Origin of the sequence: Flavobacterium petrolei (genome assembly GCF_003314435.2) — a bacterium.
Lineage (GTDB): Bacteria > Bacteroidota > Bacteroidia > Flavobacteriales > Flavobacteriaceae > Flavobacterium > Flavobacterium petrolei.
The window spans coordinates 115343-173013 of record NZ_QNVY02000006.1 but is presented as its reverse complement, the minus strand read 5'-3'; the positions used below and the strand labels follow the sequence as shown (position 1 = coordinate 173013).

Below are 57671 nucleotides of genomic sequence, written 5' to 3'. Positions count from 1 at the left end.
TGACCGGCATGAAATAAATCAAAAGCACTAAAAGTTATTCCAACTCGTTTCGTATTGCTTTCCATATTTATACCAATTGTTTTAAAATACGTCTAACTAATAGAACTATAATAATAAAAAAAACTGCTAAAACTCCTCCAATGACAATTCCCTTTGCCTTCCCAAACTTCTCTTTTTTCAAAGGCAAAATAGGTTGGTCTATCACCTGAATCAATGGGGTTTCTTTACGTACCGTAACTTTAGCTAATTCCGTTTGTTTTATTAATTCGGTTAATATTGCGGTATTCGCCTGCACATCAACTTGTCTTCTCGCTGATGGTGCCCGACGTACATTCATGGCAGGATTCAATCCAAACGTATTGTCATTAGCAACGGCGACCCCGGTAATGGCACCATTCAATTCTCGACGTATACTGTCAGTTTGTCTTTCCAGAATGTCCATATTAATGTGAGCCTTTTTGCTTTTGGTAGTCACATAAAAGTCAGACACCTCTTTCACCAAGGCTTCGGTAAAATACTTGGAAAATAATTCATTACTAGAAGAGACTTCAATAGTAATAATCGATATTTTCTTATCTTTTTGACCTATAACCAAACCGTTTTTAGACAAATTTTGATACATCACGCCTAGAATACTATCATGCACTCGGGTAAAGTACTTTCTCTTGGTATCGGGTAAAAACTGGATAGCCTTAAATTTCGGCTTATCGTTCCATTTGTCTCTCCATTCTTGATTTTGAATATACATCTCCGCCAAGGAAATAGTTTTTCCGTCAACAACAACGGGACTCAACAACGTTTGTTCTACCATCGCACGGGACTTGAACAACTCCGTTAGATTAGAGCCGGTAAAAATACTCCCGCCACCGCCACCTAGATCTAAGCCAAGCGAACTCGCCAATCCAAGGGCACTCCCTAAACCACCGCCGCCTTTTTCATCTTCCAAAGCAAAAGACAAACTGGCCGTGTACACTGGTTTTTTACTAAAAGAATAAGCAAGACCCAATCCAGCGCCTACAATACCAGCCAAAACAATAACCTTCCATTGCGAAAGCAAATAAGAAAACCATTCCCTTCCTTTTTCTATTAATTCCTTTAACGATATTTCGTCATTTTGTACTTCCATCAATACTTATATTTAATAACTAACAGCTAATTATTTTTCGTTTTTTGCATCAAAGAAAAAAGTAAAGATTGCTCTTCAGAAATAATAATAATAAATAATATTAATTCCTTAAACCCTCTTCACACCACTCCTACGTCGCCCTTAAATAAAAAGTATAGAAAAACAACGAAAAAGTATAGTGGCAGCAGTCCGCGAGTTGAGGACGAAGGACGAACGGCTCGGGCTGCGGAACGTAACTTTGAGGTAGTTTTTAAGCTTTTAATTTTCAGGCTTGAAATAGAAGATTCATGAATACAAAAAAAACAATAACAACCCGTGAATATTTTTTTGTTTCTTTTTTGATCAAGCAAAAAAGAATAGATTGTTCTTTAATAATTTTATATCGCCTCAATAACTATAAAGTTAATGCATGAATATTTTTTTGTTCCTTTTTTGATCAAGCAAATAAGAAAAAATTGTTCTTTAATAATACTATATAGCCTCAATAACTATACAGTTAACCTATGAATAATTTTTTATTTCTTTTTTGATCAAGCCAAATCGAAGATTCAGCGAATACCAAATAAAATAAAAGTCAAATGAGCTAAAAAAGAAAAAATTGTTCTTGAGCAATAGTAATAATATTCCTTAATCACTCTTCACACCACTCAAATTTATAACAACAAACTCAAATTGTAAATATCTAAATCTTTAAAAATTTTCATTATTCTTATTGTAAGGAATTCTTCCTTTTACAGACAACGAAAAACCTTAAACCTTACCTCAATATCGCAATAATAACTCCAGCCAAACTGGCCAAAACTCCCGCTATACTTACAAATTCTCCCGTACTCATCTTTTTGGTCTCTGGCTTTTCTGGAACAATAATTTGCGACCCCGGAGTTACCTTTGGGTAATTTTTGAAAAACAAGAAAGAACTCGCTACATCCGCTTTTCCATTTGGATAAATAATATACGCTTTTTTCTTCCACCCTTTAGCATCAATCCCACCGGCAGCATTAATATAATAACGAAATCCTTTGCTGCGGTCATACGGAATCTCCGAAGTCAACAGCACATTTCCAGCCACTTTAACCCCTTCATTGAAGGCAACCACTTCTATTTCATCTCCCGGAAACAAAGTGACATTAGTATTACTTTTAGGATCCTTGACAATCGCATTCCAATCCACAGGAATAGTGGCATATTTCAAATCTTCTTTTAATTTTTTCTCCAGTTTATTTTGAATACTGTCTTTTTTACCTAAGTTCAAATTCACATTTTCCAAATCTTCAATTTGTTTGGCTTGAATGGGTCTTTTGATACGTACCCCCTCTACATTGGCTACCGAAGTCAATCCACCGGCTCTTTGAATCACATCATACACACGGTCTTTTTTACCGGCCAATACATATTTGCCGGCATAATGTACTGCTCCACTAACCAAAACCATCTCAGGTTTTTCGTATACCGCCATCTTTCGAATATTCACCACATCAAAAGGAAGCAGCGCAAAATTTTTAGCCTGCTCATTATTGGTGGCTGAAATCTCGATATTAAACAATTCTACTTTATTAGGATTCGAATCATCGATCTCCTCTGATTGTATCATTCGTGCTATTTCAACCTTTTTAGAAGCCGAACCACTTAAACCGCCTGCCTGAACCAATACATCATTAAGGGTTAAGTTATCGTAATATTGATACACTCCTGGTTTTTTTATTTCTCCATTAATGGTAATGGTAAATTCTTCTTCGAAATCTAAAATAGAATAAACCGTAATAACATCTTCTCTTTTTAAGGGAACATCAGCATCCAAATCACCCGACAAGGCTTGAGCCAAATTTACATTTACAATTTCTGTAGTCAAATCGGATCGCAACCTGATAATTCGCGCTCTATTGTTGTAAGCATCTTCCTTTAAACCATCTGCTTTGCTGATTAGGTCAGAAATGCGCATGCCCTCATAAAAGGAATATGTATCCGGTCTAAAAACGGCACCCTCGATTGTAATTCGGTTTTCAAAACGACTTAAAATTTTAGAAATGCGAAACACATCGCCTGACAGCGGTTTATAGGTATTAAATTCAGACTCCTTGACATCTGTTACTTTGAATTCCTTATTCGTTTTTTGTAACACATTTACAGAGGCCGTGTAAGCAAATTCATTAAACCCGGAAGCGAAAGACACTAAAGTACTAAAAGTCTCGCCTTTCTTCATTTCAAAAATTCCAGGACGCTTGACCTGACCCTCTACCGTTACCCTTTGACTGTACGCCGGAATCCGAATGACATCATTATCCTTTAGCCCTACATTGTCAGACTGGTCTCCATTAACCAAAAAACGATAAATATCTATATTTTTATATACCTTATTGTCTCGCAACAATTCAATATTTCTGTAACTGCCATTCTTTCCCGGACCTCCACCTAAAAACAAGGCATTGTAAACGGTTGCTAAAGAGGAAATAGAATAATTTCCCGGCTGCTTACTCCCTATTATCGTTACTCGGATTGTTCTAATTCTGCTAAGACTCACACCCACCTGTGACTGACCGGATGCAACTGTACTATACACCCGCGCAATGGCACCTTTAATCTTTTGAGTAGCCGCTTCAATAGTCATCCCCGAAACAGAAATCTGACCTACATATTGAATAACAACTTTACCTTCTGTCGTAACCGGCACCGATGCATTAAATTCCTGAACACCATAAACGCTGATTTGCAATTCATCACCAGGCCCTAATACATAGTTCATTGGGGTCGCTAATTTCAAATTAGGTTCAAAATTTAAGGTAGGATTGTCAAAAAGCTCTGAACCAAAGATTAACGCATTAACAGTATCTTTTACCTTCGTATTGACAATTTTTTCTTGTTTTCTGCTAAGCTCTTTTGTAGCTGCTTCATTCTCTGAATCACCACTTACTCCAGAAGCTGCTCCATTGGTTTGCTGCAAACGAATTTTCAATTTAGCAAATTCAGCTGCGGGCATTCCTTTTGCCAAAGCCATAGGCTCAGCTTGTTCAATAGTCAAATTATTCGACTGCAACTGCGTTTTTATTTTTGAAATATCACCATCGGATAAATTATCCGCTTTAAGCGTACTTAAATCGGTACTCTTTAATAAATCTTGACCTACCGAAGTAGTCGAATAGAAAAAAGCGATAAAAAGGACAAGAACAGTAATTATTTTTTTCATAAAATGGGTGTGTAAATTTATGCTGCGCAATTATTGGCAATTAATAGTAGGAAAGCAATGTGAAGTCTGGAATAAAAAAGAGAGTAAAAATGTACTGTAACGATACAATTACATTTCTGATTTTAATTTCTTTTAAAACACTCAAAGCGAAATAATCATTGCTAACAAGTACTAGTACGCATTTTTTATCTTTATATTGTTTTCAAAAATCACCACGTGATATGGCTTCGCCGTTGCAAGTCCCAATTAGGAATTTGCGCTAGATATAAAACGGCAAATTTATAGTAAATAATTAGACTATTATAAATTTTGTTTACAAAATTCACAGTTTTATATAAAAAAAGTCCTTCGTTTTAAAGTGATTTTTCTTGCATATTACAAAATAAAAGATATACTAAAATATCCAATTGATACGAATTCACTTATAGAGCTAACAAAATAGTACTTCTGGATACATTGACAGTATTTCTATTGAATAAGCTGTTGGATACAATTAATAAAAATTGTAAAATAGCAATAAATTAAAAAAACGAAACACATTAGAGATACTAAAAAAAAGAACTGAAGAGACCTGTTTTTGGACTGAAACAGCCATTTAAAAAAAAAGGGAAAACTTCCCTATATTAGTATATCTAATATTATAGCCTTCTAAACAGTGCGAAATCGAAGTGGTCAAGCTATAAAATCTTATGAATCCAAAGCACTTGTGACTCCTATATACAAACGCAAAACACAGCAAGAAGCTTTTACAATTGTTTTTTTTCTACTTTAAGCACGCAGCCCAAAGATTCCAACACCAGTAGGTAATGGCTCTGCTTGACCTCTTGCACAACAGCCTCTTGATCTATAAATGGCCCCGACTCCAAAACAATTTTATCCCCTTTACGCCAAGTTTCTATAGCAATTTCAAATGTTTCCGGTGCCGAAAGCCAATTCTGAATGGCTTCAATTTCAATATCTTTAACTACTGCTGGTTTTCCTAACCAAAACAAATAGCGAATAGCCCCAGGTATTTCAAAAACCTGACTCCGATCTTTATCCGCTATCTGAACAAAAATATAAGAATTAAACAAAGGCACCATGACCTTTTTTTTACGGTCGGACCATTGACTAATTTTTGCAATCAAAGGACAATAGGCAACGACTCCCATTTCAGTCAATCGCTCCGCCACTTTTTTCTCCCATTTGGGTTTAGTGTATACAACGTACCAACTCATATTTTCCAGTATTGATTAATTTTTTATTTTTTCAAAGGAACTATATTCCAATGCCTCAGTACAATTTTTTTAACTCCTCAACAGAATCAAAAACCACAAAAAACCACAGTAAGCAATTTTATAAAATAGCGTCAGTGCTTTATAAAATGTATCGAGAACCCGTCAGTTCGAGTGTTTTTATAAAATAGCGACAGCGGCTTTATAAAAACGTATCGAGAACCCGTCAGTTCGAGTGTTTTTATAAAATAGCGACAGCGGCTTTATAAAAACGTATCGAGAACAGTTGTACATCCAAAACTTCTCGATATCCAACGAACCGTCAGTTCGAGTATTTTTATAAAATAGCGACAGCGGCTTTATAAAAATGTATCGAGAACCCGTCAGTTCGAGTGTTTTTATAAAATAGCGACAGCGGCTTTATAAAAACGTATCGAGAACAGTTGTACATCCAAAACTTCTCGATATCCAACGAACCGTCAGTTCGAGTATTTTTATAAAATAGCGACAGCGGCTTTATAAAAATGTATCGAGAACCCGTCAGTTCGAGTGTTTTTATAAAATAGCGACAGCGGCTTTATAAAATGTATCGAGAACAGTTGTACATCCAAAACTTCTCGAGATCCAACGACCCGTCAGTTCGAGTGTTTTTATAAAATAGCGACAGCGGCTTTATAAAAATGTATCGAGAACAGTTGTGCATCCAAAACTGCTCGAGATCCAACGACCCGTCAGTTCGAGTGCTTTTATAAAATAGCGACAGCGGCTTTATAAAAATGTATCGAGAACAGTTGCACATCCAAAACTGCTCGAGATCCAACGACCCGTCATTTCGAGTGTTTTTATAAAATAGCGACAGCGGCTTTATAAAAATGTATCAAGAACCCGTCAGTTCGAGTGTTTTTATAAAATAGCGATAGCGACTTTATAAAAATGTATCGAGAACCCGTCAGTTCGAGTGTGTTTATAAAATAGCGACAGCGGCTTTATAAAAATGTATCAAGAACCCGTCAGTTCGAGTGTTTTTATAAAATAGCGACAGCGGCTTTATAAAAATGTATCAAGAACCCGTCAGTTCGAGTGTTTTTATAAAATAGCGATAGCGACTTTATAAAAACGTATCGAGAACCCGTCAGTTCGAGTGTGTTTATAAAATAGCGACAGCGGCTTTATAAAAATGTATCGAGAACAGTTGCACATCCAAAACTTCTCGAGATCCAACGACCCGTCAGTTCGAGTGTTTTTATAAAATAGCGACAGCGGCTTTATAAAAATGTATCGAGAACCCGTCAGTTCGAGTGTTTTTATAAAATAGCGACAGCGGCTTTATAAAAATGTATCGAGAACCCGTCAGTTCGAGTGTTTTTATAAAATAGCGACAGCGGCTTCATAAAAATGTATCGAGAACCATCTGTAATCAAAACTTCTCGATGCATTTTGGCTAACATACTATTTTATGTAAACAACTTCCTCCAGCCAAAACACTCGAAGTGACGAATATCCGCCGATTGAGAATTCATCCTTTATGAAATCTCTTTTTAGCTAAGTTAATTAATGACTCAAATTCCCCATTAATTAAAGCTTCTTTCTTAATTTTCGACCACTTCTTGATTTGCTTTTCTTTTTCTATAGCTATGTTTATATCTGTAAACTCACAATAGAAAACTAATTCCAATGGTCTTTTATTAAAAGTATAGCAATCAGGATAGAATCCAGAATTATGTTTGTATAATCTACTAGATAAATTACTTGTAACACCTGTGTAATAACTACCACCTGAGCATTTTATAATGTATACATAGGACTGCTTCATTTTATTTTTTGTTAAGTACAAATTATAAAATTTTATCGTGCAATCAGAACTTCTCAAACCAAAAGTAACGTCAGTTCAACTATTTTTACAAAACTGGAACAACACTTGTATAAAAAGACATTAAGAACAACCAACGGATTTAGGATTAAGAAACCTAATAAACGATTTGCTTTACTCTAACAAATGAGATTTCTTTCTTTCCAATTCGTTATAAACATTCTTGACTTCCTGTGAACTTTCTTTCTGCAAAATTAAATTAGCTGACTCGGTAGAAACAAAGATTGTATTCTTTAGCCCTACAAAAGCAGTATAAACAGCGGTCCCAATCACCATATTTCCATGGGCGTCTACGTCATGACCTTTTGACACTAAATAATCATAAACCGATTCAAAAGACCCTAAATCAGACCACGTAAATTCAGAGGAGACTACTTTTATTTTCCTGCTGCGTTCCATCACAGCATAATCAACACTGATAGAAGGAATGGCAAGTGATAAGTCCAAATCTAATTTTCCATCTATATTAGTATCCCAAGCAATTTTCGATTTTTCATAAACTTCTGGGTTAAATAATTTTAATTCTTCCAAAAAGACACCTGCTTTAAAACAAAACATACCACTGTTCCACAAAAAATTACCTTTTTCTATAAAATCTCTAGCTGATACTTTATTTGGTTTTTCTCTGAAAGAAAGAACATCCTCTCCTTTACGCTCAATATAACCGTATCCCGTTTCTGGTTTAGTGGGAATAATACCAAAAGTAACAATATAACCTCTGGAGGCTTTTTCAACCGCCTCTTTAATGGATTGCTCATAGCGCTCCATTTCATCGATAATATGATCAGAAGGGGTAACAATTAACACAGTATCAGGATCAGAAGCAAATGCGGCAAAAGCGATTGCAGCAGCTGTGTTTCTTGGAGTTGATTCAATAATATCAACATAAGCTGTAGCTGATTTTTCTAAAACCTTTTTACTCAAATGGCAATTATCGGTATTACCCACAACCATAACAGTATCCACCAAATTACGATTTCTTTCAACAGTCATTTCAAACAAAGATTTGCCGTCAAACAAATCCAAATATTGTTTCGGTTGGCTTTTGCGTGATAAAGGCCATAACCTGCTTCCAACTCCTCCCGTAAGTATTACGTGAGTAACTGCATTTGTTTTTTTCATAATTACGCTTTATATAATTTGCAAACTTTTTTTTATTACTATAAAAGACCAAAACTTCTTAACCACAACAAAACGAATAGGCTTACTAAAATGGATTCGAACGGCAAGCATGATGCTACAAACGTCCATCCGCTCGATCTCCTAAAATTCCTTTAACATCATACAACAAACTCTTTTCATGTTGCAATAATGAGAAATCCAAATCTTGAAATACAGTGTGAGACACCCCTAAAACAACCGCATCAAAAGATTCAATAGGAAGCGTAGTTGTGGTAGTCAAATTGTACTCCCGTTGTACCTCAACTGGATTGGCCCAAGGATCATATATTGTAATTTGAATACCATAATCAGCCAAAGCTTTAATGACATCAACTATTTTAGTGTTGCGTACATCTGGACAATTTTCTTTAAAAGTGATTCCCAGCATCAACAAACTGGCACCATTAACGATTATGCCTTTTTTTATCATTAATTTCACTACTTGAGACGCTACATATTCTCCCATACTATCATTCAAACGGCGTCCTGCAAGTATAATTTCAGGATGATATCCTTTTTCTTGGGCTTTTTGAGCCAGATAATAAGGATCAACACCGATACAATGTCCACCAACTAAACCCGGTTTAAAAGGTAAAAAATTCCATTTAGTTCCCGCAGCCTCTAAAACCGCATGTGTGTCAATTTCTAAAAGATTAAATATTTTTGCCAATTCATTCACAAAAGCAATATTAATGTCTCGTTGTGAATTCTCAATTACTTTGGCTGCTTCGGCTACTTTTATCGATGGGGCTAAGTACGTCCCGGCTGTAATTACCGATTGATACAGCTGATCTACTTTATGCCCTGTTTCCGGAGTGGATCCAGAAGTGACTTTCAAAATTTTCTCTACGGTATGTTCCTTGTCTCCCGGATTGATACGCTCTGGCGAATAGCCGGCATAAAAATCAACATTGAATTTTAATCCCGAATATTTTTCAAGAACAGGAACACATTCCTCTTCAGTAACACCTGGATAAACAGTAGATTCATAAATAACAATATCCCCTTTCTTTAAAACAGAAGCTACGCTTTCACTGGACTTAAACAAAGGAGTCAAATCAGGACGATTGTTCTTATCTACCGGAGTTGGAACTGTAATGATATAATAATTACAATCGGCAATATCAGCTAAAGTAGCAGTGCAATAAAGCCCAACTTCATTACTTGGTGCAGGGCGTAAAACACGCTGCAAAGTTGCATCATCAATTTCAAGTGTGGTATCATTTCCAGCAGCAAGCGCTGCTATTCTCGACTGATTAATATCAAATCCTACTACAGCATACTTGGTCGCGAAAAGCCTTGCCAAAGGCAGACCTACGTAACCCAGCCCTATAACTGCTATTTTTATATTTGTATTCAACTTTATAAATGGAATTGGTTAAAAATTACAAAACCTATTTGGCTTGTACCTATATTATTTAAAAATCACAAAAATCACCCCTTAATTTGACAAGCAAAGATACTTTAAATAGTGTTATTTCTCTCTCCACTTTGCAGCGCATGAAACGAACAGCATAATCTACTGGAGTGGCAACAGCTAAAATACATACTCCAAATCAATAAGCAAAAAAAAGATTGAAAATTATCTTGATCAGGGCGACCTAATTACTTAAACTAGGAAAGTAACAATACCCTAAATGTCGCGAGCACTTCTTTTTCCTTGCTAAGATCCTATAGCATGATAAACAAAGCCAATTGTTTTCATTTTAGAGGCGTTTAAAACATTTCTACCATCAAAAACAAAAGCAGGTTTTTGCATGGAATCATATATTTTTTGCCAGTCATATGCAACAAACTCATCCCACTCAGTGAGTACTGCAATGGCATGTGAATCCCTGCAGGCAAGGTAAGGATCGTCATAGGAGGTTACTCCTGCTATATTTTCTTCGCAAGTTCTTGTCTCTAGATAATCCAAATCTGCCAGTACTTTTTTAGCACTCACTTTTGGATCAAAGACTGCGATCTTCGCCTGCTCATTAAGTAAATGATCAGCTACATAAATGGCAGCCGACTCTCTGGTATCATTCGTATCTTTTTTGAATGCCCATCCTAAAAATGTGATTTTTTTTCCCGCAACAGTATTGTATAACGTTTGTACAATACTATTTGAAAAACGTCTCTTTTGATGATCATTCATGATGATTACTTGCTCCCAATAATCAGCAACTTCATTCAGGCCATATGATTTGGCTATATATACTAAGTTCAATATGTCTTTTTGAAAACAAGATCCTCCAAATCCTACTGAGGCTTTTAGAAACTTAGCACCTATCCGACTGTCCATTCCGATGGCTTTTGCCACTTCCTTGACATCAGCTCCCGTTTTTTCACAAAGTTCCGACATCGCATTGATGGAAGAGATTCGTTGTGCCAAAAACGCATTGGCGGTAAGCTTAGACAATTCAGAAGACCAAACATTAGTCGTTAAAATTTTATTAGCAGGAACCCAATTTGCATATACGTCAACTAAAGCTTGTATGGCTTTTTGACCCTCTTCTGAAGAATCTCCTCCAATTAAAATACGATCGGGATGCAATAAATCTTGAACAGCAGTTCCTTCAGCAAGAAACTCCGGATTAGAAAGAATTTGAAATTGAACACCGTTACCGGTATGATCCAAAATACTTTTAATTGCTTCTGCGGTACGAACCGGTAGAGTTGATTTTTCAACAACAATTTTATTGTCTTTGGCAACTCTGGCAATTTGTCTGGCACACAATTCTATATATTTTAAATCAGCGGCCATTCCTTTGCCTTTACCATACGTTTTGGTAGGCGTATTCACTGATATAAAAATAATTTGTGCTTCATCAATCGCTTTTTCAACCTCTGTAGAAAAAAATAAATTTCTTCCTCTAGCCTCCGCTATAATTACATCAAGACCTGGTTCATAAATAGGAATGTTCGCAACATCTGTATCGTTCCAAGCCGCAATCCGATCTGCATTCATGTCAACAACTGTTACTTGTAAAGTGGGACATTTCTGCGCAATAACCGCCATAGTTGGCCCTCCGACATATCCTGCCCCGATGCAACAAATTTTTGTAATTTTCATTCTTTACTTTTTTCTATTCGCTAATTTAACTTATCACTTCTCACGCAAATTCTCCCAATACCATTCTACAGCTTCTTTTAATCCTTCTTGCATAGAATATTTAGGATTATATCCAAGTAAGGTTTTTGCTTTATCAATACTAGCCAATGAATGCGGAATATCACCCGCTCTGTTCGCACCATATTCAGCAGCAACAGTAGCTATTTTTGGATCATATTTGGCTAAAAATTCTTTCAAATAATCCACTAAATTGTTCAACGTATTTCTATCGCCATACGCCGTATTAAAAACGGTATTAATAGCAGCTGGATTTTGTGTCAACATCGCCAACTCATTCATTTGAATAACGTTATCAATGTAAGTGAAATCTCGGGAATAATTTCCATCCCCATTTATTTTTGGACTTTCATGTTGCATGAACTGCATCACAAACTTAGGAATCACTGCAGCATAAGAGCCATTAGGATCTTGCTTTCTTCCAAAAACATTGAAATAACGCAATCCTATCGTCTCTAGACCATACGTCTTGCTGAAAATTTCAGCATACAATTCATTCACATATTTCGTAATCGCATACGGAGAAAGTGGTTTCCCAATCACATCTTCCACTTTTGGCAAAGCTTCTGAATTTCCATACGTAGAGGAACTCGCGGCATACACAAATCGTTTAACGTTAGCATTGCGAGAGGCTACTAGCATATTCAAAAATCCGGATACATTAACATCATTTGTGGTTATAGGATCATTTATAGAACGCGGCACAGAACCTAAAGCCGCTTGATGCAACACATAATCCACCCCTTGAACGGCACGCTGACAGTCGACTAAGTTTCGGATATCACCTTCTATTAATTGAAAATTAACATTATTAACAAGATCTTTAAGATTATGCCGATGTCCCGTAGCAAAATTATCCAAGCAAATTACTTTATACTTTTTGTCTAAAAAATATTCACAGAGATTAGACCCTATGAAACCGGCACCTCCGGTAATCAAAATCGTTTTTTCTTTCATTTTTATCGCTGATTAACAGATTATAATCTGTTTTTTTTCTTTAATAATTTATGCGCTACTCTTTCATAAATGCTTTTTGGTTTTTCCTCCTCATGATATCCATCAGAATAGGGCGCATTTCCGTAACCATATCCATATCCATAACCTGTTCCATACTTAGCTTTATTTGCAAACCCATTCAAAATAATGCTTGTGTGATCTAATTCTCCTCTTTTTACTCTGTTGTTCAGTAATGTAATCATATCCTTTTTAGTGAAATTTTGCCTTACAATATACAACGTTACATCACAAAACTCAGCTAACTCTAAAGCATCAGATACTAGACCAACAGGAGGTGTGTCCAGAATAATGTAATCGTATTTTTTCTTTAATTCTGCAATTAACTCCCCCATACTTTCACTCAAAATCATCTCTGATGGATTTGGCGGAATTGGTCCAGAAAGGATAACATCCAAAAAAGGAATTTGAGTATGATTTATTATTTCATCCACCGTTTTCTGCTTAATTAGATAATTCACAACACCCACTTCATTGGGTAAATTAAATTCATCAAATAATTTAGGCTTTCTTAAATCAAGTCCAATGATGACCGTCTTTTTTTCGCTGAGAGCAAATACTGTCGCAATGTTTATAGAACAAAATGTTTTTCCCTCACCACTCACTGAAGATGTAATCATTAGTGTTTTTGCTCCATCCACGTTTTGTTTCTTGTATAAAAATTGCAACGAGGAACGAATCGCCCTAAATGATTCTGATAATGCAGATTTTGGCTTCTCATATACTGCCAAACTTGACTCCTCTCTATTTATACCCACCACTCCAATGATTGGAATTTTAGTCAACCTACTAATATCCTCTACATTTTGAATAGAATTATTTATAAAGAAAATTCCAAAAACAAATAATAAGGGAATCAATATTCCTAAAAATAAAGCCAACACATAATTAACTGAAGTTTTAGGCCCAATTAATCCTCCTCCAACATCCTTAGCAGGGTCAATAAAATGAATATCTGATAAATTTGCAGCTTTAACAATATCGGCTTCGCTACGTTTTTGAAGAAATGTGCTATAAATATTATCACTTAAATCATATTTCCTTTTTATTTTAATAAGCTCTTGCTGATCTTCAGGCAACTTTTTTATTGCACTTTCAGTCTGATTGATTTTGCTGTTCACCATAGCGAGATCTTCTTGTAAAGAAGCTTTAGCCGATGCAATATTTTCTATTAAGACTTTTTTTACAGCCTCCATCTGATTGTCAAAATCTTTGAATATCTTATCACTTTTTACCGCATAAGCCATTTCCGATCTTTGTGTGGAAAGCGCAATCAATTTTGAAACATTAACCACTATATTAGGATCTTCGATTCCAGCAACCGTTGGAGCGGGAAGCTTAGAATAATCAACACTATTTTTCAAATAAGACTTCAAAGAGTTGTAATACGTTATTTTACGAATAACTTCATCTTTTTTAACATCAAACTCGAGAGCTTTGTCAGAAAATTTTGTCCCCCCTTCTTCTATATCAAAAATGTTTTTATCCTTCCTGAATGATTTTAATTCATCCCCAGTTTCTTTCAATTGAGATTCCATAGCCACAAGTGTACTATCTATAAATGCAATTGTATTGGTCGCAAATTGATTCTTACTATCCAACTGCCTTTTTATAAGCATTTTAACCGTAGAATTCAAATATTCAACCATTCTTGCTTTATTGGTTCCTTGCATCCCAAGAGTAATGATAGAACCACCCTTATCATCTGACCTGACGCTTATTCCTTTGTAGCTGGATACAGTTTCATCAAAACCATTAAACTGCACAAAATATTCATTTCCTTTGTAAAAACCGGGATTATCTTTTATTTGTAATTTCCAGTTTAAAAAAGGTAAAGACACTTGTTCTCCAACCTTATATTTTTTTACAAAATCCCCAGTTTCAACATTTGTATTGCTATAAGAATTATTGGAATACGTTAGTAATGAAACACTTTGATTCTCAAATGGAACCCTGATTTCATATTCATTTTCGCTTAGAAACTTAATCCCTATCAGGTTTCCTGCCAATTGACCTTTAGATTTATCAATATTTACATAAAAGGGTACGGCGCCATAAGCATCTACAACATTGTATTTCCCCTGAATTAAGTAATTAATATAATATTGCAACTTGTCTACTACTAGCTCATTATGAGATCTGGATTGTAACGTTGTTGAAATCGTTTGAACTTGATCAGAAGTCCCCCCCCAATTAAAAACCAAGCTGGTGTTTGAAGTAAAAAGAGGATTACTTTCTTCTTTCACGGCAATAAGGGTTTCCATTCCGTAAATTTTTTCTTTACGAATATTCACTTGATAGGCAATAGTGAAAGAAATTAATAAACTAATTAGAAACCACCTCCAGTAACTTCCGATTTTAATTAAAAAATCTTTAAAGTCGAAACTGGTTTGATTTTCAAAAACCGAAAAATCTTTTATATCTAACATTTTTTGAAATCTATTTTATTTTTTTAAAAGTAAAAAAGTAGTTGTTGCCAATGACAATAGCGTAATAATTGTTCCCAAAGATTCGATTCCTGTCTTACCGGTTCCCCAGGATTTTTGTTTGAGTGGTTTTACATAGATATAATCATTGGGTTGCAAATAATAGTAGGGTGATTTCATCACATTCCTATCGGTAAGATCAATGTCCTGCATTTGAACCCCTACAGGTGACTGCCGAATAATTGTAACAGCTTTTCTATTACCTGTAATTGTAATGTCTCCGGCATTTGCAATTGCTTCCATTACATTTACATGTTGTTGAAAAAGTGTTTTCGTACCTGTACTACCTACTTCACCATTTATTGTATATCTAAACCCAGCTAATTTTACAATAACAAATATATTTGCCGCTTCGTTAAAATATTCGGATAATAATTGCTTTTCAATTTTGATTCGTACTTCTTCGAGAGTATAGCCAATTACGTTTATTTCCCCTAAAACTGGAAATCGTATTGCTCCGTGATCGTCTACTGTATAACCATCAAAATATAAACCGGATTCTGATTTATTTCCTATTTCAGATTGATTTGAAGTACTAAAAATTGAAACTAATTTTGGATCATTTGCATTAATAGTAATACTCAAAACATCATTAGTTTGCAATCGATACGGTTTTGACTCTACGGCAATTACAGTACTTTGAGCTTCATTTCCATCCTTTTTTTGCAAATAAACCAAATCTTGCGTAGGAATACAAGAAGAAAAAAACACGCTAATAATTAGTAACAAACAGAAAATGGACTTACTCATTTTTATATTTTTAATAACAAATATAGGCTTTTCATTTACCATATTAAAAAGCACCTTGATTCATTAAAATGAATTAATTATTTTTAAAAGATTTTTCGAATGGAACTCGATGTAAAATACTGCGTCCCAAAGTAACTTCATCCGCATATTCCAGTTCATCGCCTACCGAAATTCCTCTAGCGATTGTTGATATTATTATTTCACAATCGGCAATTTGTTTGTAGATGTAAAAATTAGTTGTATCACCTTCCATTGTGGAGCTTAAAGCAAAAATAATCTCGTTTACACTTCCTGATTTCACTTTTTCGACTAAAGTCGTTATGTTTAATTGACTGGGACCAACACCATCAATGGGAGAAATTTTACCTCCAAGAACATGATAAATCCCTCTAAATTGACCTGTGTTTTCAATTGCCATCACATCACGAATATCCTCGACGATGCAAATAATCAGGTGATTCCTGCTTTGATTAGCACAAATTTCGCACATCATACTATCCGAAATATTATGACAACTTGCACAATACTTAATATCTTCCCGCATAGCGACCAAGGCTTGCGATAAAAAACCTGTTTGCTCTTTAGGCTGCTTCAATAAATGCAACACCAATCGCAGTGCCGTTCGTTTGCCAATTCCTGGCAGTTGAGACATTTCGTTAACTGCTTTTTCTATTAATTTCGAAGAAAATTCCATAACTGCAAAAGTAGTTAATTTGTCCCAATCGTTCGGGATAGATAATTTGAAAATTTGAAGATTATTTATGTAATTTGGCCAAATACAATATTTACACAATATGACTCCATTTGCCATTCTAGCGCTAATTATAATCTACTTCGGAATTCTTTTTTTGATTTCGCATTTTGTTAGTAGAGAAGACAGCGGCAACGATGCTTTTTTCAAAGCCAATAAAAATTCCAAATGGTATTTAGTCGCTTTTGGAATGATTGGAACAGCACTTTCCGGTGTGACTTTTATTTCTGTTCCGGGAGAAGTTGGTTCTCCAAATGGGGAGCAATTCAAATACTTTCAGTTTGTTCTGGGTAATGCGATTGGTTTCATCATAATCGCAAAAGTATTGCTACCGTTGTATTATCGGATGAATTTGACTTCGATTTACGGTTATATAGAACACCGATTAGGAATATATTCTTATAAAACTGCTGCAACTATTTTCCTGATTAGCAGAACCATTGGATCGGCATTCCGGTTGTATCTTGTTGTAATTGTTTTGCAACGCTTTGTTTTTGACTTTTATGGAATCCCATTTGCCGTTACGGTTCTGATTTCGCTGGCTCTGATATTTGCTTACACGTATCGAGGCGGATTGAAAACCATTATTATTACAGACACTTTACAAACCTTTTTCTTAGTTTCTTCAGTCTTTTTAACGATTTTCTTTATTTGCCGAAGTTTAAACTTAAATGTTTTTGAAGCTTTTGAAGCAGTAAAAAACAGCAATTATTCTAAGGTATTCTTCTTTGAGGATTTTGTATCGAGTAAGTTTCATTTTGTAAAACAAATTCTGGGAGGAATCTTTGTAACTATTGCCATGGTAGGTTTGGATCAGGATTTAATGCAGAAAAATCTGAGTTGCAAAAACATTGGCGAAGCACAAAAGAACATGTTTACGTTCACCGGAATATTTGTATGTATCAATATTTTTTTCCTCAGTGTAGGCGCTTTACTTTACATCTATGCTACTAAAAACGGAATAGAAGTTCCTACCGATTTAGTTACCGGAAAACCCAGAACTGATTTACTGTTTCCCGAAATTGCGTTTAACCATTTGACATTAATTCCTTCGGTTATTTTCTTGTTAGGATTAACCGCAGCCACATTTGCTACGACGGATTCCGCATTAACTGCTCTAACAACTTCGTTTTGTGTGGATTTTTTAGGAATGGATAAAACCGAAAATATAAACAAGCCAAACGTAGTTAGAAACAGACATCTTGTACATATTGCATTCTCGTTTCTAATGTTTTTGGTGATAATATTTTTTAATACTATTAATGACAGTTCTGTAGTAGGAATGATTTTCAGAGTGGCTTCCTACACGTATGGACCGCTTTTGGGATTGTATTGTTTTGGATTATTTATAAAATCAAAAATGGTAAAAGACAAATTTGTACCTATCATTTGCTTATTGTCTCCTGCTGTAACGTACTTTATTAGCGAAAATTCTAAAGCATTATTTTTTGGATATGTTTTCGATAACGAATTGATTATCGTAAACGGGCTAATCACTTTTCTAGGGTTGTTATTAATCAGCAAAAATGCCACTTCTGAAACGCGATTCTAGTTTTTAGCCCAGATAGCAGCGACATCCTTTTCTTGTTCCGTTTTTTTTTAACGGGACAAGAAAAGATATAGCGTATAGCTGGAATAGCTCCTGAAAATTAATATTGATTGGTAGCTAACAAAACTAATGTACAAGCTACTTCTACTTTAATATCATTCAATTTCAACAATTGATAGAATTCTGGATTTTCAGTACCCGGATTGAAAATAACACGTTTTGGTTTTGCTTCGACGATATAATTGTAATAATCGCGTTGACGTGTTGGGTTTAAATATAAGGTAACAGTATCGATATTTTTTAATGGAATGGCTTTAGTCTGGATTTTCACTCCTGCAACTTCACCAGCATTTTGGCCTAATGCAAGAACGGAATGCCCTTTTTCTACTAACATATTTACGGCTTTGAAAGCGTAGCGCTCTGGTTTAGTTGTCGCTCCAAGAACCAATGTTTTTTTATTCTTTATCATTTTCTATAATTGTATTTGGCAAAAGTAATCAAAAAGGTTTATCCGTTTAGCAATTTTAAGGTTTACTTACACCTGCAATAAAAAACATTCGCCTAACATTAAAAAACAAAAAAAGAGTATTTTTACACTCTTAAAAATAAAATATGGATCTATTTATTTATCTTTTTGTTGCCCTTTTTTCCGTTTTAAACCCTATCGGAACCGTTCCCATTTTTGTGGGTCTTACCCAACACGACTCTAAAAAAGAGCGTTCCAGAATTTCTTTATGGACTGCGATAAATGTATTTATCATTCTTATCGTCTCGTTTTTTATCGGGCAATATGTATTACTTTTTTTTGGAATCAGCATTGATGCGCTCCGAATTGCAGGTGGAATTATTATCGTGAGTTCCGGTTTTTCATTGCTTTCAGGAAAATTCACTAAGAAGCGTGGTATTAATAAAAAAGCAGAAACTGACGCACAACAAAGAAACGATATCGCCTTGACGCCGCTTGCAATCCCAATGCTTGCTGGACCTGGATCTATTTCTCTACTTATTGCTTTTTATCAGGAACACAATACAACTATGGAGATTATCATTTCTTCAATTGCTATTCTTGCGATTGCAGTAACCATTTTTCTTATTCTAAAAAGCGCTCATTATTTAGCAAAAATTCTTGGAGCATCCGGAATTGTGGCGATATCAAGAATTGTAGGTTTTATTGTAATTGCGATAGGAATTCAATATATAGTAAGTGCTATTATAAATATTATAAAAGGGAATCTTTCTTAAACTTAAATTACAACCATAAAAAAACCGGATATGATTTAGAATCGTATCCGGTTTTCTTTTTAATTTCTCGGTAAGAAAATCTCTGCCATCATACATCTGGCGCTTCCTCCGCCACAAGCTTCAATCGTATCCAAACTCGAACTCAAAATTCCAGCATGTTTTTCTAATTGCTCTATTTGTTTTGGAGTCAAACTTTGATGAGCAGCCGTACTCATAACCAAATATCGTTTGTCATTTGCTCCGCGAACTTCAAGCATATTTCCCGCAAAATTGTTCATCTGAGCTTCAGTAATTAGAATGATTTCTTTTCCGTTTTCTTTCAGATTGTCCAAAACCATTTTGCGTTCTTTTTTATCATCGATACAATCCGAACAAATTACCGCAAAAGTTTCGCCTAAACACATCATCACATTAGTATGATAAATTAGTTTTCGCTCTGAATCAACCGTTTGAAAAGCTTCAAAAATCACTGGTGCATAATCAAAATCCTCACAAAATTCTATAAATAATTCTTCATCCGCTCTAGGAGATAATGCGCAATACGCTTTAGCATTTGCTCTGTCTAAAAGTAAACTTCCTGTTCCTTCTAAGAAAAACCCATCCTCTTCAGCTGAAGTGTAATCTATAATATTATGAATCACAAAACCTTTTTCTTCCAGTAAATCTAAAATTTCCTCACGACGTTCGTGACGACGATTTTCTGCAAACATTGGATATAAAGCCACGTCACCATTCTCGTGAAAAGAAATCCAGTTGTTTGGAAAAACACTATCTGGAGTGTCTGGATTTGATGTGTCATCAACAACGGTAACATCCACACCTACTGCTGTTAGTTTTTCGACAAAAGCATCAAATTCTTGTTGCGCTTTAGCATTTACCGTGGCAGGCAAAAGTCCGTCTAATACTTTTTGGTAATAATTATTTACTGCCGTTTGTTCGTTCATTCTAAACGCAACTGGGCGAATCATCAATATGGAATTTGTCGTTTGTTTCATATAATTTTAGTTTAAAGTTTAATAGCTTAAAGTTTAATGTTGAGCAACATTAAACTTTAAACCTTAAACAAATATTTATTCTCTAATCAAAGGCAAAGTAGAACATCGCAACAATCCTTCTTGTTTTGCAATTTCTGAATATGGAATTTCTTCTACGATAAAACCATTTGCACGCAACCAATTGTTAAGTCGGGTAAAATTTCTTTCCGAAACGACAACATTCGTATCGATTGAAAAAACATTGGAATTCATATTATACATTTCGTCTCTGGTAATATGGAATAAGTTTTCCTTTCCAAACAGATTCACTAGAAACAAATAATCTGCTTCTTCACGGAAACCATTTTTATAAATAATCCCTTTATCGTTTCCAACCGGTTGAAAACAGCAATCTAAATGCAATGCATTGTCACGAGCTTCAATTTTAGATTTTACCAAATCGAATTCTTTGACTATTTTATTTGGAAATAAATCTTTTATGTATTGCACTCCTTGTACATTCGTTCTTGCCGTAATGTAATCTTTGTAATCACTTCCTTTATAGGTTCCAATGAAAATATAATCGTTCCACAACATCACATCACCACCTTCTATATGCACTTCCTCTGGAGGACGAACTACTTTTTTAGGATTAATTTGGTCAATTATATATTGGATTGCATCAAGTTCGCGTTCTCTGTCTGGCAAAATATTTGATTTTACAAAAACATCATCAATCACGAAACCAATGTCTCTGGTGAATATCTGATTGTAATTCTCAATCATTTCCGGACGATAAACAGTCACATTATATTTTTTTAACACACTGGCAAATACTTCCATTTCACGCACCATATCTTTCTCGACTGGATAGGTACCTGCTAAAATATGCTCTAATGATTTTGGATCATAAGCCTCTTCAACCTTTGGCGTAGGTCCATTATTAACTGCTGAACCCAGAACTACTACTCTAAGTCTTGAAGTTTCATTCTTTATATTTAATTCTAACATGTATTTTTAGCTTTTGGCAAATATAAAAAAAGCTCCACAAATTAGTGAAGCTTTTTAAACTGATTTTATCTTTTATCTGTTGGTACAAAATCCCTTAAAGGGTGCCCCGTGTAAACTTGTCTAGGCCTTCCAATAGGCTCCTTATTTTCACGCATTTCTTTCCATTGTGCGATCCAACCCGGTAAACGACCTATTGCAAACATTACAGTAAACATATCTGTAGGAATTCCTAATGCTCTGTAAATAATTCCAGAATAGAAATCTACATTAGGATATAAATTTCTTGATTTGAAATATTCATCTTCTAAAGCTGCTTCTTCAAGTTTCTTTGCAATGGCAAGAATTGGATCTTCAACACCTAAAGTTGCTAAAACTTCATTAGCTGCTTTTTTGATGATTTTTGCTCTTGGATCAAAATTCTTGTAAACTCTGTGACCAAAACCCATTAAACGGAAAGGATCATTTTTATCTTTGGCTTTAGCCATATATTTATCAGCATCTCCACCATTTCTGTGGATTTCTTCCAACATTTCAAGAACTGCTTGATTGGCTCCTCCGTGTAATGGTCCCCAAAGTGCAGAAACTCCTGCAGATATTGAAGCAAATAATCCTGCGTGAGACGATCCTACCATTCTCACTGTAGAGGTAGAACAGTTTTGCTCATGATCTCCGTGAAGAATAAACAATTTATCTAATGCATCAATAACTACTGGGTTTGCCGTGTAAGGTTCTGTAGGTAATTCAAACATCAAACGCATGAAGTTTTCTACATAACCTTTTGTATTATCGTAATAATTCAAAGGATAACCCATGCTTTTTCTATAAGTCCAAGTTGCTATAACCAGGAATTTACCCATAGTTTTACAAACCGCTTCATACATTTCTTTTTCATTATCAACATTCACTGATTTAGGATTGAATGCTGTCAATGCACTTGTCAAAGCTGCTAAAACACCCATTGGATGTGCTGTTTTAGGAAAACCATCAATGATGTTTTTCATTTCTTCATTGACCAAAGTGTATTTTCTAATATCCGTTTCAAATTGCGCTAACTGCTTAACAGTTGGCAATTCTCCAAAAATTAAAAGATACGATACTTCAAGAAAATCTGCTTTGTCTGCTAAATCTTCAATAGAATAGCCTCTGTAACGAAGAATTCCTAACTCTCCATCTAAAAAAGTGATGTCACTTTTACAAGATCCTGAATTTTTATAGCCCGGATCTAGTGTTATTATACCGGATAAATCACGTAATTTGTTAATATCGATGGCAACTTCATTTTCACTTCCTACAATTATAGGCAGTTCAATTTTCTTTCCATCAATTTCTAATGTTGCTGTTTTTGACATAATATATTTGAAAATAAACTTTTAAAATAATAATTTCTCAAATCTAAGGAATTAAACACTAATTAAAAAGAGAATAACACAATGAAATTGTTAAATATTACACAAAAAAGCCACTCACACAAGGCGAGTGGCTTATAAAAAAATATCGTAAGAATTTATTTTATTTTAAAAGCGGCTTTACCAGGGAAATACGCTGAATTCCCTAATTCTTCCTCAATTCTCAATAATTGATTGTATTTAGCCATACGATCTGAACGAGAAGCTGAACCAGTTTTAATTTGACCACAGTTTAACGCTACTGCTAAATCAGCAATCGTGTTATCTTCTGTTTCTCCTGAACGGTGTGACATTACTGAAGTATAACCTGCGTTTTTAGCCATATTAACAGCTGCAATCGTTTCAGTCAAAGTTCCAATTTGGTTCACTTTAATAAGAATTGAATTAGCGATACCTTTTTCGATACCAGTTGACAAACGCTCCACATTAGTAACGAATAAATCATCTCCAACTAACTGAACTTTATCACCAATTTTTTCTGTAAGCAATTTCCATCCATCCCAGTCATTTTCATCCATTCCATCTTCAATAGAAATAATAGGATATTTAGCTGCTAATTCAGCCAGATACTCCACTTGTTCTTCAGAAGATCTAATTTTACCTGTTTCTCCTTCAAATTTAGTGTAATCGTATTTTCCGTTTACATAAAATTCTGCAGCAGCACAATCTAAAGCAATCATGATTTCATCCCCAAAAGTATATCCTGCATTTTCAACAGCTTTTTTGATTGTATCCAAAGCATCTTCAGTTCCTCCAGCAAGATTTGGTGCAAAACCTCCTTCGTCACCTACAGCAGTAGAAAGTCCTCTGTCATGTAATACTTTTTTCAAGCTGTGAAAAATTTCAGTTCCCATTTGCATGGCATGAGAAAAAGAAGTTGCTTTTACCGGGAAAATCATGAATTCTTGAAATGCAATAGGAGCATCAGAATGAGAACCTCCATTAATAATATTCATCATTGGTACAGGCAAAGTATTTGCCGAAACACCACCTACGTATCTGTATAATGGCAATCCCAATTCGTTAGCAGCAGCTTTAGCAACAGCCAAAGAAACTCCTAAAATTGCATTTGCTCCTAAGTTTGATTTATTTGGAGTACCATCTAAATCAATCATAGTTTGATCGATTAGATTTTGTTCGAAAACAGAAACTCCTACCAGTTCTTCAGAAATAATGGTATTCACATTTTTCACCGCATTCAAAACTCCTTTTCCAAGAAACGCTTTTCCTCCATCGCGTAATTCAACCGCTTCGTGCTCTCCAGTTGAAGCCCCAGATGGTACTGCCGCTCTTCCTAAAACACCATTGTCTGTAATTACATCTACTTCTATTGTAGGATTTCCTCTTGAATCAAAAATTTGTCTTGCGTGAATCTTGATAATTATACTCATAATACTAAAATTTAAATTTTGAATTACAAATATATTCTATCTTTTGGAATGATTTTATGAAAATAATGAATGTTATTAACGAAAACGTTATAATTTTTTTACAAACAGAACATTTAAGCTTTTTAAGGAATTTATTTTTACACTATGTGTTATTTTTCTGTTTTTTGTTTAAAATAAATTCAAAAAAATTTACCGCACAGATGCTAAAATTAACCAAAGTGATTAAAAATTAAATTTAACATTGCTAAAATAATGATTTTCAATTATTTAAACTAATTTTATATAATCCTCTAAAAAAGATATAGAACTTTTTTACACCCTGCTTTCTAAAGAATATTTAAAGTCTCAATTTTTAAATTAAAATCTGATGGAAACTTTCAAAACAACCAACAACAACATTAATTATGATGCGATTATATCATTATTAAAAAGAACTTCTTTACCTCTAGAAAACCCTACCGATTTAGATCCGTTAATGAATTACATCGGAGACGCAAAATATGTACTTTTAGGAGAAGCTTCACATGGAACACATGAATATTATACTTGGAGAGCAAAAATTTCACAACGTCTACTTCAAGAAAAAGGATTTAGTTTTATAGCTGTTGAAGGTGATTGGCCAGATTGCTATCGTTTAAATCGTTTTGCAAAAGGATATTTAGATTCTGGCAAAGATATATTAAACGTACTCACTGAATTTAAAAGATGGCCAACTTGGATGTGGGCAAATTGGGAAATTGCAGCATTTATTGACTGGCTCAAGATTTATAATGAAAGCTTTCCTGTTGATGAAAGAATAGGTTTTTATGGTCTGGATGTATACAGTTTTAGAGAATCCATGAATTCTATAATTCAATATTTAGAAAAAAACGATCCAAAAGCATTAGCAATAGCAAAAACTGCAATGAAATGTTTTGAACCTTACGGCAAAGATGAAGGACAATCTTATGCAAGAGCTTCTTCTTTTATCCCAGAATTATGCGAGAAAGAAATCATACACATGCTTACCGAAATTCTCAGAAACGTTCCTAATTACAATCATGATTTAGAGAATGTTTTAAGCATAGAACAAAATGCTTTCGTGACCAGAAATGCGGAAAAATACTATCGGGCGATGATAAGAAGAGGCTCGGCTTCTTGGAATATTCGTGACGAACATATGGTTTCCACTATAGATAGGCTAATGAAATTCCATGGAAAAGATGCTAAAATTATCATCTGGGAACATAATACTCACATTGGTGATGCACGCGCTACAGATATGGCATCTGAAGGAATGGTAAATGTGGGACAATTGCTAAAGGAACAACATACTGAAGACGGTGTTGTTGCAGTGGGATTTGGATCATTTAAAGGCAGTGTCATTGCAGGAAGAGAATGGGGAGATTCTATGCGAAAAATAAAAGTTCCAGAAGCAGTTGAAGGAAGCTGGGAACATGCTTTTCACATTGCAAACAATGGACAAAATAGATTATTATTAATGAATAAAGTAAAAGATGAAAAATGTCTTTCATCACTCATAGGACATCGTGCAATAGGAGTTGTTTATAATCCTGAACACGAAAGATTTGGAAATTATATTCCTACAATACTCCCAAAAAGATATGATGCTTTTATATTTATTGATGAAACTAACGCTTTACATCCCATAAATATTGAAGTTAATAGAAATCAAATCCCTGAAACTTATCCTTTCGGTATGTAAATTATTACATAAAAAAAGGTTTGAATTATTTAAAAGTCAAACCCTTTTTTTATACCTAATATTGGAAGACATCCAAATATTAACCTTTTATATTCTCAATGAATTGATCAAACAAGTAGGAAGAATCGTGAGGACCAGGACTTGCTTCTGGATGATATTGAACTGAAAAACAGTTTTTATTTTTCACACGCATTCCTGCAACTGTAACATCATTTAGATGAAGATGAGTAATCTCTAAATCAGGATGATTATCTAATTCTTCTTTATTTACCGCAAAGCCATGATTTTGAGAAGTAATTTCACCTTTTCCGGTAATGATGTTTTTCACGGGATGATTGATTCCTCTGTGCCCATTGAACATTTTATAAGTCGAAATTCCGTTAGCTAAACCAATCACTTGATGTCCGAGACAAATTCCAAATAAAGGCTTATCATTTTTAAGAATTTCTTTGGCTACTTGAATCGCTCCAGAAAGAGGTTCCGGATCACCAGGACCATTAGATAGAAAATAACCATGAGGATTAAATGCCGCTAAATCTTCAAAAGAAGAATCAAAAGGAAATACTTTTATATAACAATCTCTTTTTGCAAGGTTACGAAGTATATTCATTTTAATTCCTAAATCAAGTGCTGCAATTTTATAAGTAGCATTTTCATCACCAAAAAAGTAAGGTTCTGTTGTTGAAACTTTAGAAGCCAATTCTAAACCTTTCATGTCTGGAACCTTTGATAATGCAATTTTAAGTTCTTCAATAGGAGTTTCATCGGTACAGATTACAGCATTCATAGCTCCGTTGTCACGAATATAACTTACAAGTGCACGTGTATCTACATCAGAAATACATATTAAGTTTTGTTTGATAAAATAATCTTCTAAACTCCCCGAAGCATCTTCACGAGAATAATTGAAGCTGAAATTTTTACAAATTAAGCCAGATATTTTAATGCTTTGTGATTCAACTTCTGAATCGTTTACCCCATAATTTCCAATATGTGCATTAGTTGCTACCATCAATTGACCAAAATAAGAAGGGTCAGTAAATATTTCTTGGTAACCTGTCATTCCTGTATTAAAGCAAACTTCTCCAAAAGTAGTTCCACTGATTCCAATAGATTTTCCGTGGAATATAGTTCCGTCACTTAATAAAAGAATTGCTTTTTGTCGTGTTGTATATTTCATGTGTAGTTAAATATTTTGCAAATTTAATTTTTTAAAACAGTGAATCCAATGTTTTTTAAAAATTTATGTTTTTCAGGTTTTCCTATTTAAGGAAAAAGTTTTAAACTAGCCCCGATTACTTCACTTAGTTGTTATTTTTATAGTAGTTCATCGAACTTTGTTTGAAGTGGAAATCCTCTTTCTTTTTTTTTTAAAAGAGAAAGATTACTTCACTTAATATTCATTTTAAGCAGAGTTCAGTGAACTTCGTTTGCAACTGAAATCCAAAAAACTAGTTCTTAAAAATTTAAGATATCTTGCTCCGAAAAAATCAAAAAAAAAGGATAAACTATAAATAGCTTATCCTTGATTTTTATTGAATGATTATTTTCATAATTACTCAGCAGTCTCAGTAGTTGTTTCAGTTTCAGTAGCTGGAGCTTCAGTAGCTTCATCTTTCTTAGCTTTACCACCACGACGGCTTTTTGCTTTTTTAACTTCTTTTTTACCACCATTGTAAAGATCATTGAAATCTACTAGTTCGATCATTGCCATATCAGCATTATCTCCTAGACGATTTCCAACTTTAATGATACGAGTGTATCCACCTGGACGGTCTCCTACTTTAGCAGCTACGTCTCTGAACAAGTCAGTTACAGCATATTTGCTACGCAAGTAAGCAAAAACGATACGACGATTGTGAGTCGTATCTTGTTTTGATTTTGTTATTAAAGGCTCAACGAATTGTTTAAGCGCTTTTGCTTTAGCAACAGTAGTGTTAATACGTTTGTGCTCAATAAGAGAACAAGCCATATTAGCTAACATAGATTTTCTATGCGCAGTCTGTCTGCTTAAGTGATTGAATTTTTTTCCGTGTCTCATTGCTATGTAAATTTAAACCTTGCGGCTTAGATTATTCTTTATCTAGTTTGTATTTTGCTAAATCCATACCGAAGTTCAAATTCTTAACTGCAACAAGTTCATCAAGCTCAGTTAAAGATTTTTTACCAAAATTACGGAATTTCATTAGGTCATTTTTATTGAACGATACTAAATCACCAAGTGTATCAACTTCAGCCGCTTTCAAACAATTTAATGCTCTTACAGAAAGATCCATATCAACAAGCTTAGTTTTAAGCAATTGTCTCATGTGCAATGACTCTTCATCATATGATTCTGTTTGTGCAATTTCGTCAGCCTCGAGTGTAATTCTTTCATCAGAAAACAACATGAAGTGGTGAATTAAAACTTTTGCAGCTTCAGTAAGAGCATCTTTAGGATTGATAGAACCATCAGTTTTTATTTCAAAAACTAATTTTTCGTAATCTGTTTTTTGCTCTACACGGAAGTTTTCAATAGCATATTTTACATTTTTTACCGGGGTAAAAATTGAATCTGTAAAAATAGTTCCAATTGCAGCATTCTGCTTTTTGTTCTCTTCAGCAGGAACATAGCCTCTACCTTTTTCGATTGTTAAATCGAAATTAAGTTTGATTTTACTGTCTAAATTACAGATAACTAGTTCTGGATTCAAAACTTGGAAACCTGAAATAAATTTTTGAAAATCACCAGCTGTTAATTGGTCTTTACCTGAAACAGAAATAGTAACTGATTCATTATCGATGTCTTCAATTTGACGTTTGAAACGTACTTGTTTAAGATTAAGGATAATTTCGGTAACGTCTTCAACAACTCCTGAAATAGTAGAAAACTCATGATCTACACCTTCAATGCGAACAGATGTAATTGCATAACCTTCTAATGCTGAAAGCAAAACTCTTCTAAGTGCATTACCAACGGTCAATCCGTAACCAGGTTCTAAAGGTCTGAATTCAAATTTACCTTCAAAATCGGTTGAATCGATCATGATAACTTTATCGGGCTTCTGAAAATTAAATATTGCCATAAATTTCGACTAAGTCAATTATTATTTGTTGTACAACTCTACGATTAATTGTTCTTTAATGTTTTCTGGGATTTGAAGTCTCGCAGGTACAGAAACGAAAGTACCTTCTTTGATATCATTATTCCAAGTAATCCATTCATAAACATGACTTGAATTAGATAAAGAACGTTCGATAGCTTCTAAAGATTTAGATTTTTCACGAACTGCAACTTTATCACCAGGCTTAAGGTGGTAAGAAGCAATATTTACAACATCACCATTAACAGTAATGTGTCTGTGAGAAACAAGTTGTCTAGCTCCTCTTCTAGAAGGGGCAATACCCATTCTAAAAACAACGTTATCTAGTCTTGCTTCACACAATTGTAAAAGAACTTCACCAGTAACACCTTTAGTAGCTGATGCTTTTTTGAATAAACCTCTAAATTGTTTTTCTAAAATTCCGTAAGAATATTTAGCTTTTTGTTTCTCCATTAATTGGATCGCAAACTCAGATTTCTTACCTCTTTTTTTAGCCATCCCGTGTTGTCCGGGTGGATAATTTCTTCTTTCGAAAGCTTTGTCGTCTCCGAAAATTGCTTCGCCAAATTTACGGGCGATTCTTGTACTTGGACCAGTATATCTTGCCATTTTAAATTGTTTAAGATTGAGGTTATGAATTCAGGTCTTATCCTTCAATAACCGATATTCAATCTAGGTTATACTATAATTATTTTTGAGTATTAAACTCTACGTCTTTTTGGAGGACGACATCCGTTGTGAGGCATTGGAGTAACATCGATAATCTCTGTAACTTCTATTCCACCGTTATGCAAAGAACGGATAGCAGACTCACGTCCGTTTCCTGGTCCTTTTACATACACTTTTACTTTTTTTAGTCCAGCTTCAAGAGCTACTTTACTACAATCTTCTGCTGCCATTTGGGCTGCGTATGGAGTATTCTTTTTAGAACCTCTAAAACCCATTTTACCAGCTGAAGACCAAGAAATAACTTCACCTTTTTTGTTTGTCAAAGAAATGATGATATTGTTAAAAGTAGCAGAAATATGAGCTTCTCCCGTTGATTCAACGATAACTTTACGTTTTTTTGCAGTTGCTTTAGCCATATTACTTATTATTTAGTTGCTTTTTTCTTGTTGGCAACAGTTTTTCTTTTACCTTTTCTTGTTCTAGAGTTGTTTTTAGTTCTTTGCCCTCTTAATGGAAGACCAGTTCTATGACGGATACCTCTATAACATCCAATATCCATTAAACGTTTGATGTTTAAAGAAACTTCAGAACGTAATTCTCCTTCAATTTTAAAAGTTGATACCGCCTCACGAATTGCTCCGATCTCGTCATCATTCCAATCTTGAACTTTTTTATCTTGGCTAACTTGAGCTTTCTCTAAAATCTCAACAGCTCTACTTTTTCCTAATCCAAAGATGTAGGTAAGTGCTATAACACCTCTCTTGTTTTTTGGGATATCTACCCCTGCTATTCTTGCCATAATTATCCTTGTCTTTGTTTAAATCTAGGATTCTTTTTGTTTATTACGTACAATCTCCCTTTTCTTCGCACAATTTTGCACTCGGGACTTCTCTTTTTTACTGAAGCTCTAACTTTCATTTTGAATATCCTTTAATATCTATAAGTAATTCTTGCTTTTGACAAATCGTAAGGGCTCATTTCTAGTTTCACTTTATCACCAGGTAATAATTTGATATAATGCATACGCATTTTTCCAGATATATGGGCGATTACAATATGTCCATTCTCTAATTCTACACGGAACATTGCATTTGATAATGCCTCAATGATTGATCCGTCTTGTTCTATTGCTGATTGTTTTGCCATAAAGTTAAGCTACTGCTTTTCTATTTTTACCACTTTTCATTAAACCATCATAATGCTTGTTCAACAAGTATGAATTGATTTGTTGCATTGTGTCTATGGCAACTCCAACCATAATTATTAATGAAGTACCTCCAAAAAACATTGCCCAAGATTGTTGAACATCCATAACACTCACAATTATTGCTGGGAACACAGCGATTAGAGCAAGAAATAAAGATCCTGGAAAAGTTATTAAAGACATCACTTTGTCAAGATAATCAGAAGTTTCAACTCCCGGTCTAATGCCTGGAATAAAACCACCACTTCTCTTTAAATCATCAGACATTTTATTAGTAGGAACGGTAATGGCTGTATAAAAGAAAGTAAATACAATAATTAAAGTTGCAAATACAAAATTATACCAAAACCCAAACATATTACTAAAAGCGCCAACGATAGATTGTGATGCATCAGATTTAGACAATCCGGCTAAAGCAGCTGGTATAAACATAATTGCTTGAGCAAAGATAATTGGCATCACCCCTGAAGCATTAAGCTTTAAAGGAATCCATTGTCTATTGCCATTCAACATGTCTTGTTCGAAATCACCTGATGTTGTACGACGAGCATATTGGACAGGAATTCTTCTTACCGCCATAACTAAAAGTACACAACAAATAATAACCAATAACCAGATGATAATTTCGATAACCAACAACATTGGACCACCATTATTATTGGTAACCCTTGTTGTAAACTCTTGAATAAAAGCTTGAGGTAATCGCGCCAATATACCAACCATAATCAACAGTGATATACCATTTCCAATTCCTTTATCAGTAATTTTTTCTCCCAACCACATGGCGAAAATTGTACCTGTAACTAAGATTACTACTGAGGAAAATAAGAATTCAAAAGAATTGAATCCCAATAAAAATGCATTACTAGGTAATGTTCTGTACAAATTGTAGATATAAGTTGGACCTTGAACTAAAGTAATTCCAATTGTTAACCAACGAGTAATTTGATTAATCTTTTTTCTACCACTCTCTCCATCACTTTGCAGTTTTTGTAAATAAGGAATCGCAATTCCCATTAACTGAACGACAATAGAAGCAGAAATATAAGGCATAATACCTAAAGCAAAAACGGAAGCTTGTGAAAAAGCACCTCCAGTAAACATATCAAGAATTGAACCAATTCCTTCTTTTGTCTGCCCAGCTAAATTACCTAATTGAGTAGCATCAATACCTGGTAGGGTCACTTGTGCCCCAAAACGATAAACTAAAAGTAAACCTAACGTTATTAGGATTCTATTCTTAAGTTCTTCGATTTTCCAAACATTACTTATTGATTCAATAAATTTCTTCATCTTAATTGAAAAATTACATTGTTACAGCTTCTCCTCCAGCAGCTTCAATAGCGGCTTTTGCAGTAGCAGTAAATTTGTGAGCGGTTACTTTTAATTTTGCTGTCAATTCACCTCTACCTAAAATCTTAACGATTTCATTTTTAGTAGCTAAACGATTAGCAACATAAACTGTCATATCAACAGTATCTTTAATAACACCATTGTCAACTAAAAGTTGAAGTGTATCAAGATTTACACCTTCGTAATCTTTACGATTGATGTTTGTAAAACCAAACTTAGGCACACGTCTTTGAAGTGGCATTTGCCCACCTTCAAAACCAATCTTTTTAGAATAACCAGAACGAGATTTTGCTCCTTTGTGACCTCTTGCAGAAGTACCACCTTTTCCAGAACCTTCTCCTCTACCTAATCTTTTATTTTGATTGTGTGTAGAACCTTCAGCAGGTTGTAAGTTACTTAAATTCATAACAGTATTTGTTATTTAGTTTCTTCAACAGAAACTAAGTGTTTAACTTTATTTATCATCCCAAGGATTGTAGGGTTTGAATCATGCTCTACAACTTGTCCCATTTTACGTAGACCTAAAGCTTCTAATCCTCTTTTTTGAGTAAGAGGACAGTTGATTTTGCTTCTAACTTGTTTTACTAATAATTTAGCCATAATTTCCTTGAATTAACCTTTAAAAACTTTTTCTAAAGAAACACCTCTTTGTTTTGCAACAGTATAAGCGCTTCTCATTTGTAATAAAGCATCAAAAGTTGCTTTAACTACGTTGTGAGGATTTGAAGATCCTTGAGATTTAGATAATACATCATGAATTCCTACTGACTCAAGAACTGAACGAACAGCTCCACCAGCAATAACTCCTGTACCATGAGAGGCAGGAATTAAGAATACACGTGCACCACCAAATTTACCTTTTTGTTCGTGAGGAACTGATTGACCATTCAAAGGAATTTTTACTAAATTTTTCTTAGCATCTTCTACTGCTTTCGCAATTGCTTCAGAAACATCTTTAGATTTTCCTAATCCGTGTCCAACCACTCCATTTTCATCACCTACAACTACAATAGCAGAAAAACCGAAAGCTCTACCACCTTTTGTAACCTTAGTAACACGATTTACACTCACCAAACGATCTTTTAATTCAAGACCACTTGGTTTTACTAACTCTACATTCTTGTATTTACTATTAGACATACTATATTAGAATTTAAGTCCAGCCGCTCTTGCGCCTTCCGCTAATGATTTAATACGTCCGTGATATAAATAACCTCCTCTATCGAAAGTTACTACGTCTATCCCAGCTTTTAAAGCTTTTTCAGCAACTAGTTTTCCAACTGCTGTAGCAACTTCAATGTTCGTACCGTTACCTATTTCTTTTTCTCTTGAAGAAGCCGCCAACAAAGTAACTCCGTTTACGTCATCAATAAGTTGAGCGTAAATTTCTTTATTACTTCTAAATACAGATAGTCTTGGATTAGTAGCAGTACCACTAATTGTCTTTCTAATTCTGAATCTAATTCGTTGTCTTCTTTCAGGTTTTGTTAATGACATAATCTTATTTTTTAAGCTGATTTACCTGCTTTTCTTCTTAATACTTCACCTACAAATTTAACACCTTTTCCTTTGTACGGCTCAGGCTTACGGAAACCTCTGATTTTCGCAGCTACCTGACCTAAAAGTTGTTTGTCAAATGATGTTAATTTAACAATCGGGTTTTTACCTTTTTCAGATATAGTTTCTAAAGTTACTTCTGGAGCAATTTCTAAAACTATATTGTGAGAGTAACCAAGTGCTAAATCTAACTTTTGTCCTTGATTTGAAGCTCTATAACCAACTCCTACCAATTCTAATGACTTAGTAAAACCATCTGTCACACCGATAATCATATTATTGATTAAAGATCTGTACAAACCGTGTTTTGCTCTTTGGTCTTTGTGATCAGACGATCTGTCTACTTGAACTAGATCCCCTTCAACTGTTACAGTCACGTCCGAAAACTCCTGAGTTAGTTGACCATTTTTTCCTTTTACCGTAATAATACCATTAGCAACTGAAACAGTTACTCCTGCTGGTATTGTTACTGGGCTTTTACCTATTCTTGACATCTTATATAGTCTTTAAAATTAGTATACGTAACAAATTACTTCGCCACCAACATTCAATTGCTTTGCTTTCTTTCCAGTCATTAAACCTTTAGAAGTAGAAACAATAGCAATTCCTAAACCGTTAAGGATTCTAGGAATACTTGAAGAACTTGAATATTTACGTAAACCTGGTTTACTAATTCTTTGGATATCTTTAATTACTGACTCTTTAGTATCTTTATCATACTTCAAAGCGATTTTGATTGAACCCTGAACAGCGTTGTCTTCAAATTTGTAACTCAAGATATAACCTTGATCGAATAAGATCTTAGTTATTTCTTTTTTTAGATTAGACGCAGGAATTTCGACAACCTTGTGGTTTGCAGCCACAGCGTTACGAACTCTTGTCAAATAATCTGCAATAGGATCTGTATACATATGTATTAATTTGCGGTCTTGGTTTTCAACAAACGATTTGTCGAACCTTAAACCAATTTATAAATATTTATGATACAGACAAAACGCAAGTTAAGTCTGTATCAGAACGTAATAAATTACGTCTTACCAAGATGCTTTTTTAACACCAGGTATCAATCCGTTATTTGCCATTTCACGAAATGTAACACGTGAAAGACCGAATTGACGCATATATCCTCTTGGTCTACCTGTTAATTTACAACGATTGTGTAAACGAACTGGTGAAGCATTTTTTGGTAACTTTTGCAAACCTACGAAATCTCCAGCTTCTAACAAAGCTTTTCTTTTCTCAGCATACTTAGCAACTGTTTTTTCTCTCTTAACCTCGCGGGCTTTCATTGATTCTTTAGCCATGTCTTAATTCTTTTTAAAAGGTAATCCTAATTCCGTCAATAGAGACTTTGCTTCTTTATCAGTTTTCGCAGTAGTTACAAAAGTGATATCCATACCTGAAATTTTGTTTACTTTATCAATATCAATTTCAGGGAAAATGATTTGTTCCAAAACTCCTAGGTTATAATTTCCTCTTCCGTCAAAACCAGTAGCTTTAATACCACTGAAATCTCTTACACGTGGCAAAGACGAAGTAATAAGTCTATCTAAAAACTCATACATTCTTTCTCCACGCAAAGTAACTTTTGCTCCAATAGGCATCCCCTTTCTCAATTTGAATGACGCAACGTCTTTCTTTGAAATAGTAGATACTGCTTTCTGTCCAGTGATCTTTGTTAACTCATCAACTGCATAGTCAATTAGTTTTTTATCAGATACAGCTGCACCAACTCCTTTACTTAAAACGATTTTTTCCAATTTTGGAACTTGCATTACGTTTACGTATCCGAATTCCTCTTTAAGAGCAGCAATTACTCTGCTCTTATATTCTTCTTTTAGTCTAGGTATATACGCCATTACTATAGTACTTGATTAGATTTTTTTGAAAATCTTACTTTCTTATCTCCTTCTACTCTAATACCAACTCTAGTTGTTTCCTTAGTTTTAGGATCAATTAAAGAAATATTAGATATTTGTATAGAAGCTTCTTTCTTTACGATACCACCTTGAGGGCTTTTTGCACTAGGTTTCGTGTGTTTCGAAACCATGTTTACACCTTCAACAATCGCTTTGTTCTTCTCACGGTAAACACGTAAAACTTTACCTTCAGCACCTTTATGGTCTCCAGCAATTACTCTTACAATGTCGCCTGATTTTATTTTTAGCTTTATCATCTTAAAAACGAATTAAAGCACTTCTGGTGCTAATGATACAATTTTCATGAATTGTTTTTCACGAAGTTCTCTTGCTACTGGACCAAAAACACGAGTTCCTCTCATTTCACCAGCAGCATTCAATAACACACATGCGTTGTCATCAAATCTAATGTATGAACCATCGGCTCTTCTTACTTCTTTTTTGGTACGTACAACAACTGCAGTTGAAACAGCTCCTTTTTTAACGCTTCCGTTAGGAGCAGTATCTTTTATAGAAACTACAATCTTGTCACCAACAGAGGCATACCTTCTTTTGGTACCTCCTAAAACACGGATAGTTAAAACTTCCTTTGCTCCAGTGTTATCTGCTACTTTTAGTCTTGATTCTTGTTGTACCATAATTATTTAGCTCTTTCTAAGATTTCAACTAACCTCCAACATTTTGTTTTACTTAAAGGACGCGTTTCGCTAATCCTTACAGTATCTCCAACGTTACAGTCGTTCATTTCGTCGTGTGCGTGATACTTTTTAGTTTTCAACACGAACTTACCGTATAATGGGTGTTTTACTTTACGTACTTCAGCAACAACAATAGATTTATCCATTTTGTCAGAAGTAACAACACCAACTCTTTCTTTTCTTAAATTTCTTTTTTCTTCCATCTTTCAGCAGACTACAGTTATTGTCTTTTAGTAAGTTCGGTAGCCAATCTTGCAACTGTTCTTCTCACACTTCTAATTTGAAGTGGATTCTCAATTGGTGAAATAGCGTGAGCCATTTTTAGATCAGCATATGTTTTCTTAGTCTGGCTAAGCTTTTCTTGCAACTCTGCTGCAGAAAGATCTTTTATTTCTGATTGTTTCATAATATAATATAAATTATGCTTCGAAATCTCTAGCAACGACGAATTTAGTTTTTACTGGAAGCTTTTGTGCTGCAAGACGTAACGCCTCTTTTGCAACTGACAAAGGTACTCCTCCAACTTCAAACATAATTCTTCCGGGTTTAACAACGGCAGCCCAATACTCAACTGCACCTTTACCTTTACCCATACGTACCTCAAGAGGTTTCTTAGTAATTGGTTTGTCTGGAAATATTTTGATCCATAATTGTCCTTCTCTTTTCATAAAACGAGTTGCAGCAATACGCGCAGCTTCAATTTGACGAGAGGTTAAGAACATTCCATCTTCATGTACAGATTTAATACCAAACATTCCATTAGAAAGTTCATGTCCTCTTTGAGAATTTCCTTTCATTTTACCTTTTTGTACCTTACGGTATTTTGTTCTTTTAGGCTGTAACATTTTTCTTTAGTTTAAAAATTTACTTTCGTTTACGAGCGTCTGGTTTTCCACCTTTGTTAAAAGGTTTTCTGTCTCCTCTTGGAGAATCACCACCTTTACCACCAGCACCAGATTGTTTTTTGTCCATTCCGGCAAGTGGAGAAAGATCTCTCTTTCCGTAAACTTCACCTTTCATGATCCATACTTTGATTCCCATTCTACCGTAAGTAGTATGAGCTTCTGCCAAAGCATAATCAATATCAGCTCTGAAAGTTGATAGAGGAATTCTACCTTCTTTAAAACCTTCCGAACGAGCCATCTCAGCACCATTCAAACGACCAGAAATCAAAACTTTGATACCTTCAGCGTTCATACGCATAGAAGCAGCAATAGCCATTTTGATTGCACGTCTGTAAGAAATTCTACTTTCGATTTGACGACAGATGCTGGTAGCAACTAGATACGCGTCAAGCTCAGGTCTTTTGATTTCAAAGATGTTGATTTGAACCTCTTTGTCAGTAATTTTCTTAAGTTCCTCTTTCAACTTGTCTACCTCTTGGCCACCTTTTCCGATAATAATACCAGGTCTGGCAGTAGTGATAGTAACGGTTACAAGTTTCAAAGTTCTCTCGATAATTACTTTTGATACACTAGCTTTTGATAAACGAGCATGGATATACTTTCTGATTTTATAATCTTCGGCAAGTTTATCACCGTAATCATTTCCACCATACCAGTTTGAGTCCCATCCTCTGATGATACCAAGTCTATTTCCAATTGGATTTGTCTTTTGTCCCATGCTGCTTAAGAATTGCTTTGTGTGTTATTGATAGCCCCAAGCACGATTGTTACGTGGTTAGAACGTTTTCTAATTCTGTGTGCTCTTCCTTGTGGCGCTGGACGAAGTCTTTTCAACATCATTCCACCGTCAACACGGATTTCCTTAACAAATAAACCAGCTTCTTCCATATTAGCGTCAGGGTTTTTAGCTTGCCAGTTAGCAATTACTGATAAAACCAATTTCTCTAATTTTCTTGAAGCTTCTTTAGAACTAAATCTTAAAATGTTAAGTGCTCTTTCTACCTTCTGACCTCTTACTAGATCTGCTACTAAGCGCATTTTTCTAGGTGAAGTAGGGCAGTTATTTAACTTTGCGAAGGCCAAAGACTTATTAGCCTCTTTTCTTGCATCTGCTGTTTCTCTTTTACGAACTCCCATTGCTTCTTATTTTTTACCTTTATTTTTTGCTCCAGCATGACCTCTAAAAGATCTCGTTGGTGAAAATTCTCCTAATTTGTGACCTACCATGTTTTCTGTTACGTAAACTGGTACAAATTGACGACCGTTATGAACTGCGATAGTTTGCCCAACAAAGTCTGGAGTAATCATAGAAGCTCTAGACCAAGTCTTTACCACTCCTTTGTTTCCACCTGCGATGTTTTCTTGAACTTTCTTGTCTAACTTATAATGAACAAAAGGTCCTTTTTTTAATGAACGTGCCATATCTTATTATTTCTTTCTACGTTCTACGATATACTTGTTACTCGGGTTTTTCTTAGAACGAGTTCTATAACCTTTAGCTGGTATTCCATTTCTTGAACGTGGATGTCCACCAGAAGAACGTCCTTCACCACCACCCATTGGGTGATCGACAGGGTTCATTGCAACAGGTCTTGTTCTAGGTCTTCTTCCTAACCATCTTGTTCTACCTGCTTTACCAGATACAACTAATTGGTGGTCTGAATTAGAAACCGCTCCAATTGTAGCCGAACAAGTCAACAAGATCAATCTTGTTTCCCCTGAAGGCATTTTAATTGTAGCATATTTTCCATCTCTTGCCATCAACTGAGCAAATGTTCCAGCAGAACGAGCGATTACAGCTCCTTGACCTGGTCTCAATTCGATACAAGAAATTACAGTTCCAAGTGGAACTCTACTTAAAGGTAAAGTATTACCAATTTCAGGTTGAGATTCTGGACCAGAAACTAATTTCTGACCAACTTTCAATCCGTTTTGAGCAATAACATACGTTTTCTCTCCATCAGCATAAGCTAATAAAGCGATAAATGCAGTACGATTTGGATCATATTCAATTGATTTTACTGTAGCCGGAATTCCTTCTTTTGTACGTTTAAAATCAATAATACGATATCTCTGCTTGTGACCACCACCCGTATAACGCATGGTCATCTTTCCTTGACTATTTCTACCACCAGAGTTTTTTATCGGCGCTATCAAAGAGCGTTCCGGCTTATCAGTTGTAATGGCGTCATAACCATTCACAACTCTAAATCGCTGACCTGGGGTAATAGGTTTTAATTTTCTTACTGACATTTTATCTTAGATATTGTTGTAAAAATCAATTGTTTCTCCTTCTTGTACTTGAACAATTGCTTTTTTGATTGCATTCGTCTTTCCACTGATTAAACCACTTTTAGTGTATTTTGTAGTTCTATCCGGTCTTACGTTCATCGTGTTAACACTCAAAATAGTTACTCCATAAGCAGCTTCAATAGCTTTCTTAATTTGCACTTTGTTTGCTTTTTTGTCAACAACGAATCCGAAGCGGTTTAAAACTTCACTTTCTTTGGTTACTTTTTCCGTTACTATAGGCTTAATTATGATGCTCATATCCTATTATTTACTTAAATTTTCTTCAATTATCTCCAAAGAACTCTCTAAAAGCACTAAATTATTAGCGTTTAATATAGCATAAGTACTTAATTCTAAGCTACTTACCACGCTAGAGCCCTTTAAATTGCGTGACGACAAATATACATTTTTATTCGTATCACCCAATACAAACAGGGATTTTTTATTTTCTAACTCTAAAGCTTTCAAAACGTTAATGAAATTTTTAGTGTTTGGCGTTTCAAATTCAAAGTCTGCAAGAACGATAATATTCGACTCTTTTGCTTTAATTGAGAAAGCAGATTTTCTAGCCAAACGTTTCAAGCTTTTATTCAATTTGAATGAATAACTTCTTGGTCTTGGTCCGAAAACTGTTCCACCACCCTTAAACAATGGATTCTTTGCACTACCCGCACGAGCAGTACCAGTTCCTTTTTGTTTTTTTATCTTACGAGTACTTCCCGCTACTTCAGCTCTTTCTTTAGCTTTGTGCGTCCCTTGTCTTTGATTAGCAAGATATTGCTTAACATCAAGGTATACTGCGTGATTGTTTGGTTCTATACCAAATACTGAATCAGAAAGTTGAACTTTTCTTCCAGTATCTTTTCCGTTGAAATCTAATACTTTTGCTTCCATTACTTCTGAATGATTACATAAGAGTTGTTACATCCAGGAATACATCCTTTTATAACAAGTAGGTTCTTTTCAGCAACTACTTTTAAAACTCTAAGGTTTTGAACTTTTACATTGTCTCCTCCCATACGTCCAGCCATACGCATTCCTTTGAATACTCTAGATGGATAAGAAGAAGCTCCTACAGAACCTGGCGCTCTTAAACGGTTGTGTTGACCGTGAGTTGCTTGACCAACACCACCAAAACCGTGACGTTTTACAACCCCTTGAAAACCTTTACCTTTAGATACACCCTGTACATCTACAAATTCTCCTTCTGAAAAAATAGAAACATCAATTAGATCTCCTAAATTTTGTTCTGTTGCGAAATCTCGGAATTCAACGACTTTTTTCTTAGCTACAGTTCCCGCTTTTTTAAAGTGACCTAAAGCCGCTTTTGTGGAATGTTTCTCGTTTTTGTCATCGAAACCAAGTTGCAACGCTTCGTACCCGTCAACACCTTTGGTTCTGACTTGGGTAACAACACATGGTCCAGCTTCGATTACTGTACAAGGAATATTCTTCCCGTTCTCGTCGAAAATGCTAGTCATGCCGATTTTTTTACCAATTAACCCAGACATAATTATTAATTATTAATTATTAAATATAAATATAGAACGCAGCTTTTAAACGAATCCTATTTTTTTAGTGGGTGCAAATGTATAACTTATTTACACACAAACCAAAAAAATATTTTTCGCTTAAAAACAGCGTTCCTTTTTACTCTTAAACTACTTAAACCTTGATTTCAACTTCAACTCCACTTGGCAATTCAAGTTTCATTAAAGCATCAATAGTTTTAGATGAAGATGAATAAATGTCAATTAATCTCTTGTATGACATTACTTCAAATTGCTCTCTCGCTTTTTTGTTTACGTGTGGAGAACGAAGAACAGTGAAAAGTTTTTTGTGAGTTGGTAATGGAATTGGTCCTGTAACAACTGCACCGGTACTTTTTACCGTTTTTACAATCTTCTCAGCAGACTTGTCTACCAACATGTGATCGTAAGATTTTAATTTTATTCTGATTTTTTGACTCATTTTCTTAAAGATTATGCGTTTCCTTTTGCTTTTTTGATAACTGCTTCTGAAATATTAGAAGGCGTTTCAGAGTAGTGTGAAAATTCCATAGTAGATGTTGCTCTACCTGAAGAAAGCGTTCTTAACGTAGTAACGTATCCAAACATTTCAGATAATGGCACATCTGCCTTAATAGTTTTAGCACCAGCTCTATCACCCATATCATTCACCTGACCTCTACGACGGTTAATATCACCTACGATATCTCCCATGTTTTCTTCTGGTGTAATCACTTCCATTTTCATGATTGGCTCTAATATAACAGCACCAGCTGCTTTAGCTACCTCTCTATAACCCATTCTTGCCGCAAGTTCAAAAGAAAGTGCATCAGAATCCACCGGATGGAAAGATCCGTCTAATAAAGTTACTTTCAAACTATCTACTTGGTATCCGGCTAAAGGACCTGTTTTCATAGCTTCTCTAAACCCTTTTTCAACTGATGGAATATATTCTTTAGGAACGTTACCACCTTTTACTGCATTTACAAACTGCAATCCAACTGGAGCTTTACCGTCAACTTCATCTGCTGGTTCAAGAATAAATACGATATCACCGAATTTACCACGACCCCCAGATTGTTTCTTGTACGTTTCTCTATGTTGTGCTTTCTTAGTAAAAGCTTCTTTATATTCAACTTGAGGCTCACCTTGATTTACTTCAACTTTGAATTCGCGTCTCATTCTATCAACTAAGATATCCAAGTGAAGCTCACCCATACCAGAGATAATAGTTTGACCTGAAGCTTCATCTGTTCTAACTGTAAAAGTAGGATCTTCTTCAGCCAATTTAGCCAAAGCCATACCCATTTTATCTACGTCAGCTTTAGTTTTAGGCTCAATTGCAATACCAATTACCGGCGCAGGGAATTTCATACTTTCTAAGATAATTGGGTTCTTTTCATCACACAATGTATCTCCAGTTTTAATATCTTTAAATCCAACTGCCGCCCCAATATCACCTGCCTCGATATAATCGATTGGGTTTTGTTTGTTAGCGTGCATTTGGTAGATACGAGAAATTCTTTCTTTATTTCCTGAACGTGTGTTCAAAACATAAGAACCAGCATCCAAACGTCCTGAATAAGCACGGAAGAAAGCTAAACGACCTACGAATGGGTCGGTAGCAATTTTAAATGCTAAAGCGGCGAATGGCTCTTTAACATCTGGCTTACGCAAAATTTTAGTTTGATCTTCTTCTAATAAATCAGCATCATCCGGATGAATTCCTTCGATACCATCTTTATCCATTGGAGAAGGCAAATATTTACATACTGCATCTAACATGAATTGAACTCCTTTGTTTTTGAAAGAAGAACCAGCAATCATAGGAATAATAGCCATGTCCATTACAGCTGCTCTTAATGCAATGTTGATTTCTTCCTCTGTAATAGAGTTTTCATCTTCCATGAATTTTTCAAGCAAAGTCTCATCATAATCAGCTACTGCTTCAATAAGAATCGATCTGTATTCTTTAACCTCTTCAAGCATATCTTCTGGGATAGGCACAATATCATATGTTGCTCCTAAACCTTCCTCATGCCATACTATAGCTTGATTTTTAACCAAATCAACAACACCTTTAAAATCATTTTCTTCACCAATTGGCAAAGTGATTGCAACTGCGTTTGATTTCAACATATCTCTTACTTGTTGACAAACCATCAAAAAGTTAGATCCTTGTCTATCCATTTTATTAACGAATCCAATACGTGGAACTCTGTATTGATCTGCTAATCTCCAGTTAGTTTCAGACTGAGGCTCAACACCATCAACAGCACTAAATAAGAAAACCAAACCATCAAGAACACGTAAAGAACGGTTTACTTCAACTGTAAAGTCAACGTGTCCCGGAGTATCGATAATATTGAAGTGATAAGGCAATGTTTCAGGCAAAACTTTACCTTGTGTAGTTGGAAAATTCCATTCACAAGTTGTAGCTGCAGAAGTAATTGTAATACCTCTTTCTTGCTCTTGTGCCATCCAGTCCATTGTTGCAGCACCATCATGTACTTCACCAATTTTATGTGATTTTCCTGTATAGAACAATATACGCTCCGTTGTTGTTGTTTTACCAGCATCAATGTGAGCAGCAATTCCTATGTTTCTTGTATATTTTAAATCTCTAGCCATTTCTTATGAATTAAAATCTAAAGTGAGAGAAAGCTTTATTAGCTTCTGCCATTTTGTGAGTATCCATTCTTTTCTTAACGGCAGCACCTTCTTCTTTAGCCGCAGCCAAACATTCTGAAGCTAACCTTTGAGCCATAGATTTTTCGTTTCTTCTTCTTGAATAAAGAATTAACCATTTCATCGCCATAGAAATTTTTCTATCTGGACGAATTTGCATTGGAATTTGAAATGTAGCTCCACCTACTCTACGACTACGTACTTCTACGTGAGGCATAACATTAGTCAACGCATCTTTCCAAATTTCTAATGATGGTTTCTCAGCATCTTGTTTCTTAGACTCAATGATGTCAATAGCATCATAAAATACTTTAAACGCTGTCGATTTTTTTCCATCCCACATTAAGTTGTTCACAAAACGTGTTACCAGTTGGTCATTAAACCTTGGATCTGGTAAAAGTGGTCTTTTCTTTGCCGCTCTTTTTCTCATGTCTTTTTTTTAATAAAATGTCATAATTATACAGTTGTAATGAATTACATCTCTATAAGAAATAACTTTTTAAATTACTTTTTTGCTTCTTTTGGGCGTTTAGCTCCGTACTTAGATCTTCTTTGCGTTCTTCCTGCTACTCCTGACGTATCAAGCGCACCACGAACGATGTGATATCTAACTCCTGGTAAATCTTTTACCCTTCCACCCCTAACTAATACTATCGAGTGCTCTTGTAAATTGTGTCCTTCACCAGGGATGTAAGCATTCACTTCATTACCATTTGTCAAACGTACACGCGCTACTTTACGCATTGCAGAGTTTGGTTTTTTTGGTGTTGTAGTGTAAACACGCGTACAAACCCCTCTTCTTTGAGGACAAGAATCTAAAGCAACCGATTTACTCTTCTTAGTTATCTGAGTTCTTCCTGTTCTTACTAATTGTTGAATTGTTGGCATAATTAATACTAAAAATTTCTTATTATATTAAATTCCCGCTTTTTACGGGGTTGCAAATGTAGAAAATATTTTTCACTCTACAAACGTTAAACTATTAATTTTCAATAAGATTATTTAATGGTTTGATTTTTATTACAAACCATAGATATTTGCATTACATTTATTTAAATAAATATTCCTTTGAAAACAGCTTTCCTTTTTCTTTTATTTTTGATTTTTGGACAGAATTCTTCTGCTCAAAATTTATACTTACAAATAATTGGAGGCTCCACATCTGAAACAAGAACAATCGACTCGATATCTTACCTTAGAAAACACAAAAACACAAAATCGATTCAGGATGAAATAAGTGAAATATCAAGCAAACTTTCAAAAATAGGATACATTGACAATAACCTTTCTGATCTTCGCAAAGCAAATGACTCGAGTTATGTCACAAAATTAAACTTAGGCAAAAAAATAAAATTTATTCATATATATATAGGTAGCGACGAATTATTAAACAACACCATTACCTTAACCCAAAAAAACAATAATATTGAATTACCGTACCCTGATACAGATTCATTCCTAAAAGAAACAATACAAAAATTAGAACAAAAAGGGTACGCTTTAGCAACACTAAAACTAATAAACATAAAAAGAGACAATAACACTCTGTATGCTGACTTAAAATTCGAATCCAACAAAAAAAGAAAACTCAATTCTCTTATAATCCAATATTCAGATAATACGCAATCCAATAAATTTCCTAAGGGACATTTGACACAAGTAAATAAGAAATATCAAAATAGCATTTTTAACCAAAAAACTGTAGAAGAAATTTACAGTGACTTCAATAAATTTGGATTTGTAAACCAAATAAAATACCCTGAAATTCTATTCACAAACGACACAACAAAAGTTTTCGTGTATCTCGAAAAAAAGAATTCAAATACATTTGATGGGTTCTTAGGCTTCTCGAACGATGTAAACAGCAAATTAACCCTAAATGGATATTTAGATGTGACGCTAGAAAATATTTTAGCTATCGGCGAACAACTTTCAATATTTTGGAAAAGTGACGGCAACGACCAGAAGACTTTTAAAGCACAGATTGAAATTCCTTATTTACTAAAAACCCCAATAGGATTAAAGGCGCAAATTCAATTATTCAGACAAGACACAACTTTTCAAAACACAAAAACAGCCATTGATTTAAGCTACTTTGCCAATTATAACACGAGAATTTATTTGGGATACCAATCTACAGAGTCAAGTGACATACAAAACTCAAACAACAGTTCGATTAGCGATTTCAATAACTCTTACTTAACATCCAGTTTTGAACATACAAAACCAGATAGCAACAATAATATTTTTCCAGTAAAATCAAGATTTTTAACATCCGTAGGAATAGGAAAAAGAAATAGTAACATAAAATTTGAAAACTCAGAAAACAGGCAATTTTTCGTAAACATTCAAGCCACACATACCCTTTATTTGAATAAAAGGAATTCAATAAATCTTAACAGCCAAAATTATTATTTGAGAAGCAGCAATTATATTATTAACGAATTGTTTCGTTTTGGAGGATTCAAAAGCGTTAGAGGATTTACAGAAAATAGCCTTCAAGCCTATTTTATAACATCTATTCTTACAGAATACAGATATATTCTTTCTTCAAATCTTTACATTCATTCCATTCTTGACTATTGCCTTTATAAAAACAAAACTGGTTTAGAAACAAGTGATAAAACCCAAAACTTAATTGGCGTAGGCCTTGGAGTAGGACTACAAACAAAAAATGGATTACTAAAATTAGCCGTAGCAAATGGCACTGCTAAAAATCAGCAATTCAAAATTTCAAAATCACTGGTTCACATAAGCTATAATGTTAAATTCTAGAATTAACATAAATTATCGATTTATATATTAGGAAAGTTAACAAATTATTAAGAAGTTTGCGAGACTAATTCAAAATATTATAAAATGAAACTAAAGTTTAATGGATTCTTAGTACTACTATTAGTACTAGTAGCGCAAATTACTTTTGCGCAAGAAAGAGCTGTTTCAGGTGTTGTTTCTGATAATGCAGGAATGCCTTTACCAGGTGTGAGTGTATTAGTAAAAGGAACACAAACTGGAACACAAACTGATTTTGATGGAAAATTTTCTATCAAAGCAACCCCAAGCCAAGTATTGGTATTTAGCTATATTGGGATGAAAACCCAAGAAATGACAGCTAGTTCATCAACGGTAAATATCAAATTAGCAAACGACGCACTGGAACTTGAAGGAGTTGTAGTGACTGCTTTAGGTATCAAAAGAGAAAAGAAATCTTTAAGCTACGCTGCACAAGAAGTAAAAGGTTCTACATTGAACGAAGGAGGCTCTAACAATGCTGTTTCTGCCTTATCAGGAAACGTTGCGGGCTTACAAGTAACTGCTCCATCTACAATGGGAGGATCTACAAGAATCGTACTTAGAGGTATTGGATCGGTAACCGGAGAAAATAGACCTTTAATTGTAATTGATGGTATCCCATTAGACAATGGTAATTACAACACTGCAAACACGCAAAGAGGAGCAGGTGGTAGAGATTACGGTGATGCATCAGCAGACATTAACCCTGATGATATTGAATCAGTAACGGTATTAAAAGGAGGTCCTGCAGCAGCTCTTTACGGAAGTAGAGCAGGTAACGGAGCTATTTTATACACAACAAAATCTGGAAAAAGAGGTAGTGGAAAATCTGAAATATCATTTACCACTGGTATCACATTTGAAAATGCTTACATTGCTCCAAAACTACAAAATCAATATGGCGGTGGTAGTTCAACTACTTTTGAAAATCAAGTAATTAATGGTAAAACATACAATTTAGCTGATTATGCCACAGATGAAAGCTGGGGACCTAAATATGACCCAACATTATTGTATTTGCCTTGGAATGCATTTGATCCAGAATTTGCTAATGATTATTTAAAAGAAAAGGCTTGGATTGCACCTAAAAATGGTGTTGAATCATTCTTTAATACGGGAATTACAAGAAATAATTCATTGTCATTTACCAAATCAAACCAAGATTCAGGTGTAAGATTCTCTTATGCTAATCAAAAAACTGAAGGTATAGTTCCAAATTCTTCTTTAACAAAAAATACATTTTCTATCAATGCTAACTCAAAATTAAGTGAAAAACTTAAAGTTGAAGGTATGGTTACGTATGTTCAAACAAGAGGTTTTAACAGACCTGAAGTTGGTTATGGAGATAATGGTTTAGCTCAAAAATTCTATCAGTGGAGCCAAAGACAATTAGATTACAATGAATTGAAAGATTACAAATTATCTGATGGATCACAAAGATCGTGGAACAGAATCGCTTGGGACGATGCAACTCCTAATTATTCTGATAATCCATATTGGATTATCAACGAAAACACATCAGCTGATACAAGAAACAGATTATATGGAAATGGGAAAATCACTTATAACTTTACTCCAGATTTTTATGCTGTTGGTAACGTTTACGGAGATACTTATTCTTTAAACATCAATGAAAGAGTTGCAATAGGTTCTCAAGCTACTTCTAGCTTCGCTACTAGTGCCAGAACATTGACTGATTTCAATTATGAAGGTCGTTTACATTACGATAAAAAATTCGATAAATTCAGTTTAAACTCGTTTGCTGGTGTTAACAGAAGAAGTTACAATTTATCAAGAGTTTCTGGAGCTACAGTTGGTGGATTAGTCCTTCCTAACATCTACAACTTATCAAACAGTGCGACTGCTGCGCAAGCAACAAATTACGAAGAAAAAACTAGAACAAATAGTGTTTACGGCTTCCTTTCGTTAGGTTATGATGACTTTCTATTTTTAGAAGCTACTGATAGAAACGACTGGTTTAGTACTGTAAATGAAGGCGTAAATTACGCTTCATTAACTGGAAGTTTCATTTTTTCAGAATTAACAGATTTATCTTGGTTAAACTACGGTAAAATTAGAGGAGGTTGGGCTCAAGCAGGAAATGCAACTACTCCTTACAGATTATCTTTCGATGGTGTATCTGACACACCTTTTCAAGGTGATATTAGATATAGCCAACCAAACTCAGCTTCTAATCCTAATTTAAAACCTGAGTTAAAAACTACTAAAGAGGTAGGTTTAGAATTAAGTTTATTCAACAGAAGAGTTGGATTAGATGTTTCTTACTACGATGTAGTTACAACAGATTTAATAACACCGGTTCAAGGTGACGCTTCCATGGGATTTACTTCGTCTTTAAGAAATGCAGGTAAATTACAAAACAAAGGTTTTGAGGCTACAGTAACGCTTAACCCCGTAAGAACGGAAGATTTTACATGGGATATCACTTGGAACTTTGCTAAAAACAACAACAAACTAATTGAATTAGCTCCAGGACTGAATGAATTAATCATTGGTTCAGCTCCATTCCAAGCTACTTTATTAGCTGTAACCGGACAACCTTACGGTCAGATTTACGGAACTGATTTTACTTATGATGACAACGGAAACAAAGTTGTAGATAGTGACGGTGCATACATTCCTACAACAAGAAAATCTTTAGGTACAATCATTCCGGAATATAACATGGGTATAAGAAACTCATTCAAATACAAGAACTTAAATTTCGGCTTCTTAATTGACATACAAAAAGGCGGTAGTTACTTCTCTACTACACACATGTGGGGTTCTTATTCAGGTTTGTTAGAAGCGACAGCTGCTAACGATATTCGTGAAAATGGAATAATAGTAGACGCTGTTTACGAAGATGGTAGTAAAAACACATCAGTATTACCTGGACAAGCATGGGCTCAACAACATTATGGCCTTGATGCTATGAATGTATTTGATGCCAGTTATGTAAAATTAAGAGAGGTTACTCTTGGTTACACTTTACCTAAAAAAATCATCGGAGATTTCGGTGACTTAAGGTTCTCTCTTTTTGCAAGAAATTTATTTGCATGGGGCTTAGATTGGAAGGGAATGGATCCAGAGATGGCTTCTTATGGTAGTGGCAACACTCAAGGTCTTGAAGGAGGCTCATTACCATCAACTAGAACATACGGAATGAATCTAGAATTTAAATTCTAAAAAAAAAATCAAGATGAAAAAATTATTAATATCACTATTATCAATTGTAGCAATACTTACAACTACTGTAAGTTGTAGCGATCAATTAGAGGACATCAATGAAAACCCAAATGCTCCAGCAGTTCCTAGTATTCCGGCATACGCATTCTACAATAATGCAGTAGTATTTGTCATGGATCAATCAAGAGGAAGTTTTTCTTCTGGAAGAATGGCACTACCTTGGGTACAATATTCTGCTCAAAGAAATTATACTGAAGAAGATAGATTTCAATTTAGAGAAGTTACAAATCAAGCTTTGTACACGAACTACTATTTAGCAGCACAGGATTTTAAAACTGTAATTGATTTGAACACGGATCCTATCACAAAAATAGCGAATTCGCCTTATGGAAATAGCAATAACCAAATTGCAGCTGCAAGGGTAATGCTAGCCTACACTTTCTTACAATTAGTAGATGCTTATGGTGATGTTCCTTATTATTCGTATGGAAACAAGGATGCTGACTTTCAAGCTTTGCAATTGTTAGAAGGAATAGATAAACCAAAATTCGCTTCTCAAGTAAAGATTTACGCGGATCTTATGAAAGAGTTGAAAGAAGCAGCTGCAATGGTTGTAACTAGCGAATCTAATGTTTTCACTAAAGGCGACCAACTTTTTAAAACACCTGCAAAACTTAAAAAATTCGCTAATTCGTTAAGGTTGCGTATTGCGAATAGAGTTAAAGGTAAAGTTCCCGGAGCTGAATTACATATTACAGAAGCCATTGCTGCTGGTGTTATGACATCTAACGCTGACAATGTTGGTGTTAAATATGAAGCAACTGATATTAATCCAAGTCCATTTTATGAAGATTTCTGGATTTCTAACAGAACTGATTTTGCAATTTCAAATACACTTGTTGACTTATTAAAAGGAAATTTAGGAACATTTGGAGTTGACCCAAGATTGCAAAAATACGCAGCACCAATAACAGCTACTAAAGCTCAGGTTAAGGCAAAAACTTACGTCGAAACTGATGATTTAACTAAGTATGTGGGTATGCCTTATGGTATTACTAGTGCTCAGGCTGCTGGCCAAAGAGTTGGTACTTCTTTTTGGAGTTCAAATGTTTTAAAACAAGATTATACTGAAATCTTAATGGAATATTCTGAAGTAGAATTCTTATTAGCTGAAAACAATGCATGGAACAACACCAATTATCAAAAAGGAGTAAGAGCTTCGATGGAGCGTTGGGGTGTTTCTACAGTAAAGATCACAGCTTATTTAGCTACTTTAGCTCCAGCTAATCAAGCAAATGTAATCACACAAAAGTATATTGCATTATTCATGCAACCATATGAAGCATTTGCTGAGTACAGAAGAACTGGATATCCAAATACACTTCTTCAACCAGGAGGAACTTACAATTTAAACAATCCGATTTCTGGAGTAACTACTTATACTTTCATAGCTTTAAACAACTTAACAGCTATGCCTGCTAGATTTACTTACCCAGTTAACTTACAACAGTTAAATGGTGATAATGTTACTGCTGCAGCTACTGCTATTGGAGGTGATAAATTAAACACTAAATTAATTTGGGCTAAATAATTAGATTTTAAACCAAATTTTCATACTAAAGCCATCCCTTTCATTTGGGGTGGCTTTTTTTTATAAAAACATTATCCCTATATTTGCACCATGGAAAAAGAACATCAAATATTTGGGATTAGAGCGATCATTGAAGCTATACAAGCAGGCGCAACTGTAGACAAAGTCTATATTCAAAAGGAAGCTAACAGCGAACTAATGAAAGACTTAATGAAAGTAATGAAGCGTGGAAATATCAACTTTTCCTATGTTCCTATTGAAAAGTTAAATAGATTGACACCTAACAACCATCAAGGTGCAGTAGCTACTATCTCTCCTATTTCCTTTTTTGACTTAGAATCTTTAATAGAATCAGTAATTGAAAATGGTAAAAAACCTTTATTTTTAATTCTGGATCAAATATCTGATGCCCGTAATTTTGGTGCTATCATCAGAACTGCAGAATGTACCGGAGTAAATGGTATTATTGTTCAAAAAGCAGGATCTGCACCTGTTAATGGCGACACTGTAAAAACATCTGCTGGAGCAGTTTTCAACATTCCAATTTGTAAAGTAGAACACATTAAAGATGCTATATTTCTTTTGCAAGCCAGTGGTATTAAAACCGTGGCTGCGACAGAGAAAACAGATCAAAATATTTATGACATTTCTCTAAACGAGCCTGTTGCTATCATTATGGGATCGGAAGACAGAGGTGTCAACCCATCAGTTCTTAAGATTGTTGATGAGAAAGCAAAACTTCCAATGTTTGGAACTATTGGTTCATTGAACGTATCAGTGGCTTGTGGTGCTTTTTTATATGAAGCGGTAAGACAACGATCTTAGATTATTAGACTTCTTAAATTTTTAGAATATTAAAAAGTCTAAACTCTTTAATGAAAAATGAATCAAGACTCAGGTTTTGATTCATTTTTTTTATTTGTGACAATCTCATAATCTACAAGAAAATTGGAAGTATAATATGGCAAAAATTCCTGCTGCACTTCAGTTTCTTCTATTTCTGGTAGGTTCACAAAATTTCCATTAGCATCGAAACGCTGCATAAATTTATCTTCAAAGGGATCAAAATCCGGAAGCTCCCAATCATATTTAATTACCTTTTTATACTCTGGAGTTTTATAAACCAACGAAAGAAAAAATCCAGTGAGTAATCCTCCCAAATGACCTTCCCAAGAAATAGATTTATTCCCAGTTATCTCAGGGCTTGGAAAAACATACCAAACCAAACCACCATAAATGACTATTACCGCAAGCGACAAGGCAACCAAGCGATTGTATCTAGTTTGTATTCCTTTAAAGAAAACAAAACTAAAGAGAACATAAATTAATCCACTTGCCCCTATGTGATAATTCTCTCTGCCAATAACCCAAGTAATACACCCCGAAACTAAAATACCGTATCCAATAACTCTTTTCGATTGCTCCGCATAAAAAAATTGTAGAGCCGCCAATAAAATTAGTAACGGAATCGAATTGTTATAAAGGTGTTCCATATCAGCATGAATGAATGGACTAAACAAAACCCCTTGTAAACCTGCAAAAGTTCTAGGATAAATACCGTTTTGAACAAAATCAAAATCAAATCGGATTTCGAGCCAAAAAACAAACCAAAGAAATACCACAAAAAAAAGAGGTAATCCTATAACTGAATTGGTAAATTTAAAATCCTTTTCCATTAATTATTTAAAGTTTTAATCTCTTGTTATAATTCAAAAACTTATCCAAAAGTAATTTAATGCTATTTTGTCATATTTAAACTGAAAACCATTTTTTAATGCGCTCCCTAGCCCAGATGATCCCAAAGTCTCGGGAGGCATCCTTTTATATCTCGTTTTTTAACGAGATAAAAAGATATAGTATATCCCGAAGCTTCGGGAGAAATAGCTCCAAAAAAAAAAAACAGAAACTAAAACAAGTTCAGTTTGAAATATAGTAATTTTACAAAATGGAAGCACCACTTGCAGAACGTATACGGCCACAAAAACTTGAAGAATATATTAGTCAGGCTCATTTAGTTGGACCTAATGGATCTTTGACACAACAAATTGCGAAAGGAATAATACCTTCATTAATTTTTTGGGGACCACCCGGAACAGGGAAAACAACATTGGCGCAAATTATCGCACAAGAATCAAAACGACCATTCTATATCTTAAGTGCTATCAATTCAGGTGTAAAAGATATTCGAGAAGTTATTGAAAAAGCGAAGCAAAGCGGCGGTTTGTTTACCGCCAAAAACCCTATTTTGTTCATTGACGAGATTCATCGTTTCAGTAAATCACAACAAGACTCCCTCTTGGCTGCAGTCGAAAAAGGATGGATTACACTGATAGGCGCCACTACAGAAAATCCAAGTTTTGAGGTTATCCCAGCATTACTTTCCCGTTGTCAAGTTTATGTTTTAAACGCTTTTACAAAAAAAGATTTAGAGTCTCTGCTTGAACGAGCGATGAAAACAGATACTTATTTGTCTACAAAAAATATTATTTTAGGAGAAACCGAAGCCTTGTTAAGACTTTCCGGCGGAGATGGACGCAAACTATTAAATATTTTTGAACTTGTGGTAAATGCGTCTAATGAAGACGAAATTTTTATTACAAATGATCTGGTGTTCTCATTAGTCCAACAAAACACTGTTTTGTATGACAAAACCGGCGAACAACATTATGACATTGTTTCTGCTTTTATAAAATCTATTCGGGGAAGTGATCCAAATGGCGCTGTCTATTGGCTCGCTCGAATGATTGAAGGTGGTGAAGATGTAAAATTTATTGCACGAAGAATGCTAATACTTAGCAGTGAGGATGTAGGAAATGCTAATCCAACTGCCTTTATTATGGCTAATAATACTTTTCAAGCTGTTACTACAATTGGATATCCTGAGAGTAGAATTATATTGAGTCAATGCGCTGTTTATTTAGCTACTTCCGCAAAAAGTAACGCCTCTTACCTAGCTATTGGAACTGCCCAACAACTTGTAAAACAAACTGGAGACTTACCCGTGCCCATTCATTTGCGCAATGCACCCACAAAATTAATGAAAGAATTAGGTTATGGTGAAGAATACAAATATGCCCATGATTATACCAATAATTTTGCTGAACAAGAGTTTTTACCACAAGCTTTAAGCAAAACCCCAATCTATGTACCTGGAAACAATTCCAGAGAAAACAGTATCCGAGAATTTCTTAAAAACCGCTGGAAAGATAAATACGGCTATTAAATTTCATAAAAAAAGTCTTGATTTCTCAAGACTTTTTTTATGAAACTATTTTCAGCAACAGATTTTTGAAGACTAAAACTTAACAACTACTTTTTCAGACATTAAGTTATCGTTTTGATAATATTCAAAATACCACTGATTTTCTTTAAGCAACAAAACACCTTGCAAGCCATTCTTAACCGCAATATAACAAGATGGATTAGTAGTTTTAAACACTTTCATAACCACTTTTGGCGCGCTGTCAATTAATTGAAAACCCGAAGCAGTTGGCTGTGCATACAACAAATTAGAATCCGCAACAACAGTATTGACAACAACAGGCTCACTTAGAACATTCTTAGCGGTAGTAACAGTTGCTGGCATTGGCTTAACAACTTCTGATTGTATTTCAGACTGAACCTTTGTAGTTGTACTACCATTATATTTATATTTCAACGCAAAAAGAGACTGAAAAGCTTCATTCAACGCCTCGGTATAAGCAACTTGATATTCCTTTTCTTTACTTTTTCCAATAGGGGATTGAAAGATAATTTTACCATAACAATCTTTGAGCGTTAAAAATAATTTAGTTATCAAAAAGCCATTCTCTTTTAACACATCAATATAAAGCAAACTACATCGATCACTAAAATCATTTGGAATAGCCTCATTACTATAAAATGCTTCAAAACCAGCTTTATTCAAATTAAATTTAGTCAAGGTGTTCAACCGATATTGGTTCTCACCTTTAAGGAAATCATATTTTAAAGGAACTACAACAGCCTTATAATCGTTTACAGATTGAGCATAAGAGTAGCTGACGAAGAAGATTAGCAAAAACAGGAAGGATTTTTTCATCTTTATAAATATTTTTTAAGTTCTAATAAATGATTAATTTGTATGATATGATCTTCAACAAGCATTTTACTTTCATTAAAAAAAATAGCGTCTAATCCAGCATCAAGAGCTCCTTGAACATCAGCATCTAAGCTGTCGCCAATCATAATACTATTTCCTTTTATGGCTTTTGCCAAATCTAAAGCGTAATCAAAAATAATAGGGTTTGGTTTTTTTACTCCAGCCATTTCTGAATTAGTTATGGTCTGAAAATAAGAACCTATTTTTGAATTATTTAGTTTTTTAAATTGAACATCCGCAAAACCATTGGTTATAATATGCAAATTATATTTAGGCTTAAGATAATCCAAAAGTTCGATTGCTCCATCAAAAAGATGATTATTCTCTGGCAAAAATTTAATATAATCATTTGCAATTCCATCAATTTCCTCATCCGAAACTGAGTAATTTATTGCATCAAAAGAATACTTGAGTCTATTGTAACGCAATTCTTCATGAGTAATTTTATCATATTGATATAATTTCCAACATTCTTGATTTATTGGAACATATTTCTCAATAAAATCTTTAGTTATTATTGATGGATGATTTCTATTGAAAATCGTCTCAAAAGTCAACTCTGAATTTTTATCAAAATCCCAAAGTGTATGATCTAAATCAAAAAAAACATCCTTTATATGTGTTTGTTTCATTTTATATTTTTAAAATATTCCTTCATCTGCAAAGCTGAAATAACTGGCTTCAGTTACAATGAGATGATCCAATACTTTTATTTCTAAACTATCGCCAGCTAATTTCAATTTCTTCGTAATATGTTTATCTGCATCACTCGGAATCAACGTCCCCGAAGGATGATTGTGACACAATATCAAAGCAGTAGCTCCCATCTCGAGTGCTGTTTTAAAAACTATTCGCACATCAACTAATGTTCCCGTGATTCCGCCCTTACTCAACTGGGATTTTGCAATCACTTTATTCGAATTATTCATGTAAATAATCCAAAATTCCTCGTGTGGCAATTCCCCAATAATAGGTTGCATGATTTCGAAAATAATTTTACTCGACGTTATTTTCTTCAATTCCACTGCATCCTCTCCTCTTCGGCGTCTTCCTAATTCTAAGGCTGCAATAATCGAAATTGCTTTTGCCTCCCCTATTCCTTTAAATTGCATGAGCTGCGATAACGCTAATTTCCCTAAGGCGTTCAAATTATTGTCAACACTAGCTAAAATTCGTTTGCTTAAATCCACAGCTGATTCGCTCCTGCTTCCTGAACCAATCAAAATGGCAATTAATTCCGCATCACTCAAAACACTTTTGCCCTTAAGCATCAATTTTTCACGTGGTTTATCATCTTCGGACCAATTCGTTATAGGGAAAAAGGAATTTTCAGCCATTCATTTTGTTGTTTAAATTTGTTTCCGCATGCAAATACTATTTTCTAAACCTACATAAGGCTCGTAATTATCAACTATGGTATATCCCGTTTTTTGATATAAAGCAATCGCTTCTTTTTGTTTGTATAACGTTTCCAAAACAGAAAAAGAATATCCTAAATCATGTGCCCAACCTTCTAATTCAAGTAAAATAGTTTGTGCCAAACCCATTCCTCGAACTTCGGGTGAAACAAACATACGTTTTATTTCTATTGCATTTTTATCGTATTTTTTGAAACAACCACAAGCGACAGGTTTTTCATGCAAGTAAACAACAATAACATTTGGATTTAATTCCAAAATATTATTACCCCAATAATTTGTTTTCAATTCAGGATAACGCTCCCACAAACTCTTATCTAATGCGGCAATCAGATTAACAAAATCCGGGTTTTCACTCGTAGTTTTAGAAATTCTTACAGTGTCATTCATATCACTTTTATTTTACTAATTCCTTTACTTCGTCAAAGTTTAATCCACCGTAATTACCGGAACTCATTAATAACAAAGCAGAATTTTCAAGATTCAGGTTAAATAAGTAATCTTTGAAATCTATTGGATTGGTATAAATAATCAAATCTTTTCTATTAAAAGCATTTGCTATTTGGTCGTAAGTCACTTCTTCCAGCTGTTTGATTTTTACCGCATCGGGTGAATAAAAAACAACTGCTTTATCAGCATATTCCAGTGCGCCTTCGTATTCTTTTAGGAATTCAGCATTCAAACTGCTGTACGTATGCAATTCTAAACACGCCACTAAAGTTCGATTAGGATATTGTTGTT

At 34.5% G+C, this 57671-nt stretch carries 64 protein-coding genes (2 of these 64 running past the window's edge); 8 read left to right on the top strand and 56 right to left on the bottom strand.

Translation table 11 applies throughout. The features are described from left to right. The 12 genes from DR871_RS15260 to recR form a co-directional block, all read right to left on the bottom strand. On the bottom strand, window positions 1-65 hold the 5' end (the start) of the coding sequence (locus DR871_RS15260) for an adenylyltransferase/cytidyltransferase family protein (protein ID WP_113666991.1). Its footprint begins 376 nt before the window's first position; only the first 65 of its 441 coding nucleotides appear in the window; its start codon is at window positions 63-65; its stop codon lies off the left edge, out of view. 2 nt (window positions 66-67) lie between these two features. Next, complete coding sequence (locus DR871_RS15255; RefSeq protein WP_113666990.1) at window positions 68-1126, bottom strand: Wzz/FepE/Etk N-terminal domain-containing protein; 1059 nt, start codon at window positions 1124-1126, stop codon at window positions 68-70. 757 nt (window positions 1127-1883) lie between these two features. Further along, the gene (locus tag DR871_RS15250; protein WP_113666989.1) at window positions 1884-4307 is read right to left on the bottom strand and encodes an SLBB domain-containing protein; all 2424 of its coding nucleotides are present in this window, start codon (window positions 4305-4307) and stop codon (window positions 1884-1886) included. A 746-nt stretch (window positions 4308-5053) separates the two neighbouring features. After that, window positions 5054-5524, bottom strand: a complete 471-nt coding sequence (locus DR871_RS15245) for a UpxY family transcription antiterminator (RefSeq protein ID WP_113666988.1) — start codon at window positions 5522-5524, stop codon at window positions 5054-5056. A 1513-nt stretch (window positions 5525-7037) separates the two neighbouring features. Beyond that, on the bottom strand, window positions 7038-7334 hold the full coding sequence (locus tag DR871_RS15240; protein ID WP_113666987.1) for a GIY-YIG nuclease family protein: 297 nt from the start codon (window positions 7332-7334) through the stop codon (window positions 7038-7040). A 171-nt stretch (window positions 7335-7505) separates the two neighbouring features. Then, window positions 7506-8513, bottom strand: a complete 1008-nt coding sequence (locus DR871_RS15235; RefSeq protein ID WP_113666986.1) for a mannose-1-phosphate guanylyltransferase — start codon at window positions 8511-8513, stop codon at window positions 7506-7508. A 115-nt stretch (window positions 8514-8628) separates the two neighbouring features. Next, window positions 8629-9912 (bottom strand): nucleotide sugar dehydrogenase, encoded by a 1284-nt coding sequence (locus tag DR871_RS15230; RefSeq protein ID WP_165355349.1) that lies wholly within the window; start codon window positions 9910-9912, stop codon window positions 8629-8631. A 303-nt stretch (window positions 9913-10215) separates the two neighbouring features. Further along, the gene (locus DR871_RS15225; protein ID WP_113666985.1) at window positions 10216-11607 is read right to left on the bottom strand and encodes a UDP-glucose 6-dehydrogenase; all 1392 of its coding nucleotides are present in this window, start codon (window positions 11605-11607) and stop codon (window positions 10216-10218) included. Between the two features lie 33 nt (window positions 11608-11640). After that, window positions 11641-12621, bottom strand: a complete 981-nt coding sequence (locus tag DR871_RS15220; protein ID WP_113666984.1) for an SDR family oxidoreductase — start codon at window positions 12619-12621, stop codon at window positions 11641-11643. A gap of 20 nt (window positions 12622-12641) precedes the next feature. Continuing rightward, on the bottom strand, window positions 12642-15107 hold the full coding sequence (locus tag DR871_RS15215; RefSeq protein WP_113666983.1) for a polysaccharide biosynthesis tyrosine autokinase: 2466 nt from the start codon (window positions 15105-15107) through the stop codon (window positions 12642-12644). A gap of 15 nt (window positions 15108-15122) precedes the next feature. Beyond that, a complete protein-coding gene (locus tag DR871_RS15210; protein ID WP_113667045.1) occupies window positions 15123-15914 on the bottom strand; it encodes a polysaccharide biosynthesis/export family protein in 792 nt (263 codons plus the stop codon). 73 nt (window positions 15915-15987) lie between these two features. After that, complete coding sequence (recR, locus tag DR871_RS15205) at window positions 15988-16608, bottom strand: recombination mediator RecR (RefSeq protein ID WP_113667044.1); 621 nt, start codon at window positions 16606-16608, stop codon at window positions 15988-15990. 100 nt (window positions 16609-16708) lie between these two features. Here recR and DR871_RS15200 point away from each other — a divergent pair, with 100 nt between their 5' ends. Then, window positions 16709-18217 (top strand): sodium:solute symporter, encoded by a 1509-nt coding sequence (locus DR871_RS15200; RefSeq protein WP_113666982.1) that lies wholly within the window; start codon window positions 16709-16711, stop codon window positions 18215-18217. 97 nt (window positions 18218-18314) lie between these two features. On the opposite strand, the gene DR871_RS15195 is transcribed toward DR871_RS15200, so the two are convergent. Next, window positions 18315-18680, bottom strand: a complete 366-nt coding sequence (locus DR871_RS15195) for a CoA-binding protein (RefSeq protein WP_091173917.1) — start codon at window positions 18678-18680, stop codon at window positions 18315-18317. Between the two features lie 146 nt (window positions 18681-18826). Here DR871_RS15195 and DR871_RS15190 point away from each other — a divergent pair, with 146 nt between their 5' ends. Then, window positions 18827-19456: a MarC family NAAT transporter gene (locus tag DR871_RS15190; RefSeq protein WP_091173749.1), complete on the top strand. Its 630-nt coding sequence runs from the start codon at window positions 18827-18829 to the stop codon at window positions 19454-19456. Window positions 19457-19515: 59 nt separating this feature from the next. Here DR871_RS15190 and ctlX read toward each other — a convergent pair whose 3' ends face one another. The 4 genes from ctlX to eno all read right to left on the bottom strand — a co-directional run bounded on the left by ctlX (window position 19516) and on the right by eno (window position 24238). Continuing rightward, window positions 19516-20451 (bottom strand): citrulline utilization hydrolase CtlX, encoded by a 936-nt coding sequence (gene ctlX, locus DR871_RS15185; protein WP_113666981.1) that lies wholly within the window; start codon window positions 20449-20451, stop codon window positions 19516-19518. Between the two features lie 75 nt (window positions 20452-20526). Continuing rightward, window positions 20527-21441 (bottom strand): dimethylarginine dimethylaminohydrolase family protein, encoded by a 915-nt coding sequence (locus DR871_RS15180; RefSeq protein WP_113666980.1) that lies wholly within the window; start codon window positions 21439-21441, stop codon window positions 20527-20529. 65 nt (window positions 21442-21506) lie between these two features. Continuing rightward, window positions 21507-22790 carry a citrate synthase gene (locus tag DR871_RS15175; RefSeq protein WP_113636682.1) on the bottom strand — a complete coding sequence of 428 codons (1284 nt, stop codon included), beginning with the start codon at window positions 22788-22790 and terminating at the stop codon, window positions 21507-21509. 155 nt (window positions 22791-22945) lie between these two features. Further along, the gene (gene eno, locus DR871_RS15170) at window positions 22946-24238 is read right to left on the bottom strand and encodes a phosphopyruvate hydratase (RefSeq protein WP_113666979.1); all 1293 of its coding nucleotides are present in this window, start codon (window positions 24236-24238) and stop codon (window positions 22946-22948) included. Window positions 24239-24605: 367 nt separating this feature from the next. On the opposite strand from eno, the gene DR871_RS15165 reads away from it, so the two are divergent. Then, complete coding sequence (locus DR871_RS15165; RefSeq protein ID WP_113666978.1) at window positions 24606-25943, top strand: erythromycin esterase family protein; 1338 nt, start codon at window positions 24606-24608, stop codon at window positions 25941-25943. 79 nt (window positions 25944-26022) lie between these two features. Here the strand turns inward: DR871_RS15165 and carA are convergent, their stop codons facing one another. The 33 genes from carA to rpsL all read right to left on the bottom strand — a co-directional run bounded on the left by carA (window position 26023) and on the right by rpsL (window position 44707). Next, window positions 26023-27123 (bottom strand): glutamine-hydrolyzing carbamoyl-phosphate synthase small subunit, encoded by a 1101-nt coding sequence (gene carA / locus DR871_RS15160; RefSeq protein WP_113666977.1) that lies wholly within the window; start codon window positions 27121-27123, stop codon window positions 26023-26025. A gap of 375 nt (window positions 27124-27498) precedes the next feature. Then, window positions 27499-27984, bottom strand: coding sequence for a 50S ribosomal protein L17 (gene rplQ, locus DR871_RS15155; RefSeq protein ID WP_113666976.1), 486 nt, complete (start codon window positions 27982-27984; stop codon window positions 27499-27501). Window positions 27985-28015: 31 nt separating this feature from the next. Next, window positions 28016-29008, bottom strand: a complete 993-nt coding sequence (locus DR871_RS15150) for a DNA-directed RNA polymerase subunit alpha (RefSeq protein WP_039110214.1) — start codon at window positions 29006-29008, stop codon at window positions 28016-28018. Between the two features lie 21 nt (window positions 29009-29029). Continuing rightward, on the bottom strand, window positions 29030-29635 hold the full coding sequence (rpsD, locus tag DR871_RS15145) for a 30S ribosomal protein S4 (protein WP_113636693.1): 606 nt from the start codon (window positions 29633-29635) through the stop codon (window positions 29030-29032). A gap of 92 nt (window positions 29636-29727) precedes the next feature. Next, window positions 29728-30111 (bottom strand): 30S ribosomal protein S11, encoded by a 384-nt coding sequence (gene rpsK / locus DR871_RS15140; RefSeq protein WP_024981527.1) that lies wholly within the window; start codon window positions 30109-30111, stop codon window positions 29728-29730. 8 nt (window positions 30112-30119) lie between these two features. Next, on the bottom strand, window positions 30120-30494 hold the full coding sequence (gene rpsM / locus DR871_RS15135) for a 30S ribosomal protein S13 (protein WP_091203660.1): 375 nt from the start codon (window positions 30492-30494) through the stop codon (window positions 30120-30122). Between the two features lie 2 nt (window positions 30495-30496). Then, window positions 30497-30613, bottom strand: a complete 117-nt coding sequence (gene ykgO, locus DR871_RS15130) for a type B 50S ribosomal protein L36 (RefSeq protein ID WP_008992256.1) — start codon at window positions 30611-30613, stop codon at window positions 30497-30499. A 12-nt stretch (window positions 30614-30625) separates the two neighbouring features. Then, window positions 30626-30841 carry a translation initiation factor IF-1 gene (gene infA / locus DR871_RS15125; protein WP_007136545.1) on the bottom strand — a complete coding sequence of 72 codons (216 nt, stop codon included), beginning with the start codon at window positions 30839-30841 and terminating at the stop codon, window positions 30626-30628. A gap of 4 nt (window positions 30842-30845) precedes the next feature. Continuing rightward, window positions 30846-32192 (bottom strand): preprotein translocase subunit SecY, encoded by a 1347-nt coding sequence (gene secY / locus DR871_RS15120; RefSeq protein WP_113666975.1) that lies wholly within the window; start codon window positions 32190-32192, stop codon window positions 30846-30848. Window positions 32193-32205: 13 nt separating this feature from the next. Continuing rightward, entirely contained in the window at window positions 32206-32658 is a 453-nt protein-coding gene (gene rplO, locus DR871_RS15115; RefSeq protein WP_066081007.1) for a 50S ribosomal protein L15, read from the bottom strand. A gap of 11 nt (window positions 32659-32669) precedes the next feature. Beyond that, the gene (rpmD, locus tag DR871_RS15110) at window positions 32670-32852 is read right to left on the bottom strand and encodes a 50S ribosomal protein L30 (RefSeq protein ID WP_035668100.1); all 183 of its coding nucleotides are present in this window, start codon (window positions 32850-32852) and stop codon (window positions 32670-32672) included. A gap of 12 nt (window positions 32853-32864) precedes the next feature. Further along, a complete protein-coding gene (rpsE, locus tag DR871_RS15105) occupies window positions 32865-33392 on the bottom strand; it encodes a 30S ribosomal protein S5 (RefSeq protein WP_035668102.1) in 528 nt (175 codons plus the stop codon). A gap of 6 nt (window positions 33393-33398) precedes the next feature. Continuing rightward, complete coding sequence (gene rplR / locus DR871_RS15100; protein WP_039110219.1) at window positions 33399-33749, bottom strand: 50S ribosomal protein L18; 351 nt, start codon at window positions 33747-33749, stop codon at window positions 33399-33401. An 11-nt stretch (window positions 33750-33760) separates the two neighbouring features. Beyond that, window positions 33761-34303, bottom strand: a complete 543-nt coding sequence (gene rplF / locus DR871_RS15095) for a 50S ribosomal protein L6 (protein ID WP_091173708.1) — start codon at window positions 34301-34303, stop codon at window positions 33761-33763. 18 nt (window positions 34304-34321) lie between these two features. Further along, window positions 34322-34720 (bottom strand): 30S ribosomal protein S8, encoded by a 399-nt coding sequence (rpsH, locus tag DR871_RS15090; protein WP_026707006.1) that lies wholly within the window; start codon window positions 34718-34720, stop codon window positions 34322-34324. Window positions 34721-34843: 123 nt separating this feature from the next. Then, window positions 34844-35113, bottom strand: a complete 270-nt coding sequence (gene rpsN, locus DR871_RS15085) for a 30S ribosomal protein S14 (RefSeq protein WP_007136553.1) — start codon at window positions 35111-35113, stop codon at window positions 34844-34846. Window positions 35114-35116: 3 nt separating this feature from the next. Next, window positions 35117-35668, bottom strand: coding sequence for a 50S ribosomal protein L5 (rplE, locus tag DR871_RS15080; protein WP_113666974.1), 552 nt, complete (start codon window positions 35666-35668; stop codon window positions 35117-35119). 2 nt (window positions 35669-35670) lie between these two features. Next, a complete protein-coding gene (rplX, locus tag DR871_RS15075) occupies window positions 35671-35985 on the bottom strand; it encodes a 50S ribosomal protein L24 (protein ID WP_035668111.1) in 315 nt (104 codons plus the stop codon). 12 nt (window positions 35986-35997) lie between these two features. Further along, entirely contained in the window at window positions 35998-36366 is a 369-nt protein-coding gene (rplN, locus tag DR871_RS15070) for a 50S ribosomal protein L14 (RefSeq protein WP_026717863.1), read from the bottom strand. A 2-nt stretch (window positions 36367-36368) separates the two neighbouring features. After that, complete coding sequence (rpsQ, locus tag DR871_RS15065; protein WP_091173701.1) at window positions 36369-36629, bottom strand: 30S ribosomal protein S17; 261 nt, start codon at window positions 36627-36629, stop codon at window positions 36369-36371. 17 nt (window positions 36630-36646) lie between these two features. Further along, window positions 36647-36832: a 50S ribosomal protein L29 gene (gene rpmC, locus DR871_RS15060; RefSeq protein WP_091203666.1), complete on the bottom strand. Its 186-nt coding sequence runs from the start codon at window positions 36830-36832 to the stop codon at window positions 36647-36649. A gap of 13 nt (window positions 36833-36845) precedes the next feature. Then, on the bottom strand, window positions 36846-37271 hold the full coding sequence (rplP, locus tag DR871_RS15055) for a 50S ribosomal protein L16 (protein WP_007803637.1): 426 nt from the start codon (window positions 37269-37271) through the stop codon (window positions 36846-36848). A gap of 19 nt (window positions 37272-37290) precedes the next feature. Beyond that, window positions 37291-38049: a 30S ribosomal protein S3 gene (gene rpsC / locus DR871_RS15050; RefSeq protein ID WP_066081035.1), complete on the bottom strand. Its 759-nt coding sequence runs from the start codon at window positions 38047-38049 to the stop codon at window positions 37291-37293. A gap of 5 nt (window positions 38050-38054) precedes the next feature. Continuing rightward, window positions 38055-38468: a 50S ribosomal protein L22 gene (gene rplV / locus DR871_RS15045; RefSeq protein WP_113636701.1), complete on the bottom strand. Its 414-nt coding sequence runs from the start codon at window positions 38466-38468 to the stop codon at window positions 38055-38057. A gap of 6 nt (window positions 38469-38474) precedes the next feature. Further along, the gene (gene rpsS / locus DR871_RS15040) at window positions 38475-38753 is read right to left on the bottom strand and encodes a 30S ribosomal protein S19 (protein WP_007136562.1); all 279 of its coding nucleotides are present in this window, start codon (window positions 38751-38753) and stop codon (window positions 38475-38477) included. A 6-nt stretch (window positions 38754-38759) separates the two neighbouring features. After that, on the bottom strand, window positions 38760-39584 hold the full coding sequence (rplB, locus tag DR871_RS15035) for a 50S ribosomal protein L2 (protein ID WP_035668122.1): 825 nt from the start codon (window positions 39582-39584) through the stop codon (window positions 38760-38762). Window positions 39585-39590: 6 nt separating this feature from the next. Next, window positions 39591-39881, bottom strand: coding sequence for a 50S ribosomal protein L23 (gene rplW / locus DR871_RS15030; protein WP_066081040.1), 291 nt, complete (start codon window positions 39879-39881; stop codon window positions 39591-39593). 6 nt (window positions 39882-39887) lie between these two features. Next, window positions 39888-40517, bottom strand: coding sequence for a 50S ribosomal protein L4 (rplD, locus tag DR871_RS15025; protein ID WP_113666973.1), 630 nt, complete (start codon window positions 40515-40517; stop codon window positions 39888-39890). Beyond that, window positions 40517-41134 (bottom strand): 50S ribosomal protein L3, encoded by a 618-nt coding sequence (rplC, locus tag DR871_RS15020; RefSeq protein WP_113666972.1) that lies wholly within the window; start codon window positions 41132-41134, stop codon window positions 40517-40519. The genes rplD and rplC overlap by 1 nt, the downstream gene beginning before the upstream one ends. Window positions 41135-41288: 154 nt before the next feature. Then, window positions 41289-41594 carry a 30S ribosomal protein S10 gene (rpsJ, locus tag DR871_RS15015; protein ID WP_011963470.1) on the bottom strand — a complete coding sequence of 102 codons (306 nt, stop codon included), beginning with the start codon at window positions 41592-41594 and terminating at the stop codon, window positions 41289-41291. Between the two features lie 11 nt (window positions 41595-41605). Then, window positions 41606-43762: an elongation factor G gene (fusA, locus tag DR871_RS15010; RefSeq protein WP_113666971.1), complete on the bottom strand. Its 2157-nt coding sequence runs from the start codon at window positions 43760-43762 to the stop codon at window positions 41606-41608. A gap of 10 nt (window positions 43763-43772) precedes the next feature. After that, window positions 43773-44249 carry a 30S ribosomal protein S7 gene (gene rpsG / locus DR871_RS15005; RefSeq protein ID WP_035668130.1) on the bottom strand — a complete coding sequence of 159 codons (477 nt, stop codon included), beginning with the start codon at window positions 44247-44249 and terminating at the stop codon, window positions 43773-43775. Between the two features lie 74 nt (window positions 44250-44323). Further along, entirely contained in the window at window positions 44324-44707 is a 384-nt protein-coding gene (gene rpsL, locus DR871_RS15000; RefSeq protein ID WP_007136570.1) for a 30S ribosomal protein S12, read from the bottom strand. Window positions 44708-44887: 180 nt separating this feature from the next. Between rpsL and DR871_RS14995 the strand changes: the two genes are divergently transcribed. The 4 genes from DR871_RS14995 to rlmB all read left to right on the top strand — a co-directional run bounded on the left by DR871_RS14995 (window position 44888) and on the right by rlmB (window position 52217). Further along, window positions 44888-46594 (top strand): BamA/TamA family outer membrane protein, encoded by a 1707-nt coding sequence (locus DR871_RS14995; protein ID WP_113666970.1) that lies wholly within the window; start codon window positions 44888-44890, stop codon window positions 46592-46594. Window positions 46595-46678: 84 nt separating this feature from the next. Beyond that, complete coding sequence (locus tag DR871_RS14990) at window positions 46679-49801, top strand: SusC/RagA family TonB-linked outer membrane protein (RefSeq protein ID WP_113666969.1); 3123 nt, start codon at window positions 46679-46681, stop codon at window positions 49799-49801. A 13-nt stretch (window positions 49802-49814) separates the two neighbouring features. Continuing rightward, a complete protein-coding gene (locus DR871_RS14985) occupies window positions 49815-51392 on the top strand; it encodes a SusD/RagB family nutrient-binding outer membrane lipoprotein (protein ID WP_113666968.1) in 1578 nt (525 codons plus the stop codon). A gap of 90 nt (window positions 51393-51482) precedes the next feature. Beyond that, entirely contained in the window at window positions 51483-52217 is a 735-nt protein-coding gene (gene rlmB / locus DR871_RS14980; RefSeq protein ID WP_113666967.1) for a 23S rRNA (guanosine(2251)-2'-O)-methyltransferase RlmB, read from the top strand. Window positions 52218-52279: 62 nt separating this feature from the next. On the opposite strand, the gene DR871_RS14975 is transcribed toward rlmB, so the two are convergent. After that, entirely contained in the window at window positions 52280-53068 is a 789-nt protein-coding gene (locus DR871_RS14975; protein WP_113666966.1) for a rhomboid family intramembrane serine protease, read from the bottom strand. A gap of 269 nt (window positions 53069-53337) precedes the next feature. Between DR871_RS14975 and DR871_RS14970 the strand changes: the two genes are divergently transcribed. Further along, on the top strand, window positions 53338-54615 hold the full coding sequence (locus DR871_RS14970; protein ID WP_113666965.1) for a replication-associated recombination protein A: 1278 nt from the start codon (window positions 53338-53340) through the stop codon (window positions 54613-54615). Window positions 54616-54687: 72 nt separating this feature from the next. Here the strand turns inward: DR871_RS14970 and DR871_RS14965 are convergent, their stop codons facing one another. The 5 genes in view from DR871_RS14965 to DR871_RS14945 are tightly spaced (at most 12 nt apart) and all read right to left on the bottom strand, a layout consistent with a single transcriptional unit that may run on beyond the window. After that, window positions 54688-55452, bottom strand: coding sequence for a hypothetical protein (locus DR871_RS14965; protein ID WP_113666964.1), 765 nt, complete (start codon window positions 55450-55452; stop codon window positions 54688-54690). Window positions 55453-55454: 2 nt separating this feature from the next. Then, a complete protein-coding gene (locus DR871_RS14960; protein ID WP_113666963.1) occupies window positions 55455-56144 on the bottom strand; it encodes a YjjG family noncanonical pyrimidine nucleotidase in 690 nt (229 codons plus the stop codon). Window positions 56145-56153: 9 nt separating this feature from the next. After that, window positions 56154-56849, bottom strand: a complete 696-nt coding sequence (gene radC / locus DR871_RS14955) for a RadC family protein (RefSeq protein WP_113666962.1) — start codon at window positions 56847-56849, stop codon at window positions 56154-56156. Window positions 56850-56861: 12 nt separating this feature from the next. After that, window positions 56862-57320 carry a GNAT family N-acetyltransferase gene (locus DR871_RS14950; RefSeq protein ID WP_113666961.1) on the bottom strand — a complete coding sequence of 153 codons (459 nt, stop codon included), beginning with the start codon at window positions 57318-57320 and terminating at the stop codon, window positions 56862-56864. A 7-nt stretch (window positions 57321-57327) separates the two neighbouring features. Next, window positions 57328-57671 carry the 3' end of a UDP-N-acetylmuramate--L-alanine ligase gene (locus DR871_RS14945; RefSeq protein ID WP_113666960.1) on the bottom strand. Its footprint extends 1012 nt past the window's final position, so the window shows 344 of its 1356 coding nt (coding positions 1013-1356); its start codon lies off the right edge, out of view; its stop codon occupies window positions 57328-57330.

Coding starts and splice junctions, on each gene's coding strand:
- rpsS (WP_007136562.1), bottom strand. CDS start 38,753: ATGGCACGTTCATTAAAAAAAGGACCTTTTGTTCATTATAAGTTAGAC.
- DR871_RS15235 (WP_113666986.1), bottom strand. CDS start 8,513: ATGAAAAAAACAAATGCAGTTACTCACGTAATACTTACGGGAGGAGTT.
- rplV (WP_113636701.1), bottom strand. CDS start 38,468: ATGGGAGTTCGTAAAAGAGAAACAGCAGATGCAAGAAAAGAGGCTAAT.
- rplW (WP_066081040.1), bottom strand. CDS start 39,881: ATGAGCATCATAATTAAGCCTATAGTAACGGAAAAAGTAACCAAAGAA.
- DR871_RS15255 (WP_113666990.1), bottom strand. CDS start 1,126: ATGGAAGTACAAAATGACGAAATATCGTTAAAGGAATTAATAGAAAAA.
- rpsK (WP_024981527.1), bottom strand. CDS start 30,111: ATGGCTAAAGCAACTGCAAAAAAACGTAAAGTTATCGTTGAATCAACG.
- DR871_RS14965 (WP_113666964.1), bottom strand. CDS start 55,452: ATGAAAAAATCCTTCCTGTTTTTGCTAATCTTCTTCGTCAGCTACTCT.
- secY (WP_113666975.1), bottom strand. CDS start 32,192: ATGAAGAAATTTATTGAATCAATAAGTAATGTTTGGAAAATCGAAGAA.
- rplF (WP_091173708.1), bottom strand. CDS start 34,303: ATGTCAAGAATAGGTAAAAGCCCAGTAACAATACCAGCAGGAGTAACT.
- rpsL (WP_007136570.1), bottom strand. CDS start 44,707: ATGCCAACAATTCAACAATTAGTAAGAACAGGAAGAACTCAGATAACT.
- DR871_RS15250 (WP_113666989.1), bottom strand. CDS start 4,307: ATGAAAAAAATAATTACTGTTCTTGTCCTTTTTATCGCTTTTTTCTAT.
- rpsD (WP_113636693.1), bottom strand. CDS start 29,635: ATGGCAAGATATACTGGTCCAAGTACAAGAATCGCCCGTAAATTTGGC.
- DR871_RS15240 (WP_113666987.1), bottom strand. CDS start 7,334: ATGAAGCAGTCCTATGTATACATTATAAAATGCTCAGGTGGTAGTTAT.
- DR871_RS15175 (WP_113636682.1), bottom strand. CDS start 22,790: ATGTCAAAAACAGCAACATTAGAAATTGATGGAAAGAAAATTGAACTG.
- infA (WP_007136545.1), bottom strand. CDS start 30,841: ATGGCAAAACAATCAGCAATAGAACAAGACGGATCAATCATTGAGGCA.
- rplB (WP_035668122.1), bottom strand. CDS start 39,584: ATGTCAGTAAGAAAATTAAAACCTATTACCCCAGGTCAGCGATTTAGA.
- rplN (WP_026717863.1), bottom strand. CDS start 36,366: ATGGTACAACAAGAATCAAGACTAAAAGTAGCAGATAACACTGGAGCA.
- rpsJ (WP_011963470.1), bottom strand. CDS start 41,594: ATGAGTCAAAAAATCAGAATAAAATTAAAATCTTACGATCACATGTTG.
- DR871_RS15220 (WP_113666984.1), bottom strand. CDS start 12,621: ATGAAAGAAAAAACGATTTTGATTACCGGAGGTGCCGGTTTCATAGGG.
- DR871_RS14975 (WP_113666966.1), bottom strand. CDS start 53,068: ATGGAAAAGGATTTTAAATTTACCAATTCAGTTATAGGATTACCTCTT.
- rpsE (WP_035668102.1), bottom strand. CDS start 33,392: ATGTCTAATAGTAAATACAAGAATGTAGAGTTAGTAAAACCAAGTGGT.
- ykgO (WP_008992256.1), bottom strand. CDS start 30,613: ATGAAAGTTAGAGCTTCAGTAAAAAAGAGAAGTCCCGAGTGCAAAATT.
- rpmC (WP_091203666.1), bottom strand. CDS start 36,832: ATGAAACAATCAGAAATAAAAGATCTTTCTGCAGCAGAGTTGCAAGAA.
- DR871_RS14990 (WP_113666969.1), top strand. CDS start 46,679: ATGAAACTAAAGTTTAATGGATTCTTAGTACTACTATTAGTACTAGTA.
- DR871_RS15200 (WP_113666982.1), top strand. CDS start 16,709: ATGACTCCATTTGCCATTCTAGCGCTAATTATAATCTACTTCGGAATT.
- DR871_RS15180 (WP_113666980.1), bottom strand. CDS start 21,441: ATGTTAGAATTAAATATAAAGAATGAAACTTCAAGACTTAGAGTAGTA.
- rplP (WP_007803637.1), bottom strand. CDS start 37,271: ATGTTACAGCCTAAAAGAACAAAATACCGTAAGGTACAAAAAGGTAAA.
- DR871_RS14985 (WP_113666968.1), top strand. CDS start 49,815: ATGAAAAAATTATTAATATCACTATTATCAATTGTAGCAATACTTACA.
- DR871_RS14950 (WP_113666961.1), bottom strand. CDS start 57,320: ATGAATGACACTGTAAGAATTTCTAAAACTACGAGTGAAAACCCGGAT.
- DR871_RS15225 (WP_113666985.1), bottom strand. CDS start 11,607: ATGAAAATTACAAAAATTTGTTGCATCGGGGCAGGATATGTCGGAGGG.
- rlmB (WP_113666967.1), top strand. CDS start 51,483: ATGGAAAAAGAACATCAAATATTTGGGATTAGAGCGATCATTGAAGCT.
- fusA (WP_113666971.1), bottom strand. CDS start 43,762: ATGGCTAGAGATTTAAAATATACAAGAAACATAGGAATTGCTGCTCAC.
- radC (WP_113666962.1), bottom strand. CDS start 56,849: ATGGCTGAAAATTCCTTTTTCCCTATAACGAATTGGTCCGAAGATGAT.
- eno (WP_113666979.1), bottom strand. CDS start 24,238: ATGAGTATAATTATCAAGATTCACGCAAGACAAATTTTTGATTCAAGA.
- ctlX (WP_113666981.1), bottom strand. CDS start 20,451: ATGAAACAAACGACAAATTCCATATTGATGATTCGCCCAGTTGCGTTT.
- rpsH (WP_026707006.1), bottom strand. CDS start 34,720: ATGTATACAGATCCTATTGCAGATTATTTGACAAGAGTTCGTAACGCT.
- recR (WP_113667044.1), bottom strand. CDS start 16,608: ATGGAATTTTCTTCGAAATTAATAGAAAAAGCAGTTAACGAAATGTCT.
- DR871_RS14970 (WP_113666965.1), top strand. CDS start 53,338: ATGGAAGCACCACTTGCAGAACGTATACGGCCACAAAAACTTGAAGAA.
- DR871_RS15190 (WP_091173749.1), top strand. CDS start 18,827: ATGGATCTATTTATTTATCTTTTTGTTGCCCTTTTTTCCGTTTTAAAC.
- DR871_RS15245 (WP_113666988.1), bottom strand. CDS start 5,524: ATGAGTTGGTACGTTGTATACACTAAACCCAAATGGGAGAAAAAAGTG.
- rpsC (WP_066081035.1), bottom strand. CDS start 38,049: ATGGGACAAAAGACAAATCCAATTGGAAATAGACTTGGTATCATCAGA.
- rplX (WP_035668111.1), bottom strand. CDS start 35,985: ATGATAAAGCTAAAAATAAAATCAGGCGACATTGTAAGAGTAATTGCT.
- rplE (WP_113666974.1), bottom strand. CDS start 35,668: ATGGCGTATATACCTAGACTAAAAGAAGAATATAAGAGCAGAGTAATT.
- carA (WP_113666977.1), bottom strand. CDS start 27,123: ATGAAATATACAACACGACAAAAAGCAATTCTTTTATTAAGTGACGGA.
- rpmD (WP_035668100.1), bottom strand. CDS start 32,852: ATGGCTAAATTATTAGTAAAACAAGTTAGAAGCAAAATCAACTGTCCT.
- rpsQ (WP_091173701.1), bottom strand. CDS start 36,629: ATGGAAGAAAAAAGAAATTTAAGAAAAGAAAGAGTTGGTGTTGTTACT.
- rplC (WP_113666972.1), bottom strand. CDS start 41,134: ATGTCTGGGTTAATTGGTAAAAAAATCGGCATGACTAGCATTTTCGAC.
- rpsN (WP_007136553.1), bottom strand. CDS start 35,113: ATGGCTAAAGAATCAATGAAAGCCCGCGAGGTTAAGAGAGAAAAAACA.
- DR871_RS14960 (WP_113666963.1), bottom strand. CDS start 56,144: ATGAAACAAACACATATAAAGGATGTTTTTTTTGATTTAGATCATACA.
- rpsM (WP_091203660.1), bottom strand. CDS start 30,494: ATGGCAAGAATAGCAGGGGTAGATATCCCAAAAAACAAGAGAGGTGTT.
- rplQ (WP_113666976.1), bottom strand. CDS start 27,984: ATGAGACACGGAAAAAAATTCAATCACTTAAGCAGACAGACTGCGCAT.
- DR871_RS15150 (WP_039110214.1), bottom strand. CDS start 29,008: ATGGCAATATTTAATTTTCAGAAGCCCGATAAAGTTATCATGATCGAT.
- rplO (WP_066081007.1), bottom strand. CDS start 32,658: ATGAATTTAAGTAACTTACAACCTGCTGAAGGTTCTACACACAATCAA.
- DR871_RS15165 (WP_113666978.1), top strand. CDS start 24,606: ATGGAAACTTTCAAAACAACCAACAACAACATTAATTATGATGCGATT.
- rpsG (WP_035668130.1), bottom strand. CDS start 44,249: ATGAGAAAAAGAGCGGCAAAGAAAAGACCACTTTTACCAGATCCAAGG.
- DR871_RS15210 (WP_113667045.1), bottom strand. CDS start 15,914: ATGAGTAAGTCCATTTTCTGTTTGTTACTAATTATTAGCGTGTTTTTT.
- rplD (WP_113666973.1), bottom strand. CDS start 40,517: ATGGAAGCAAAAGTATTAGATTTCAACGGAAAAGATACTGGAAGAAAA.
- DR871_RS15215 (WP_113666983.1), bottom strand. CDS start 15,107: ATGTTAGATATAAAAGATTTTTCGGTTTTTGAAAATCAAACCAGTTTC.
- rplR (WP_039110219.1), bottom strand. CDS start 33,749: ATGTCATTAACAAAACCTGAAAGAAGACAACGAATTAGATTCAGAATT.